General features: G+C 48.0%; 52 protein-coding genes (1 of these 52 running past the window's edge). 39 read left to right on the top strand and 13 right to left on the bottom strand.

The annotated features are described in order from the left end of the window. Together ACIFQN_RS02615 and ACIFQN_RS02610 are read left to right on the top strand one after the other, a co-directional pair. Nucleotides 1–1,058, top strand: partial view of an amidohydrolase gene (locus tag ACIFQN_RS02615; protein WP_429831467.1) — the 3' portion only. 691 nt of this gene lie to the left of the window's left edge; the window shows 1,058 of its 1,749 coding nt (coding positions 692–1,749); its start codon lies beyond the left edge, outside the window; its stop codon occupies nucleotides 1,056–1,058. A gap of 166 nt (nucleotides 1,059–1,224) precedes the next feature. Then, a complete protein-coding gene (locus tag ACIFQN_RS02610) occupies nucleotides 1,225–1,902 on the top strand; it encodes an MBL fold metallo-hydrolase (protein WP_429831466.1) in 678 nt (225 codons plus the stop codon). 99 nt (nucleotides 1,903–2,001) lie between these two features. On the opposite strand, the gene ACIFQN_RS02605 is transcribed toward ACIFQN_RS02610, so the two are convergent. After that, nucleotides 2,002–2,412 (bottom strand): type II toxin-antitoxin system PemK/MazF family toxin, encoded by a 411-nt coding sequence (locus ACIFQN_RS02605; RefSeq protein ID WP_429831465.1) that lies wholly within the window; start codon nucleotides 2,410–2,412, stop codon nucleotides 2,002–2,004. Further along, nucleotides 2,412–2,585 (bottom strand): hypothetical protein, encoded by a 174-nt coding sequence (locus tag ACIFQN_RS02600; protein WP_429831464.1) that lies wholly within the window; start codon nucleotides 2,583–2,585, stop codon nucleotides 2,412–2,414. The genes ACIFQN_RS02605 and ACIFQN_RS02600 overlap by 1 nt, the downstream gene beginning before the upstream one ends. Before the next feature lie 841 nt (nucleotides 2,586–3,426). On the opposite strand from ACIFQN_RS02600, the gene ACIFQN_RS02595 reads away from it, so the two are divergent. The 5 genes from ACIFQN_RS02595 to fhuB all read left to right on the top strand — a co-directional run bounded on the left by ACIFQN_RS02595 (nucleotide 3,427) and on the right by fhuB (nucleotide 10,405). After that, complete coding sequence (locus ACIFQN_RS02595; protein ID WP_429831463.1) at nucleotides 3,427–4,194, top strand: ABC transporter ATP-binding protein; 768 nt, start codon at nucleotides 3,427–3,429, stop codon at nucleotides 4,192–4,194. A gap of 12 nt (nucleotides 4,195–4,206) precedes the next feature. Further along, the gene (locus ACIFQN_RS02590) at nucleotides 4,207–6,087 is read left to right on the top strand and encodes an ABC transporter permease (protein WP_429831462.1); all 1,881 of its coding nucleotides are present in this window, start codon (nucleotides 4,207–4,209) and stop codon (nucleotides 6,085–6,087) included. A gap of 119 nt (nucleotides 6,088–6,206) precedes the next feature. After that, nucleotides 6,207–7,019: an inositol monophosphatase family protein gene (locus ACIFQN_RS02585; protein ID WP_429831461.1), complete on the top strand. Its 813-nt coding sequence runs from the start codon at nucleotides 6,207–6,209 to the stop codon at nucleotides 7,017–7,019. Nucleotides 7,020–7,289: 270 nt separating this feature from the next. After that, on the top strand, nucleotides 7,290–8,321 hold the full coding sequence (locus ACIFQN_RS02580) for an ABC transporter substrate-binding protein (protein WP_429831460.1): 1,032 nt from the start codon (nucleotides 7,290–7,292) through the stop codon (nucleotides 8,319–8,321). Beyond that, nucleotides 8,318–10,405: a Fe(3+)-hydroxamate ABC transporter permease FhuB gene (gene fhuB, locus ACIFQN_RS02575; RefSeq protein WP_429831459.1), complete on the top strand. Its 2,088-nt coding sequence runs from the start codon at nucleotides 8,318–8,320 to the stop codon at nucleotides 10,403–10,405. The genes ACIFQN_RS02580 and fhuB overlap by 4 nt, the downstream gene beginning before the upstream one ends. Before the next feature lie 87 nt (nucleotides 10,406–10,492). On the opposite strand, the gene ACIFQN_RS02570 is transcribed toward fhuB, so the two are convergent. Beyond that, nucleotides 10,493–12,088: a sensor domain-containing diguanylate cyclase gene (locus ACIFQN_RS02570; RefSeq protein WP_429831458.1), complete on the bottom strand. Its 1,596-nt coding sequence runs from the start codon at nucleotides 12,086–12,088 to the stop codon at nucleotides 10,493–10,495. A 281-nt stretch (nucleotides 12,089–12,369) separates the two neighbouring features. On the opposite strand from ACIFQN_RS02570, the gene ACIFQN_RS02565 reads away from it, so the two are divergent. Beyond that, nucleotides 12,370–12,522, top strand: coding sequence for a hypothetical protein (locus tag ACIFQN_RS02565; RefSeq protein WP_429831457.1), 153 nt, complete (start codon nucleotides 12,370–12,372; stop codon nucleotides 12,520–12,522). A 74-nt stretch (nucleotides 12,523–12,596) separates the two neighbouring features. On the opposite strand, the gene ACIFQN_RS02560 is transcribed toward ACIFQN_RS02565, so the two are convergent. Next, entirely contained in the window at nucleotides 12,597–14,030 is a 1,434-nt protein-coding gene (locus tag ACIFQN_RS02560) for an MDR family MFS transporter (RefSeq protein WP_429831456.1), read from the bottom strand. A gap of 467 nt (nucleotides 14,031–14,497) precedes the next feature. On the opposite strand from ACIFQN_RS02560, the gene ACIFQN_RS02555 reads away from it, so the two are divergent. From ACIFQN_RS02555 to speD, 18 genes are all read left to right on the top strand, one after another. Next, nucleotides 14,498–15,052: a GNAT family N-acetyltransferase gene (locus ACIFQN_RS02555; protein ID WP_429831455.1), complete on the top strand. Its 555-nt coding sequence runs from the start codon at nucleotides 14,498–14,500 to the stop codon at nucleotides 15,050–15,052. A gap of 526 nt (nucleotides 15,053–15,578) precedes the next feature. Beyond that, complete coding sequence (locus ACIFQN_RS02550; RefSeq protein ID WP_429831454.1) at nucleotides 15,579–16,634, top strand: fatty acid desaturase; 1,056 nt, start codon at nucleotides 15,579–15,581, stop codon at nucleotides 16,632–16,634. A 66-nt stretch (nucleotides 16,635–16,700) separates the two neighbouring features. Continuing rightward, nucleotides 16,701–17,837 (top strand): sensor histidine kinase, encoded by a 1,137-nt coding sequence (locus ACIFQN_RS02545; protein ID WP_429831452.1) that lies wholly within the window; start codon nucleotides 16,701–16,703, stop codon nucleotides 17,835–17,837. Further along, nucleotides 17,834–18,433: a response regulator transcription factor gene (locus ACIFQN_RS02540; protein WP_049736718.1), complete on the top strand. Its 600-nt coding sequence runs from the start codon at nucleotides 17,834–17,836 to the stop codon at nucleotides 18,431–18,433. Before ACIFQN_RS02545 ends, ACIFQN_RS02540 begins: the two co-directional genes overlap by 4 nt. A 213-nt stretch (nucleotides 18,434–18,646) precedes the next feature. Then, nucleotides 18,647–19,630: an ROK family protein gene (locus ACIFQN_RS02535; protein WP_429831481.1), complete on the top strand. Its 984-nt coding sequence runs from the start codon at nucleotides 18,647–18,649 to the stop codon at nucleotides 19,628–19,630. Between the two features lie 108 nt (nucleotides 19,631–19,738). After that, entirely contained in the window at nucleotides 19,739–20,803 is a 1,065-nt protein-coding gene (locus ACIFQN_RS02530) for a Gfo/Idh/MocA family protein (RefSeq protein ID WP_429831451.1), read from the top strand. 74 nt (nucleotides 20,804–20,877) lie between these two features. After that, nucleotides 20,878–22,479 carry a glutathione ABC transporter substrate-binding protein gene (locus ACIFQN_RS02525; RefSeq protein ID WP_429831450.1) on the top strand — a complete coding sequence of 534 codons (1,602 nt, stop codon included), beginning with the start codon at nucleotides 20,878–20,880 and terminating at the stop codon, nucleotides 22,477–22,479. A gap of 75 nt (nucleotides 22,480–22,554) precedes the next feature. After that, a complete protein-coding gene (locus ACIFQN_RS02520; protein WP_429831449.1) occupies nucleotides 22,555–23,478 on the top strand; it encodes an ABC transporter permease subunit in 924 nt (307 codons plus the stop codon). 15 nt (nucleotides 23,479–23,493) lie between these two features. Continuing rightward, complete coding sequence (locus ACIFQN_RS02515; RefSeq protein ID WP_429831448.1) at nucleotides 23,494–24,387, top strand: ABC transporter permease subunit; 894 nt, start codon at nucleotides 23,494–23,496, stop codon at nucleotides 24,385–24,387. Nucleotides 24,388–24,405: 18 nt separating this feature from the next. Continuing rightward, a complete protein-coding gene (locus ACIFQN_RS02510) occupies nucleotides 24,406–25,398 on the top strand; it encodes an ABC transporter ATP-binding protein (protein ID WP_429831447.1) in 993 nt (330 codons plus the stop codon). After that, entirely contained in the window at nucleotides 25,391–26,353 is a 963-nt protein-coding gene (locus ACIFQN_RS02505) for an ABC transporter ATP-binding protein (protein WP_429831446.1), read from the top strand. The genes ACIFQN_RS02510 and ACIFQN_RS02505 overlap by 8 nt, the downstream gene beginning before the upstream one ends. Before the next feature lie 39 nt (nucleotides 26,354–26,392). Continuing rightward, nucleotides 26,393–27,595 (top strand): ROK family protein, encoded by a 1,203-nt coding sequence (locus ACIFQN_RS02500; RefSeq protein ID WP_429831445.1) that lies wholly within the window; start codon nucleotides 26,393–26,395, stop codon nucleotides 27,593–27,595. 39 nt (nucleotides 27,596–27,634) lie between these two features. Continuing rightward, on the top strand, nucleotides 27,635–28,579 hold the full coding sequence (locus ACIFQN_RS02495) for a Gfo/Idh/MocA family protein (protein WP_429831444.1): 945 nt from the start codon (nucleotides 27,635–27,637) through the stop codon (nucleotides 28,577–28,579). Next, nucleotides 28,576–29,568, top strand: a complete 993-nt coding sequence (locus tag ACIFQN_RS02490) for a Gfo/Idh/MocA family protein (RefSeq protein ID WP_429831443.1) — start codon at nucleotides 28,576–28,578, stop codon at nucleotides 29,566–29,568. Before ACIFQN_RS02495 ends, ACIFQN_RS02490 begins: the two co-directional genes overlap by 4 nt. A gap of 133 nt (nucleotides 29,569–29,701) precedes the next feature. Further along, nucleotides 29,702–30,574 carry a sugar phosphate isomerase/epimerase family protein gene (locus tag ACIFQN_RS02485; RefSeq protein WP_429831480.1) on the top strand — a complete coding sequence of 291 codons (873 nt, stop codon included), beginning with the start codon at nucleotides 29,702–29,704 and terminating at the stop codon, nucleotides 30,572–30,574. 104 nt (nucleotides 30,575–30,678) lie between these two features. Then, nucleotides 30,679–31,884 (top strand): MFS transporter, encoded by a 1,206-nt coding sequence (locus ACIFQN_RS02480; RefSeq protein WP_429831442.1) that lies wholly within the window; start codon nucleotides 30,679–30,681, stop codon nucleotides 31,882–31,884. 112 nt (nucleotides 31,885–31,996) lie between these two features. Continuing rightward, nucleotides 31,997–32,368 (top strand): hypothetical protein, encoded by a 372-nt coding sequence (locus ACIFQN_RS02475; protein ID WP_429831441.1) that lies wholly within the window; start codon nucleotides 31,997–31,999, stop codon nucleotides 32,366–32,368. Between the two features lie 132 nt (nucleotides 32,369–32,500). Further along, the gene (gene speD / locus ACIFQN_RS02470; RefSeq protein ID WP_429831440.1) at nucleotides 32,501–33,313 is read left to right on the top strand and encodes an adenosylmethionine decarboxylase; all 813 of its coding nucleotides are present in this window, start codon (nucleotides 32,501–32,503) and stop codon (nucleotides 33,311–33,313) included. Nucleotides 33,314–33,444: 131 nt separating this feature from the next. On the opposite strand, the gene ACIFQN_RS02465 is transcribed toward speD, so the two are convergent. From ACIFQN_RS02465 to ACIFQN_RS02450, 4 genes are all read right to left on the bottom strand, one after another. Beyond that, entirely contained in the window at nucleotides 33,445–34,110 is a 666-nt protein-coding gene (locus tag ACIFQN_RS02465) for an ankyrin repeat domain-containing protein (protein ID WP_429831479.1), read from the bottom strand. A gap of 101 nt (nucleotides 34,111–34,211) precedes the next feature. Continuing rightward, a complete protein-coding gene (locus tag ACIFQN_RS02460; RefSeq protein WP_429831439.1) occupies nucleotides 34,212–35,693 on the bottom strand; it encodes an S-layer homology domain-containing protein in 1,482 nt (493 codons plus the stop codon). Between the two features lie 147 nt (nucleotides 35,694–35,840). Then, nucleotides 35,841–36,536 (bottom strand): response regulator transcription factor, encoded by a 696-nt coding sequence (locus ACIFQN_RS02455; RefSeq protein WP_429831438.1) that lies wholly within the window; start codon nucleotides 36,534–36,536, stop codon nucleotides 35,841–35,843. After that, nucleotides 36,511–38,013, bottom strand: a complete 1,503-nt coding sequence (locus ACIFQN_RS02450; protein ID WP_429831437.1) for a sensor histidine kinase — start codon at nucleotides 38,011–38,013, stop codon at nucleotides 36,511–36,513. The genes ACIFQN_RS02455 and ACIFQN_RS02450 overlap by 26 nt, the downstream gene beginning before the upstream one ends. 162 nt (nucleotides 38,014–38,175) lie before the next feature. Between ACIFQN_RS02450 and ACIFQN_RS02445 the strand changes: the two genes are divergently transcribed. The 4 genes from ACIFQN_RS02445 to ACIFQN_RS02430 all read left to right on the top strand — a co-directional run bounded on the left by ACIFQN_RS02445 (nucleotide 38,176) and on the right by ACIFQN_RS02430 (nucleotide 42,616). Further along, nucleotides 38,176–38,973: a carbon-nitrogen hydrolase family protein gene (locus tag ACIFQN_RS02445; RefSeq protein WP_429831436.1), complete on the top strand. Its 798-nt coding sequence runs from the start codon at nucleotides 38,176–38,178 to the stop codon at nucleotides 38,971–38,973. Between the two features lie 190 nt (nucleotides 38,974–39,163). Further along, nucleotides 39,164–39,412: a hypothetical protein gene (locus ACIFQN_RS02440; RefSeq protein WP_429831435.1), complete on the top strand. Its 249-nt coding sequence runs from the start codon at nucleotides 39,164–39,166 to the stop codon at nucleotides 39,410–39,412. Nucleotides 39,413–39,675: 263 nt separating this feature from the next. Then, nucleotides 39,676–41,064, top strand: a complete 1,389-nt coding sequence (locus tag ACIFQN_RS02435; protein WP_429831434.1) for an L-cystine transporter — start codon at nucleotides 39,676–39,678, stop codon at nucleotides 41,062–41,064. A 265-nt stretch (nucleotides 41,065–41,329) separates the two neighbouring features. Beyond that, entirely contained in the window at nucleotides 41,330–42,616 is a 1,287-nt protein-coding gene (locus ACIFQN_RS02430; RefSeq protein WP_429831433.1) for an MFS transporter, read from the top strand. Between the two features lie 71 nt (nucleotides 42,617–42,687). Here ACIFQN_RS02430 and ACIFQN_RS02425 read toward each other — a convergent pair whose 3' ends face one another. Then, entirely contained in the window at nucleotides 42,688–44,334 is a 1,647-nt protein-coding gene (locus ACIFQN_RS02425) for a peptide ABC transporter substrate-binding protein (protein WP_429831432.1), read from the bottom strand. Nucleotides 44,335–44,470: 136 nt separating this feature from the next. Here ACIFQN_RS02425 and ACIFQN_RS02420 point away from each other — a divergent pair, with 136 nt between their 5' ends. From ACIFQN_RS02420 to ACIFQN_RS02395, 6 genes are all read left to right on the top strand, one after another. Then, complete coding sequence (locus tag ACIFQN_RS02420; RefSeq protein WP_429831431.1) at nucleotides 44,471–44,656, top strand: hypothetical protein; 186 nt, start codon at nucleotides 44,471–44,473, stop codon at nucleotides 44,654–44,656. After that, nucleotides 44,590–44,898 carry a MarR family winged helix-turn-helix transcriptional regulator gene (locus ACIFQN_RS02415; protein WP_429831478.1) on the top strand — a complete coding sequence of 103 codons (309 nt, stop codon included), beginning with the start codon at nucleotides 44,590–44,592 and terminating at the stop codon, nucleotides 44,896–44,898. The genes ACIFQN_RS02420 and ACIFQN_RS02415 overlap by 67 nt, the downstream gene beginning before the upstream one ends. A gap of 194 nt (nucleotides 44,899–45,092) precedes the next feature. Then, a complete protein-coding gene (locus tag ACIFQN_RS02410; protein ID WP_429831430.1) occupies nucleotides 45,093–46,397 on the top strand; it encodes a hypothetical protein in 1,305 nt (434 codons plus the stop codon). A gap of 589 nt (nucleotides 46,398–46,986) precedes the next feature. After that, the gene (locus ACIFQN_RS02405) at nucleotides 46,987–48,528 is read left to right on the top strand and encodes an AbgT family transporter (RefSeq protein WP_429831429.1); all 1,542 of its coding nucleotides are present in this window, start codon (nucleotides 46,987–46,989) and stop codon (nucleotides 48,526–48,528) included. Between the two features lie 33 nt (nucleotides 48,529–48,561). Then, nucleotides 48,562–49,821, top strand: coding sequence for an amidohydrolase (locus ACIFQN_RS02400; protein ID WP_429831428.1), 1,260 nt, complete (start codon nucleotides 48,562–48,564; stop codon nucleotides 49,819–49,821). A gap of 63 nt (nucleotides 49,822–49,884) precedes the next feature. Beyond that, nucleotides 49,885–51,288, top strand: coding sequence for a M20 family metallopeptidase (locus tag ACIFQN_RS02395; RefSeq protein WP_429831427.1), 1,404 nt, complete (start codon nucleotides 49,885–49,887; stop codon nucleotides 51,286–51,288). A 51-nt stretch (nucleotides 51,289–51,339) separates the two neighbouring features. Here the strand turns inward: ACIFQN_RS02395 and ACIFQN_RS02390 are convergent, their stop codons facing one another. Next, a complete protein-coding gene (locus ACIFQN_RS02390; RefSeq protein WP_429831426.1) occupies nucleotides 51,340–52,077 on the bottom strand; it encodes a hypothetical protein in 738 nt (245 codons plus the stop codon). Nucleotides 52,078–52,194: 117 nt separating this feature from the next. Here ACIFQN_RS02390 and ACIFQN_RS02385 point away from each other — a divergent pair, with 117 nt between their 5' ends. Continuing rightward, complete coding sequence (locus ACIFQN_RS02385; protein WP_429831477.1) at nucleotides 52,195–53,064, top strand: AraC family transcriptional regulator; 870 nt, start codon at nucleotides 52,195–52,197, stop codon at nucleotides 53,062–53,064. Between the two features lie 93 nt (nucleotides 53,065–53,157). Next, on the top strand, nucleotides 53,158–53,661 hold the full coding sequence (locus tag ACIFQN_RS02380; protein WP_429831425.1) for a GNAT family N-acetyltransferase: 504 nt from the start codon (nucleotides 53,158–53,160) through the stop codon (nucleotides 53,659–53,661). Nucleotides 53,662–53,809: 148 nt separating this feature from the next. Here the strand turns inward: ACIFQN_RS02380 and ACIFQN_RS02375 are convergent, their stop codons facing one another. Further along, the gene (locus ACIFQN_RS02375) at nucleotides 53,810–55,168 is read right to left on the bottom strand and encodes a TrkH family potassium uptake protein (RefSeq protein WP_429831424.1); all 1,359 of its coding nucleotides are present in this window, start codon (nucleotides 55,166–55,168) and stop codon (nucleotides 53,810–53,812) included. A 139-nt stretch (nucleotides 55,169–55,307) separates the two neighbouring features. After that, nucleotides 55,308–55,730, bottom strand: a complete 423-nt coding sequence (locus tag ACIFQN_RS02370) for a CHRD domain-containing protein (protein ID WP_429831423.1) — start codon at nucleotides 55,728–55,730, stop codon at nucleotides 55,308–55,310. A 197-nt stretch (nucleotides 55,731–55,927) separates the two neighbouring features. Here ACIFQN_RS02370 and ACIFQN_RS02365 point away from each other — a divergent pair, with 197 nt between their 5' ends. Then, on the top strand, nucleotides 55,928–56,449 hold the full coding sequence (locus ACIFQN_RS02365; protein WP_429831422.1) for a DinB family protein: 522 nt from the start codon (nucleotides 55,928–55,930) through the stop codon (nucleotides 56,447–56,449). Nucleotides 56,450–56,526: 77 nt separating this feature from the next. Here ACIFQN_RS02365 and ACIFQN_RS02360 read toward each other — a convergent pair whose 3' ends face one another. Beyond that, the gene (locus ACIFQN_RS02360) at nucleotides 56,527–57,357 is read right to left on the bottom strand and encodes an undecaprenyl-diphosphate phosphatase (protein WP_429831421.1); all 831 of its coding nucleotides are present in this window, start codon (nucleotides 57,355–57,357) and stop codon (nucleotides 56,527–56,529) included. Nucleotides 57,358–57,671: the final 314 nt, after the last annotated feature.

Below are 57,671 nucleotides of genomic sequence, written 5' to 3'. Positions count from 1 at the left end.
AAAAAATCGGCGGTTATACGATGCAGCAATATAAATCCGGGATTGAAGAGTATCAGCACAAAGCGGCAGAGCGTGGGGTAACAACCGTGCGTGACCCGGATATGATGCGCTATCCGAATGTACTCGAGGCGTATGAAGAGCTGGCAAAAGAAAACAAACTGACCATTCGTTTCCGCAATGCGATTACGGCTAATCCGGACAACGGACCTGAGCAAATAGCAGAATTCGTGAAAATCAGAGAGCGCAATCATAACCCGTTATTCCAAGTGAACGCTGTCAAAATCTTTATGGATGGTGTCATTGAGGGAGCAACTGCGTATTTGGAGAAACCGTATGAGCATAAACACACCAATGGAGAATTGATTTGGAAACCAGACGTATACAAAAAGACGGCAGCCGCGGCGGATAAAGCAGGCTTCCAGCTGCATGTTCATTCGATCGGAGATGCCTCCACTCGTATTGCTTTGGACGGAATGGAGTATGCAGAAGAGCAAAATGGCAAGCACGATGCCCGCCACTCGCTCGTTCACCTGCAGTTGGTAAATAAAGAAGATATCACGCGCTTCAAGAAGCTTGGTGCTGTCGGAATCGTTCAGCCATTCTGGTTTATGCAGGAAGAAGGTTACTATGATGAGATCGAAGTGCCTTACCTCGGAAAAGAACGCGCCGAAACCGAGTACCCGATGAAAAGCTTTTTGAATCAAGGCGTACATGTAGCCTCTTCTTCTGATTATATCGTGACACCGGAATTCAATCCGTTGCACGGTATTCAACAAGGGATTACACGGATCGAGGAAGGTGAGACCGATCCTGCCAAAATTGCCAATCCAGAAGAGCGGGCCACACTGGCAGACATGATTGCGAGCTTTACCATTGACGGCGCTTACGCCAATCATGTGGATGAGATTACAGGATCAATTGAGGTAGGCAAGAAGGCAGACATCGTTGTATTGGACAAAAACTTGTTTACCATCCCGGCTACCCAAATCAAGGATGCTCAAGTAGTCCTTACCATGGTGGAGGGTAAGGAAGTGTATCTGCAGAAAGAAGCAAAGTAATTACCGAAAAATGGTCGTCGGTTGATTCGATGGCCATTTTTTTATTCAGGCGACTTCTGCTGAAAATAGGGCACCTTACGCTTGAAGAGTTTGGTAAAAGGAATTTTGCCTGTTTTTGAGGAAATAGGTGACGGTATCGATACGTTAGATGCTGGAGGTGTCCGATGTGACTTCATGGGAAGGAATCAAAGCGATCAAGCTAGAGATGGATGCAGGAGGAAATCCGTTTGTCGTTCATGCTGCAGTGCTGTGGGATGAAAGTGAGGCCATCCTAGTAGATACGGGTATCCCCGGGCAGTTGGAATTGATTCAAAAAGTGCTCGCCGAGGAAGGCATCCCTTTTGAAAAACTGAACAAAATCATCATTACCCATCAAGACCGGGATCACATCGGCAGTCTGCCTGAACTGGTCGCTGCTTCCGACGGGAACATAGAGGTCCTCGCACATGAGGCAGCCATACCGTATCTTGCCGGACAAACCCCATTGATCAAAAGCGGTACGCTCGCTCCCCCTGTGAAAGTGGATCGGGCTTTACAGGACGGGGACATTCTCCCATATTGCGGCGGAATCCAGGTCATTTTTACACCGGGCCATTCTCCGGATCATATTTCCTTGTACCATATCCCGAGCAAGACGCTGATTGCGGGTGATGCTCTCACGGCTCAAGACGGAGTGGTCATGCCGTTTAATCCAGAATTTACTCCAGAAAAAAAGGCAGCTCTGCAATCGGTAGCCAAACTGCTGGATGTAGATATTGAGATTGTGATTGCTTATCATGGTGGCGTCTGTACAGGCGGCATCAAAGAACGCTTACAAGAAATCGTAGAACATACCTCGGTATAACAAACCCAACCAGTCAAACACCTTCTCAACTGTTTGTCCTTCCTGATGTTGAAAACCGTCATGGGTTTGTCCCTTGACGGTTTTCGTCTAATCTTCGGTTCACTCATCATCTTCAGGGTATGCAATGAGTCCCATTACATTATCGACGATTTCTTCGAAAAATTCAGATTCCGGATTAACCTTGCCAATTACGGTCGCATCTCTCCTGTCCAGATCGATCGAGCTCACATTATTGATCAAGACTACGCCCTTCAGTTCCGCAAATTGGAGGTGTGAAGGTAGTAAATTTGAATGCGGAGTTTTGATTCCAGGGGGAACCGGGATTTCAAAGCTATGGCCCATCCTTTGTGTCGTTACCGGAACGGTCAGCGCCATTTTGTTCAGAGACGGATCAATGAATCCATCTGATATTACGATTGAGGCGCGATAGCCGTTTTGCTCGTGGCCTTCTGTGGGATGAAGATTGCACCACACAATGCTGCCTCGTTCGACGCTTCCTGTAATCGCCATTATTTAATCTCATCCCCCACAGAATCATCGATCAGTTCGCCTTGCGACATTTCCGGCGTGTTTTTGCCGCGCTTGGACAGATACAGCATGCGCAGCTCCCGATTGGACTTGCGCTTATGTTTGGCGGCCGGCTTCAACAAAATACCTTGTTCGGGGATCAGCTGCACTTCCACTTTCGAGCCGTCCCTAAATGGTGCGGCGCTGTTCGGACTGCGGTTCGGGAACGGAATCAGTCGCTATTCTATTTGTGGTCTCACTTTGTTTAACAGCATGCGGTGGAACGAACAGCTCACATGCAAAGCCAGCCGACAAGGGGGAGGAAGTATCTACTGAGAAAAAAATGCGCGCTTTCGAGACTTCAAAGGGAACCGTTCCAATTCCTGAAAAGCTGTTATTTGATATGCTGATCAATAGACACGAAGAAAACAAGGCGAATAAATAAGTATTATGTAAAAAACAAATAGCCCCCCTTTTGAGCAGATCGTGTGAAACCCGTGTTAATGACGGGCCCGACTCTGCTTGGAGGGGGTTTTTCAGGTTTCAATCCCCCATGTTCAACTTACTATTTTCCCACAGTCATGCTCCCAACTTGATACCTTACTCTTTCGTAATGAACGAGAAACCGAGCAGCTAGTGAGAGGAAAACGGAGAAACAAGCGAAGGTCTTAGGGACACCACCCAGGCGGAGTGGAAAAAAGTGAAACACGCCTTTAAGCGTCCACCTCTGAGAAGCCTCATGAAACGGCTACTTTGGACGCGGTTTCGCTTTTTTCACGCAGACGTCCAGGAATGACCCCCAAGCGAGTGGCCCTACGAACCTGGAGCGTTTTCTCCGTTTTCCTCTTCTCCCCTACAGCCCCTCATACGCGTTCTCTACTCCCTCCAATCTTACAAAACCTTAAGCAAACTGTAAGGTAGATCAATAGCTCCAACTTTGGAAACTCGTTACAGTTAGAAGCGACGAGAAACAACGAATGACAGCAGAATGCAAGGAAATGAAATGGAGGACTGAATATGAGCACAGCTGTACTGGAAGTAAAAGACGTACAGAAAATATACGGGAAAAAGGGAGAAAACCAATCCCATGCACTAAAAGGCGTTTCGTTGACCATTGATAAAGGGGAGTTCGTCGGAATCATGGGTCCGTCCGGCTCTGGAAAAACAACCTTGCTCAACGTTATTTCAACACTGGATCGTCCCACGAACGGCTTCATCCAAATCGCCGGCACGAACATTACCCAAATGAAACAAAACCAGCTGGCAGACTTCCGATCGCAAAAGCTGGGATTCATTTTTCAAGATTTCAACCTGCTAGAGAACTTGTCGATCTATGAGAATATTGCATTGCCACTATCCCTTCAAGGGGTTCCCTCCAAAGAGATTGCAGCCAAGGTAAAAAAGGTCGCCCAAACATTGGGGATCGAAGAGATTTTGCCAAAATATCCGGTTCAAGTCTCCGGCGGGCAAAAGCAACGGGCTGCAGCCGCACGTGCGCTGGTACACGAGCCGGCCATTCTTTTGGCGGATGAGCCGACAGGTGCGCTCGATTCCAAGAATGCGAAAAGCTTGCTCGAAACGATGACAGATTTGAACGAAAATCATCAAGTCTCGATCATGATGGTTACCCATGACGCATTCAGTGCGAGCTATTGCAAACGAATTCTCTTCATTCAGGATGGCAATCTGTACACGGAAATTCATCGGAAGCAGGATCGTCAGCAATTTTTCAAACAAATTCTGGATGTACTTGCCGAGCTTGGTGCATCTCATGATGTGCACTAGGAGGAACTACAAATGCTTGTAAAGCTATCCCTATCCAGTATGCGCAAGATGATGAAAGACTACCTGGTGCTATTGGTGGGTCTGGTCATCTCGATTTCGATCTTTTACATGTTTCAAACATTGGCGCTCAATGGAGACTTCACCAAAGATAACTCTGTCATCAGTTCAATACAGGTCGTTTTTAACGTTGGAGCGTTTCTGCTTGCGTTTATCACGATTTTCTATATTTTTTACGCCAACTCCTTCTTGCTCTCGCTGCGGCGCAAAGAGCTTGGCATGTACATGGTGTTAGGAGCAAAAAAGGGCAAGATCAGCCAGATTCTCTTTTTCGAGACCTTGATGATGGGAATCGTCTCCTTGATTGTCGGAACGATTGTCGGGATTGGCTTGTCGAGTGGTATCGGGAAGATTTTGATGAATTTGCTGGAGATCTCGGCAGACGGATACTCTCCGTTTTATCTGCCATCTGTATGGATGACGTGGGGCTTCTTTCTGGTGTTATTTCTATTGACGTCCACGATCAATGCGATCCGTTTGTCCCGTGCAACAGAATTGGATCTCATCCGCGCGGAACAACAAAATGACACGATCAAAGCAAAAGGATTCGGGACGGTTCTGGTAGCACTTTTGGGCGCGGCTCTCGTCGCAGTCGGTTACTTCGCGCTGATTGAGATTAAAGTGCTGCAGGTGCTTGGTCTGATCGTAGGGGCAGGCGCTACAACGATCGGAACATATCTTTTGTTTATCTCGCTGCTGCCTGTGTTCGTCCAGGCGTTGAAACGAAATCAGAAGCTGAACGATCGCAATTTAAATGCATTTACGTTTGCGCAGCTGCGTTTTCGTGTGAACAATCTGACCAAAGTACTCGGAACGGTCGCGATGCTGATTGCTCTCGGTGTGGGAGCGATGGCAGGCGGCTTAGCTTTCCAAAAAAATGTGGATTTGATTGCGGACGTAGGGCATGTGTATGATGTTACCCTCCACGATCCAGGCGATGAAGATCATCAAGCTCTGAAAAAAATGACGGTCACCGAACAAAATACGTATCGTTACAAGGTAGATGAGGAAGCCATCACTTTCGCAAAGGATGATTTGCTGGCGCATCCACCGTTGATTTCAACCAATAGCATGGAGGCGTATACGCCGAATAAAGAGCCAAAGCGTATTACACAACCACTCCCTGGTAGTGTGTACAGCATGCGCGAAGGACGAGATGCAAAGAACGAGCAAAAGCTGGAGCAGCTTCCTGATGAATGGGATCAAGTGATCTCGCACGAGTTTATCACGAGCTACGATATGTTCAGCGGCAAGTCGATTCGCGTCGTAGATCAGGCATCATACGAGAAGCTGACGGGTACAGAACACCAGGTTGTAATCGCTAAAGTCGATGACTTTTTGAAATACAAGCAAGACCTCAAAGCAATGGATCAGCGTCAAAAGCAGCTAATCAAGCCAACCCGAGAGAAGGAAGAAGTGTATTTATCCACTAAGTACAGCACGTACGAGGCTGTTTATGCCTTTACGAGCGGTACGATGTTCATGGGCTTTTTCTTAGGAATTGCCTTTCTCGCGATGATGGCAAGCTGCCTGATGTTCAAAATTTTGTCTGGCGCCACACGTGACCGTGACCGCTACAGCATGCTGAGAAAGATTGGCGTGCGCAAGCAATTGCTGGTTAGCTCTATCTACAAAGAGCTGTTCGTCGTGTTCATCTTCCCAGCATTGATGGGACTTATGCACGTACTCGTCGGGATGCAAATGTTTTCGTTCATCCTGCTTGATCCTTACGTCAATATCTGGGTTCCGACAGTCATTTTCCTGGTGATCTATGCGCTCTACTATGTCATCACGGTCAGACTGTACCGCGGAATTGTATTGCCAAAAGAAGCGTAAATGCTGAAATCCCCCTTAAATTGGGGGATTTTTCATTTCGTCTAGGTAAAATATGCCATTTCATCTAAACGTGATAGGATGGAGACAGATATGGAAAATAAGGGAGGGGAATATATCCAATGCACGATGAGGCTCTTGATTGGGGATATTTTGCGGACAAGATCGTTCGTTTAGCTGGGCAAAAAATCATCGGGTTACGAAAAGAGAATCACATAGAGGTAACGCATAAAAACGCTGGAGAACTTGTAACTTCAGCCGATCTCGCCTCCGATCAAATAATCCGTGAAGCGATTACCAGTGTCTACCCTAACCATCGGATTCTCTCGGAAGAAGAATGCACCGATCATGTTTGGGGAAAAGGTTTCTTCGAAGGCCCTCTTTGGATTATTGATCCCTTGGACGGTACCGTTAACTTTGCACGGTATCTTCCGTATTTTGCTATTTCCGTTGCTCTTGCAGTAGATGGCGAAGTTTGGGCAGGAGCCGTGCATGCTCCAGATTTAGGTGTTACTTACATAGGTATTCGAGGAAAAGGGGCATATTGCAATGGGAAACAAATTCATGTTCATCGTTTTGAAGATTTATCTGAAGCGATAATTGGTACTGGATTCCCTCATGATAAAGAAAAAGTACCACGTGCACTTGAAAGAGTGAATCTCTTACGTACGCATTGTAGAGATATCCGTCGCTTGGCGGCCCCAACAATGGATATCTGTTATGTAGCATCTAGCTGTCTAGACGCCCATACGGAGAGCTTAGCTCCTTGGGATGTGGCAGCAGCGGGACTCATCGCACGTGAGGCCGGTGCAATTACTGGACACATTGGAGTAGTCCCTGCAGATTTTCCACAAGAATTATATGGAGAAGAAGTCATTTATGCAAATCCAGGTATATTTGAAGAATTGCTCTCTTTATTACGTTCCAAAGAATAATTGTGGATGATTTGGCAAGTGGTCATGGCTCTTGCTTGCTATTTTCCAGAATAATTCAATTGTTTAAGTAACGGTAGGGATCAGCTCAGGACAGTTCTTGTTCTGAGTTGTGGCTGCCGTTCGTTTTTTATAGTCGTGTACATCGAGCAATCTTTTCGTTGACAAAGATAATGATAATCATTATCATAAACTCTTGAAAGACATGCACAATTTGCCATATAAGGGGTTCACATCGTCGTATCTTTGACAATAGTAAGGGGGAATCATTGCATGCGTTTTGTTAAGCTACCCATTTTGCTCGTATTCTTGTCGGCAATGCTGCTGCTTGCGGCGTGCGGCAATACGAGCACGAGTCCACAGAACGGATCTGCTCAGCCTGCTGCTGCCACCAACCAGCCAGAGGCAGACAAGGCGGGAGAACAGCAGGAGCGGACGATGACGATCAAGCATATGAAGGGAGAAACCACGATCAAAGGTGTTCCGGGGCGCGTCGTTGCATTGGAATGGAGCAGTGCCGAGCATGTATTGGCCCTGGGTATGCAGCCAGTCGGGATTGCCGATATACCCAACATGAAAAAATGGGTCAAGCTACCTGTAGAAATCGCACCAGAAGTAGTCGATGTGGGAAGCCGTCTATCGCCGAACCTGGAGTCCATCATGCTCTTGAAGCCAGATTTGATCATCGGCTTGAAACGAAACGTAGAGGCCAACTACGACGAATTGAGCAAAATCGCCCCAACCATCGCGTACGATTCCAATCCACTCGAGGGCCAAGGCGACCAATATTCCCGAATGATCGATATATTTAAAGAAATTGCGGAGATTTTGGATAAAAAAGCAGAAGCGGAAAAAGTGTTGCAAAACCTCGACAAGACATATGCGGAAGCAAAGGAAAGAATCACGAATGACGGCAAGGACAAAATTCCATTCGTCTTGGCGATGGGCTATAGCAATCAAAATGCAGTAGAATTACGCTTGTCGACTGACAACTCCACAGCGGTAAAAATCTTGGAGCATATTGGCTTGAAAAATGCTTACAAACCAAAAAAATTCGAACTGAATGGAATGACGACAACGGATGTGGAGGCATTGCCACCTCTGCAGGATGCCAACTTCCTGCATATCATCCAGGACGACGATAACGTCATTGAAAATCAGTTGAAAAACAATCCGGTTTGGAACGGTCTTACCTTTGTAAAAGAAAATCGCATCTATGCCTTGGGCGGAGACATGTGGCCTTACGGCGGGCCATTATCTGCAGAAATTATGGCGAAAAAAGCAGCTGATCTGCTGGCGAAATGAGCCTCGCCAAGCGTGCAACGTATGCCCGATCCGACATTCATCCAGCCGCTTCTGTTCAAAGAGGAGGCTGGAGGCCGTTTTGGATGTTAGTGGGCGGGCTTGCCGTCCTGTTGACGCTGACATTTGTGAGTCTGACACAGGGCTTGGCTGATATTTCGCTTCGCTCCGTTGTACAGGCGATTACCTCTCCGCAGGACATTGCCGATCATCAGTTGATTCGCGGTGTCAGACTGCCCAGAACCGTGATGGGACTGTTGGCAGGTGCGGCCCTTGCTGTATCGGGTGCCTTGATGCAAACGGTGACACGTAATCCACTCGCATCGGAGACGACACTCGGGGTAAATGCGGGCGCCTATCTTTTCGTAGTGTTTGGAATGGTCTTTTGGCCAGCTATTTTGCATCAGTATCCGCTTCCTTTTGCCATGGCGGGAGGGATCCTCGCTGCTGTCGCGGTCTACTTTATGGCAGGTGGACGGAGGGGAACCCCTGTAAGGGTTGCCTTGTCCGGGATGATTGTCACATTGGTCTTTTCCTCACTTACCAGTGCGATCATCTTGTTTAACGAAGAGACGACCCAAGGTATTTTTCTGTGGGGTTCTGGTTCGTTGAAACAAAATGACTGGACCGGGGTGCAATTTAGCTGGCCGTTGATTATCGGGGGAATTGTTGTGGGCATCCTGATGGCACGGCAACTGGATGTGCTCTCGTTTAACGAGGAAACAGCACGTTCGCTCGGACAAAAGGTAGGCATGACGCGACTCTTTGCCATGCTTATCGCGATCCTGGTGACATGTGTCAGCGTCAGTGTGGTAGGTCCGATTGGCTTTATTGGCCTTGTCGCACCTCATCTGGTTCGCTTGTCAAAAATGACAAAGCATAGCTGGCTGCTCCCGGTCAGCGCGATTTGGGGCGCAGCGCTGCTCGTTGCTTCCGACACGATCGCACGGACCTTTGTCAATGCGTACGGAGAGCTTCCGGCAGGCGCCATCACCGCAGCTATCGGCGGTCCTTGGCTGATCTGGCTTGCCATGCGGGTCTCTCGCAAAGGCAGCGCAGGCCCTGCCTCGGGCACATCCATGAGTGTCGGCGGTTGGCGCTCGCGTGTTCCTTATCCGGTCTGGATCGTACTCTTTAGCGGGCTGCTCTTAGCCGTCTGGATGGTCAGCCTGTCGAGTGGAAACATGTACATTCCATGGTCTGAGATTTGGGCCATTTTCATAGGTCAAGGCAACGATCTGTACAAACAACTATTATTTGAGCTGCGCATGCCACGGCTGTTGACTGCCGGATTGGCGGGAATTGCGCTCGCGGTGAGTGGTAGCATGATGCAAAGTGCCGTTCGCAATCCGCTGGCCGACCCGCAAATTGTCGGCGTCACGAGCGGTGCTGGCGTTGGGGCGATTTTGCTGCTCCTCGTCTTTCCACACTTGTCAGACTGGATGCCTCTCGGTGCTCTGATCGGGGGCATAGCATCTGCGGCGATTGTGTACGCGGTATCCTGGAGACGAGGACTGAATCCGCTTATTTTGACGCTCGTAGGGATCGCGGTAGCGGCGGCAGGTGCGGCCTTTATCAATATTTTGATCGTACAGGCGCAGCTTGCGGCAGCCCCTGCTTTGGCCTGGATGGCGGGCAGCACATATGGCCGTGGCTATGTAGAAGTAAGTCGGCTGCTGCCAGCGCTCCTTGTCCTGTTGCCATTGGCATGGTGGATGGGCCGAGAAGTGGATTTATTGTCTTTTAACGACGAAAGCTCGATGGGTCTGGGGCTGAAGGTGCGTAATACGCGGCTGAGAGTGGCTGCCATAGCCGTTCTGCTTGCTTCTTTGGCGGTGGCGAGTGTGGGAGCAGTTGGATTTATCGGCTTGCTCGCCCCCCATGCGGCGCGAATGCTGGTAGGATCTCATCATCGCAAGGCAGTGGTCATCTCAGCTTTACTCGGAGCACTGTTGCTTGCGGCAGCTGATTTAATCGGCAGAACCATCCTGATCCCGAAAGATATTCCTTCGGGGATTGTCGTGGCTCTCTTGGGCGCGCCGTATTTGTTCCTGTTGATGTTTGGCTCGGTGCGTTCGTACAAGTAAATAGGCTTCGTAAGTAACCAACAAGAAAAGTAGGCAAGGCAGAAATCTTTTATCCGCTTGTCTACTTTTTTCATTTGGTTGGTCTTTTTAACACTTATTTGCTATCACCGTCCTATTTCTTCCCGATTCCTTAGCCAGATACAAGGCTTGGTCAGCTAGATGTATCAGCTCTTCAGCCGAATCGGAGTGTGAATCATAGTTTGCGATTCCCAGTGAGACGGTAATAGGCTGCCCAATAGGATTTGGACTTTTTTCAAACATCGTGCGAATTCGTTCTGCTATAAGAAAAGCTTCATCAGCAGTTGCATGCGCAACAAGAGCAATGAATTCTTCTCCACCGAAACGACAACATATATCACCTGGTCGGACAGAAGAAGTAATGATATGCGCGAAATGCTTCAAAACATCGTCCCCGACAGGATGACCATAAGTGTCATTGATCGTTTTAAATCTATCAATGTCCATCATTATGAGAGAAAAAGGAGTTTGCCCCACTATCCATTTATGCATGATCGCCTCTAGTGTTCTGCGATTTGTTAATCCGGTTAACGGGTCCGTCATTGCCTCATGTGTCAGTTGATCAGTCTGTTTTTTAATATCCATGAGTGCATATCTGATTGCTTCTGTTAATAAATCGGCCTCTCTATTCCAATGGTGCCCTTCCGTAGGAAGCTGGACGTTTTCTGTACCGATTTTACTCACAAGATTGGCTAGGTCTACAAAAGGTCTTGCCAGTTTCCGTGCAAGCCATATGACTGTCAGCATTACTAACACGAATGGAGGTAGCATATATAGTAGAATGGTTTTGATATGATGACATAATTGTTCGTTCACGACGCTGATAGGCGAAACAACCACTACCCCCCAGCCATTTTCCGGGACCTTTACGTATCCCGCGAGTAAAGTCTCTCCCCTCAAGTTGACCATTTGCTCAAACCCGCTATACCCTTGATTCAGCTTTCGGACGACTTGATTGGCGCTGAGATCTTTGCCTAATTGACTTTTATCGCGATTGAACAGCAAATGACCATTGGATGCTACTACGTAAAAAGACGAACCTAATTCATTGGTCGGGTTATTTCCGAAGATCATGTTTAAAATGTTTTTTTCCTGAAGGTAAATAGAGCCTCCGATAAAGCCTCGGTACTTACCATTCGTATCGTAGATGGGCTCACTCATAAATACGATCAATCGTTTAGAATTTGAGGTAAAGTATGGTTTAGAGATGTAGGGTTTTTGTAATGCTAATGCAGTCTTAGCTTCTTGCGTTGTAATATTTTTACCAACGGTACCGATTGAATCTGGTGAAACATTTCTCACAACTCCGGTTTCATCTACAATCACAATAGAATGAAAGTAGTTACTGCTATTACGCAGTAATTCTAAATTAGGGTATGCTTTATTTGCATGAGGAGCGGGCATTTTTGACAAGATGCTGGCAGAATAGTGCAAGCTGCTCCGCATAGATTTAAACAAAGAGTCAATAGTTTGACTCATCTGGACTGCGCTTGAATAATTTAAAGTCAGCACCGTGTCGACTAGTGACTTTTTCTTAGATTGATAGGAAGCAATGAGAAGAATGGTAAAAGTCAGGGCAACTGATAAGGAAACTAACCCGGTTAGAAGTGTAGCCAGACTTATTTTTTTTCGTTTATTTTGCATTATTTTGAGTAATACAGGCATTGGATGCCGCCCCTTTGTGCGTTAGATACACAAATATGGAACAATAAAAATGTTGGAAAAATTTACACGGGTGAAATGGTAAACTGTATTATAAGCCAAAAAACCCCTGTATGCCATACGGAAATATTTTTATCGTTCATATAAAATTAGCCGTTGAGAGAAGCCCAACGCCTAAGTCCGTATATCCGGTTGTGATCCGACATCCGACAGATGCTGCTCGCCAGCTGGAGAAACGACTAAAGGGAGTTTTTCCTTCGAGCAAACAGGAGCGGGATGCCTTCATGGAAATTCTCGCTACAGCAGGCATTCTGGTTCCAAGTAAGGTCAGACCAGGTCGTGGCGGAAAAAACGACTTTTTTGCCATTGCAGAATGGCGTGGTGAGGATGGCTATTCTGAGCAAGCTGTACACGAATACTTTGGTCCGTGGCTGTAGAGAGAGGGAGGGAGGATGAGAAATTTCTATCCCCCTCACCGTTCATAAGCAGCCGCCGGGGCTTTTTGTGCACGCTACTCCTGCGGGGCCTGCGTACGTTTCGTGAATAGTGCCAGAATGAAGGCGAGAATAGCAAAGCCAAAGCCAATCATAAAGGCATTGTGAACGCCAACCACCATAGCCTCAGTCATTTGGGCAGGGGAAGACGGGTCGGGCGAGTGCTGGAGAAATTTGCGTTGTCCCGAAGCCATGACGCTAATGAAGAAGGCCACGCCAATTGCGCCTGCGACTTGCTGTAATGTATTCAAGATGGCTGTACCATGCGGGTAATACCGAGGAGGAAGCTGGTTTAATCCATTTGTCTGCGCAGGCATCATGATCATCGAGATCGATACCATCAGGCAAATGTGCAAAGCGAGAATGGCCATGGTTGATGTCGTGACAGATACCCGAGTAAAGAACCACATGATGACGACCAAGAACGCCGTCCCTGGAATAACGAGTGTTCTCGGACCGAACTTGTCGAACAGCTTGCCTGTCAGCGGAGAGATGAGTCCGTTTAAAAGGCTTCCCGGTAGCATCAAGAGGCCCGAAGCGAAGACGGTAAGGCCGAGAGCGCCCTGCAACAGAAACGGAAGCAAGGACATGGTCGAGAACAGTGTCATCATCATGATGATCAAAAGGATCGCAGTCTGCGTGAACATCGAAAACTTGAATGCTCGCAGGTCCATGAGCGGCTCCGTTAATCGCAATTGCCGGATGACGAAAAGCAGCAGCGAGACGGCACCGACGATAACCGTTCCGTATACTTGAGGGTTAGACCAGCCGCCATGCCCTTCGCCCGAGCTGCTAAAGCCATACACGATACCGCCAAATCCGATGGTAGACAGGATGATGGACAGCCAGTCGACCTTTGGCTTCGTCGGCTGCGAGACGTTTTTCAAGTAAATGAACGCGAACACGAGAGCAAAAACAGCGAATGGAAGGACGAGAAAAAACAGCCAGCGCCAGCTCAAGGACTCGAGAATCAGTCCGGATAAGGTCGGGCCAATAGCCGGTGCGAACATGATCACAAGCCCGATACTCCCCATAGCAGATCCGCGCTGCTCGGGCGAGTACAGTACGAGAATCGTATTCATCAGAATCGGCAGCATCAGACCCGTTCCGGCCGCTTGCAGCAATCGCCCGATCAGCAGGAAGGCGAATTGGGGAGCGGCTCCGCATACAAGCGTCCCGATTGTAAACAAAAGCAGGGCACCCAAAAACATTTGCCGGGTCGTAAACCATTGCACCAGCAGCGCGGAAGCCGGCACGAGCACGCCGACTACGAGCATATAGCCGGTTGCCAGCCACTGAAGCGTCGATGCCGATACGTTCAATTCGATGACCAATTGCGGAAAAGCGATATTCAGCAGTGTTTCGTTCAGAATTGAGAAAAACGCCCCGATCATAAGCGAGATCATAATCGGAAGCCTTTTTACACCCTCAAGGCCCTGGGAAGTCCCCATATGTACGCTTCGCCTCCTCAAAGATAACTCATTTTTTATTTGCAATCCTCGGGACAATTTATCCTACAGTTCCCTTTATATAACCCTAGTATTTATCGGAGTATCATCGCCATCCGGAAAGTTTGCCTTCGACGTGAACGATTCTCCTGTAAAGCGGTTGGGATTTCCCTTGAACACAATCATCCAAATCAACAAGGTATGCGAAATGACGACTGCTTCTATCACTCCCTTTCCAAAACACCCAAACAAGAACGTACGTTCCTTTCCTGAGTTTTTATTCTAATCTAAAACGGGTAAAAAGTACAGCGATTCATCCTGCCGCTAGTAGAAATGTTTCTCGCCTATTTTAGACAGCTGACGTACAATAAAAGTGATTTTCTACCAAAGGGGAATGTCCAATGAGCCGTGCGAATCTGATTGTTTCAAAGGTGATAGAGGTGAGTAGCGACTAACAAAGGAGCGTTTTCATGACAGTGAAAAACCAAAGCTTGTTTCACGGCGAATTCCTTCGCTTTACAGCGGCTTATCCAGGTGATACCGAGCATATGGCGAGGTTTACCGAGGACTTCGACTATTTGAGGAGGCTGGACACAGATTTTGCTGTCCCCAGTCAGCCCTCTGCCTTTGCGAAGTCCAGCACGCGAAGCGGAAACAGCGTCGAGTTCATGCTTCGCCCATTAGAGAATGATCGGCTGATTGGTTTTGTCGCTTTATTCAAAATCGAGTGGAACAACCGCGCCGCTCATATGGCAATCGGCATCGGTGACCCGAAGGACCGGGGACAAGGCTACGGAGCCGATGCACTGAAAATGATCCTCCGCTACGCCTTCCATGAGTTGAATCTGAACCGTGTCGGATTGGATGTCATCTCCTACAACGAATCTGCCATTCGTGCCTACACCAAAGCAGGCTTCACCGAAGAAGGCAGAATGCGCTCCTCCGTCCTGCGCCAAGGCAAAACCTATGATCGGATCATGATGAGCATCCTGGCAGCGGAGTGGGAAGCACTGCAGAATGGCTGAATAGCAACTACTATGAATACGCATCCCTGACCTAACTGGTCGGGGATTTTTTTGCCTTTTTATTTTTATGCTCCCTGTGAACCCCACATCGAAAACCTCGTTCAACTGTAAAAGCTGGCCGAGGAAAATGGAGAAAAAAGCGAAGATCTTTGGGGAACCAGCCGAGGCGGAATGAAAAAAGAGAAACACGCCCTTAAGCGTCCACCTCTGATTAGCGTCATGAATCGGCTACTTTGGACGCGGTTTCACTTTTTTCATGTAGACGTGCAGGGATGATCCCTCAGCAGGGGCCCCAAGAATCTGGAGCGTTTTCTCCATTTTCCTCCCCACCCCTATAGCCCGACAACCGACCTTTTCAACCCTCCTAAAATTTCCATATAGATGTTCAACCATGACATTTGTCATACCCTCGACTTGACGTTTATGACTACAGCAGGCAAGCTGCATTTTCTACAATAAAGATAGAAAATTGCGTCCGGCAACTCATTCGCCACCCGCGCGCTTCATATCGAGGAGGAAACATGCAATGCACCAAACCAACATCGCTCACTTAAAGAAAGATGTCGCCCCCTTTGAAAAAACAGATACCAAATCGAGCATCAGACAGCTTATCAACACAGTAGGTCCGCTCTTAATATTTTGGTATGGTGCGTACCTGAGCTTGTCTGTCTCGTATTGGCTGACACTCCCTTTGACGATCATCGCAGCCGGATTTATGATTCGTACATTTATTATTTTTCATGATTGCTGCCACCAGTCGTTTTTCAACAACCGTCTGGCAAACGACATACTTGGCACCATTACAGGTGTCATGACTCTGTGTCCTTATGAGCAATGGAAAAATGCACACGCGATTCATCATGCGACGAGCAGCAACCTCGATAAGCGCGGTGTAGGCGATATCTGGATTATGACCGTAGATGAATACTTGGCAGCAACGTGGTGGCAACAGATTGCTTATCGGATTTACCGCAATCCATTTATTATGTTTGGTATTGGCCCAATTTTTGTTTTTGTGTTTCAATATCGCTTTAATCGCAAAGGTGCCCGACGTCGCGAACGGATGAACAATTACCTAACCAATATACTTTTGGTTGGTCTTTACGCGCTCTTGATCTGGGCGATTGGCTGGAAGGCGGTTCTTTTGATTCAAGGTACGATCTTTTACGTCTCTGGCGTAACGGGCATCTGGTTGTTTTATGTCCAGCATCAGTTTGAGGATTCCTATTTTGAAAATGAGGATCAGTGGAACTACGTGAAGGCAGCCGTAGAAGGCAGCTCCTATTACAAGCTGCCGAAAGTACTTCAGTGGATTACTGGAAATATCGGGTTTCACCATGTCCATCATTTGAGTCCAAAAGTTCCAAACTACAATTTGGAAAAGGCGCACAACGAAACTGCTCCTTTGCAGATGGCAACAACGATTACGTTTGCTTCCAGCTTGACGGCACTGCGCTTCCGCCTGTGGGATGAGCGCAATAAACGCTTTATCAGCTTCAAGGAGCTGAAGCAGATGCCGATCGGGAATGAGTCGATCATGGATGCACTCCATCGTCCCAAACCGAGCTTGGAAGGAAAATAACTCTGCCATAAACCTTTCGATTCCTATACACTTAGCGTAAGGGCCGAAAAAAAAAGGTGGGCAGCCATGCAAAAGTGGTATCACATTCTCCATAAAAATACGGGCCTCAGCCCTTACGTGTGGGTAGTCTTTTACATACTACCCTTCTATTTTATTTTTCGATCGTCCTCCACGTACGAGGTCGTGATCGGAATTGTCATGATCATTGTGTTTTTTATTTGCTATGTGCTCTCCTTTCTTTCCAAAGGATGGCTGATCTACTTTTGGACGAGCTTGCAAATTATCATATCTATTGCCATGACGGTGCTGTTCGGATATGTATATTTCTCGCTCTTCCTAGCGTTTTTCATCGGCAACATCCAAAACAAGATTGGGTTCTTTACGTTGTACACGATTCACCTGATCAGCACCGTCGTTACGATCAATATGGGATTCGTCTCGAAAAACACAGAGCTCTTCAACCAACTGCCGTTTGTACTTGTCAGCCTGATTGCCGTTATTTTGCTGCCTGTTACCACGTACAACTGGAACAAGCGGGAGAAATTACAGGGCGAGCTCGAGCACGCGAACAAGCGGATTTCTGAGCTGGTCAAGCTGGAGGAACGTCAGCGGATTGCTCGTGATTTGCACGATACGCTCGGACAGAAGCTCTCCTTGATTGGTCTAAAGACTGATCTGGCCAGCAAATTGATCAGCAAAAATCCGAGTCTGGCCCAAACAGAGCTGCAAGAGATCAGGCAGACAGCGCGGATTGCATTAAAAGAAGTGAGAGAAATGGTCACCCAGATGCGCGGTACGCGTCTGGAGGACGAGATGTTTCGGATCACGCAGATCTTCAAGGCGGCTGAAATTGATTTTGTGCTGGAAGGCAATCCGAATCTGACGAATACGTCGCTCATGACAGAGAACGTGCTTAGTATGTGTCTAAAGGAAGCCGTCACCAACGTCGTCAAGCACAGCAGTGCCACTCGCTGTTCGATCGTGATCGAGCCATCACGGACAGGTCTGGTCGTACAGGTAAAAGACAACGGTATCGGCATGATCGAGGACACGCTCTGCCTGAAAGGCAACGGTCTGCGTGGTATGAAGGAGCGCCTGGAATTCGTCAATGGGAGCATGGAAATCTGCTCTTCGGAGGGATCAACGATTGTCATTCGCGTACCGAATGTCTTCAAACAACCGGAAAAGGAGGCTGGAGCATGATTCGCATAGTGATTGCAGAGGATCAGAGGATGCTGCTCGGTGCTCTTGCTTCCCTGCTCGATCTGGAAGAGGATATGAAGGTTGTCGGCAAGGCCAGCAATGGTGAGGATGCGGTGAAGCTAGTGCATCTGCATAAGCCGGACATTTGCATTATGGATATCGAAATGCCGGTAAAGAGCGGGCTCGATGCTGCTGAGGAGCTAAAGGGCTGTGGCTGCAAGGTCATGATTTTGACAACCTTTGCCCGACCTGGATATTTTGAGCGTGCACTAAAAGCGGGTGCCAACGGATACTTGCTCAAGGACAGTCCGAGTGAGGAGCTGGCGAGCTCGATCCGCAGCATTATGGCGGGGCGGCGAATCTATGCCCCCGAGCTGGTCGATGAGGCATATGGACAGGAAAATCCATTGACCGAGCGGGAAAAGGAAGTGCTCTTGTTGATCGCGGACGGCAAGAATACAAAAGAAATCGCCAGTCAGCTATACATTACCACAGGAACGGTCCGCAACTATATTTCCGTCATTCTCGACAAGCTGGGTGTTAGCAATCGCATTGAGGCGATCATGCATTTCAAGGAAAAAGGCTGGTTCAAGTAACGAGCGATAGAGTAGCGGACAGATCCCTTTCTGGATGACAGGAGGGGGTTTTTCGTATGGAATAGCAGAAAATATCTTTTCAGAATAATCTGGACTAAAACGGAACACTATGCTAAAAATAAATCTAAGTGACTTTATAAAACCATTGGAGAAAGTAATTCAATTCATCTAGAAACGTCAAGTATAGAGTGGGGGGAGTGGTCGGCAGTGGAAATGGACGAGTATGCAATTGGGCTGGACTTGGGTGGGACCAAAATTCTTGCCGGATTGGTAAATGGCGAAGGACAGATTATTAGTCAAAAGCAGCTGCCAACTTCTTCGGATGATGGTGAAAAGGCGGTGATCGGGCGGGTTATGGCAGCGATTGAGTCTGTCATGTCGGGCAAAAACATCAATCACAGGCGAGTGCGTGGTGTGGGAATCGCTTCGGCTGGAGTTATTGATAGCACAAAGAACGAAGTGGTGTTTGCGAGTAATCTGGGGTGGCGCAATGTTCCGATCGGCAAGCTGATTCAGGAGAAGTTCAACTTTCCGGCCCGACTGATGAATGACGCGAATGCCTCGGCGGTAGCGGAATGGATGTGGGGAGCAGGCAAAGGAACGCAAAACATGATTTACGTCACGGTCAGTACAGGGGTAGGTGCAGGTATCATCTGTGACGGTCGCTTGCTTTCGGGAAATGATGGCAGTGCGGGGGAATTCGGGCACATTTCGATTGATTGGAATGGACCGATCTGCCGCTGCGGGAACCGGGGATGTCTGGAGAATTATACGTCTGGTATCGCTATTGAAAATGTGGCGCGGACTAGGCTGGCAAGCGCGGATTCTTCTTTTTCCGGCAGCCTTTTGGAAGGATGTGCGGATCTGACAGCAAAGCAAATTGGGGTAGCGGCCATGCAGGGAGACCAGTTTTCGATTGATATTTTAAAGCAGGCTGGCTTTTATCTAGGGATAGGGGCGACAAGCCTGATCCATTTGTTCAATCCAGAAGTGATCGTCTTCGGTGGAGGTGTGATGAGTACCGCTCCGCTCATTTTGCAGGAGGTTGAAAAGAGTGTAAGGGAGCGTTGTATACCCGGTTTGGCGAGTCAGGTGCGCATTGAGCTAAATCAATTGGGCACAGAATCGGGTGTGATGGGAGCGGCAGGTCTGCTTTTTTCCGAATGGGAGCACGAGAGAAAACTTCAAATTTTATAGCTCACCCCATATTGCAAAGATTAAGATAATTTTGTATCATCTAGTTAATAACTCCAGTGAAAAAACTAACTAACCAAAAAGCCATGCGAAGCGAATAGGGGGCAAATCATGAGCAAAGTAAAGGTCGCGGTCATCGGTGCGGGTTCCATTTCTGACATGCACATGCAATCGTACCAGCACAATGAACGGGCAGAGCTTTATGCCGTAGTTGATTTCAACGAAGAACGAGCAAAGGAAAAGGCTGAAAAATTCAACGCCAAAACGTATTACAGCAATTTGGAAGATGTGTTTGCAAACAAAGAAATAGAGGCAGTGAGCATATGCACATGGAACAATACGCACGCAGAAATCTCCATCGCTGCTTTGAAAGCAGGCAAGCACGTTCTGGTCGAAAAGCCTTTGTGCACATCCGTTGAAAGCGCTCTCCAGATTGAGGAGGCAGTAAAGCAAAGCGGAAAGGTACTGCAAGTCGGATTTGTCCGCAGATATGACACCAATGCCCAGCTCTTGAAGCAATTCATTGATGCCGGTGAACTCGGGGAAATCTATTACGCCAAAGCATCTTGCCTGCGTCGGTTAGGGAATCCAGGCGGTTGGTTTGCTGATAAGGAGAGATCCGGCGGAGGACCGTTGATCGACCTGGGTGTGCACGTGATTGATCTTTGCTGGTACTTGATGGGCTGTCCAAAGGTAAAGACGGTCAGCGGCAATACATACAACAAGCTGGGCAATCGCGCCAACGTCAAGAATCTTTCCTTTTACAAAGCGGCAGATTACGACCCTACCAAAAACACGGTAGAGGACATGGCCAACGCGCTCATACGTTTTGAGAACGGGGCTTCGCTCATGGTAGACGTCAGCTTTACGCTCCATGCCAAAAAAGATGAGCTGTCGGTCAAGCTCTACGGTGACAAGGGCGGTGCCGAGGTTGAGCCGGAGCTTTCCATTGTTACGGAAAAGCACGATACGATTCTGAATGTCAGCCCGCAGCTCGATAAATTATCGTTCGATTTTAAACAAGGCTTTCAGAACGAGATCGATCATTTCATCTCCAGCGTTCTAGGCGAAAAGCAGACACTGAGCCCTGTGCAAGACGGTGTGGAGATGATGAAAATTCTTTGCGGAATCTACGAATCAGCGCAATCCGGACGGGAAATCGAATATTCGGTCTAGGCGGCTGGCAGTGTACCCGAGGGACATCCAGAATTCATCTTTCAGATAAAAAATTGTAAGGGGGAAAAAGAATCATGAAAAAAGTGTCATATTTACGAGCAGCATCAGTCTTGCTTTTTTCAGCAGCTTTACTATTTGGGTGTTCCAGCGGCAACAACAGTACTGGAAGTAATACAGGCGGCAGCTCTACTCCGCCGGCTTCCACTGCGAAAGAAACGCCGGCGACACAAAAAGAGCAGCTGGTGGTGGCGGTCAACGAGAACTTCATCACGATGGACCCGCAAAATACAGGTGACGCTTTGTCATCAGGGGTACAGACCGCGATGTTCGAAGGGCTTTTGATCTATGACAAAGATTTGAAATTGATGCCTGGACTTGCAACGGAATACTCTGCGAATACAGATGCGACCGAATACACATTTAAACTGCGCCAAAACGTAAAGTTCCATGATGGTACGCCTTTCAATGCCGAGGCCGTCAAAATCAACTTTGACCGCATGAGCAATAAAGAAAACAATCTGCGTGCCTACCGAAATTATAAATATATCAAGAGCACCCAGGTCGTGGACGAGTACACGGTAAAAGTGACACTGAACCAACCGTTTAGTGCCATGATCAACAAATTCACAACCGGAATCATCAGCCCGCAGGCCTTGGAGAAATACGGAAAAGACATTGCGAAAAACCCGGTAGGAACTGGACCGTACAAATTTGTGGAGTGGGTCCAAGGCGATCATCTGACTGTGGAGCTGAACCCGGATCACTGGAATAAGGGAGCTGCCAAGGTTGCCAAAATTACCTACAAGCCAGTCCCTGAAAACGGCTCCCGCGTAGCGATGCTTAAAACGGGAGAGGCTGACGTGATCTACCCGTTGCCTGAGCAGCAAGTAGAGACACTGAGTGGAGCAGAGGGAGTCAAGGTAGAGAAAACTCCATCGACGATTACCCGTTATGTTTCGATCAATATGCTGAAAAAACCGTATGATGACCCGCGCGTGAGACAAGCGATTAACTATGCGGTAGACAAAGATGCGTTCATCAAAGTCGTAAAGGCAGGATATGGAACGAAGCTGGAGTCGGTCATGTCGCCTACGATTGCTCATTACGCCAAGCAAGGTGTGTATGAATACAACGTGGAAAAAGCAAAGCAATTGCTCAAGGAAGCTGGCTATGAGAACGGCTTTACCACTGAAATCTGGGGTAATACCAACTCAGATACGATGAAGGGGATGCAATTCATCCAGCAGCAATTGCAAAAAGTCGGCATCACTGTCGAAGTGAAATCAATGGAAGAAGCAACGTTGTCTGACGAAATTTATAACATCAAATCGCCAGAAGAAGCAAAAATGCACATGTGGTATGTGAGCTGGTCCTCTGCCGACCCGGATAACGCAATGCGCTCCCTGTTTAGCAGCGAGAACTTCCCGCCGGCAGGAGCAAACACCGCTTTCTACAAAAACGATTTGGTAGATAAGAGCATCAAGGAAGCTACCCAGTCTTCTGACCAAGCGAAGCAAAAAGAGCTGTATGGAATCGTACAAGAAAATGTATTTAAAGAAGCGCCATGGATTTTCCTCGCTGTCGATGAAATTTTGTATGGAAAACGCAGCAACGTAGAGGGTGTTTACATCACGCCAAGCGGCGGCATCTACGTCAGAGAAGCGGAATTTAAATAAACCAAAGAGCAGCGTTGGGGCGTTGCCTGCTGCCCAACGCTGCTTTACTTTTCCATATTTAGGAGGAACCGAAATATGTTCCGTTATATCGTGAAGAGGCTTATCGGGATTATTCCGATCATTTTCATCGTGTCGTTGCTCATTTTCTTTTTTATTCACTTGGTTCCAGGTGATCCTGTTCGTTTAGCGGCAGGAAAGGACGCTACGCTGGAAGAAATCACGCGTGTTCGTCAGGAATTGGGATTAGATAAACCGTTGTTGGTTCAATACGCTACCTATATGAAAAACTTGTTCACAGGAAATTTGGGTCACTCTTTAAAGACGGGGCTTCCTATTAGCGATATGTTCGAGAATCGGTACATGATTACGATGAATTTGACATTTATGAGTTTAGGCTGGGCACTTGTTCTGGGTTTATTGATCGGTACCATCTCTGCTGTATTTCGCAATAAATGGCCCGATTTTTTAGGAATGCTGACGGCGATTTCAGGCATTTCCTTACCTGGATTTTGGCTGGGACTCATTCTCATACAAATTTTTTCCGTTCAGCTCGGGTGGTTCCCAACTGGAGGAGCCGAAAGCTGGAAAAGCTACATTCTCCCTTCGATTACACTCGGCGCAGGAATCATGTCGATGCTTGCCCGTTTCACGAGATCCTCGCTGCTCGAAACATTGAAGGAAGACTTCATACGAACAGGGCGGGCAAAAGGCTTGAAGGAATCAGTGGTTGTACGCAAGCACGCGCTGAAAAACTCGATGATTCCCGTAGTTACCATTGCAGGCTTGCAATTCGGATTTTTGCTTGGCGGGTCGGTTGTAGTGGAGACTGTCTTCAGTATTCCGGGGATGGGCCGTCTCTTGATTGACTCGATTGCCTTCCGTGACTATCCGGTTGTGCAAGCGGTGATTCTGTTGTTCTCGCTGGAATTCATTTTGGTGAATCTCCTGGTTGATATTTTGTACAAAGCTCTAAATCCTAAGATTCGCTATGAAAGCTAAAGGAGGAGACTTTTTATGGAAGCAGTAAAAGAAGTGAGCCATAGCGCTCAGGTCTCCGTGGAAAAGCGGAGCTCTAGGATTGCTGAGTTTTGGACAAAGTGGAAGAAGCAAAAAACAGCGTTTTGGGCTGGTTTTTTTATCCTCTTTTTACTCTTCATCGCAATATTTGGTCCGCTCATTGCTCCGTATGACCCATATGAGCCTGACTATGATGCTACCCTGCAAACACCTTCCAAGGAGCATTGGGCGGGTACGGACGAATACGGCAGAGACATCTTGAGCCGGATCATCGTGGGGGCAGGAATATCTCTTAGTGTCAGCTTTACCTCGGTTTTGGTCGGTGCCGTAATCGGGACGATCCTGGGCTTGTGCAGCGGCTATTACGGCGGCTGGATCGATCGTCTCATCATGAGATCCAGCGACGTGATGTTTGCCTTTCCAGACCTGCTCTTGGCAATTGCGATTGTCGCGATTTTGGGGCCGGGCTTAACGAATGTGGTGGTTGCGGTAGCGGTCTTCAGTATTCCGTCATTCGCTCGGCTCATCCGCGGGAATACGCTGGCTGCGAAGGAAGCTGTCTTTGTGGAGGCAGCGAGATCCATGGGAGCGAAAAGCAGCCGGATTATTTTTCGCCACATTTTTCCGGAAACGGTCTCCAGCATGATTGTCTTCTTTTCCTTGCGTATCGGAACGTCCATTTTGGCAGCGTCCAGCTTGAGCTTTCTCGGACTGGGAGCAAAGCCTGAGAGTCCCGACTGGGGAGCAATGCTGAGCATGGGGCGTGATTATTTAGCCACCTCGCCTCACGTAGTGATGATCCCCGGGTTGGCTATCTTCCTGTCCGTACTGGCATTCAATCTGGTCGGCGATGGCCTCAGAGATATCCTGGACCCGAAAACGAAGAACTAATTGAGGGAGTTGGGGCAGATGAGTGAAAACATCATCGAGGTAAAGCATCTGCAAACGCAATTTACGAGAGACAACAAAAAGACAGTCGTCTTGGACAATGTCAGCTTTCATATAAAAAAGGGAGAAGTGCTCGGCCTTGTCGGAGAATCGGGCTGCGGAAAGAGTGTGACGTCCCTTTCAATCATGCGCCTGTTCAAGGATACGACAGGGGAAATCACGAACGGTGAAATTACTTACAACGGAACGAATATCTTGTCTATTTCAGAAAGTGACATGCGCGGCATTCGCGGCAAAGAAATCGCCATGATTTTTCAGGAGCCGATGACGTCGCTCAATCCGGTCATGAAGATCGGCGAGCAGCTCATGGAATCCATCCGTCTGCATCTGGGCTATTCCGATAAGCAGGCGAGAGATCATGCGGTAAGTATGCTGACCAAGGTAGGAATTCCGAGGCCGCAAGAGATTATGAGTGAATATCCGCACCAGCTGTCGGGCGGGATGAGGCAGCGCATTATGATCGCGATGGCCATGTCGTGTCGGCCTAATTTGCTGATTGCCGATGAGCCTACTACCGCACTGGATGTTACGATCCAAGCGCAAATCCTCGATGTAATGAAGCAGCTCCAGGCCGACGAGCATATGTCGATGCTGTTAATTACGCACGATCTGGGTGTTGTCGCCGAAATGTGCAATCGCGTGGTCGTCATGTACGCAGGGAGAGTGGTGGAAGAAGCATCCGTCTATGATTTGTTCGACGACCCTAAACATCCGTACACCAAGGGCTTGATCGGTTCTGTTCCCAAGCTGGGTCAAAAGCGCTCACGACTCGATTCGGTCCCAGGCAATGTACCCAATCCAAACCAGATGCCGAAAGGGTGCAAATTTGCCCCGCGCTGCAAGGATGTCATGTCTGTCTGCTGGGAGGAAGAACCCGCCATTACGACCACAGGACCAGAACGTTTTTGTCGCTGCTGGCTCTATAGCGAAGAAAGTAGGGATGCGCATGTCTAAGTCACTGGTGGTAGTGAATGGGATCAAAAAGACGTTTCCGATAGATAGTGGAATATTGGGCAGCAAAAAAAGTGTAAAGGCAGTCAATCACGTCTCCTTTGAAATCAAGGAAGGAGAGACATTCAGCCTGGTAGGCGAGAGCGGCTGCGGCAAGTCAACCACTGGCCGATTGGTGACAAGGCTGTTGACCCCCGATGAGGGGAAAATCTGGATCAATAATGAAGAGATCTCGAAAATGAATGAAAATCGGCTGCGCGAGGTGCGAAAGCAAGTGCAGATGGTTTTCCAGGACCCGTATGCCTCACTCAACCCGAGAATGAAAATTCGCGATGTGGTGGGTGAGCCACTGGTCATCCATACAAAGCTGTCCACGGCGGAAAGAGAAAAGATCATCGCTGAAATGCTGGAAGTCGTCGGATTAAATAGCTACCATGCCGACAAATTCGCTCATGAGTTCAGCGGCGGTCAACGGCAGCGGATTGGAATCGCGCGTGCGCTGATCTTGAAGCCGAAATTGATCGTGGCGGATGAACCCGTGTCTGCTTTGGACGTTTCCATTCAGTCGCAAATTTTGAATTTGCTGAAGGACTTGCAGGAAGAGTTTCACCTGACGTACTTGTTTATCTCCCATGACCTCAGTGTGGTGGAGCACATCAGCGATAAAATCGGCGTGATGTATTTAGGCTCTCTGGTGGAATCGGGGCCGAAGGAATCTATTTTTGCGAATCCGCAGCACCCGTACACCAAGGCGCTGCTTTCCTCTGTCCCGATTCCCGACCCGCGTGCAAAAAGGGAGCGGATTATTTTACAAGGAGATGTGCCAAGCCCGGTCAATCCGCCATCGGGATGCCTCTTCCATACTCGCTGTCCGTACAGTATGGAAGTGTGCAAGACCACGGTTCCGCTCCTCCGGGAAACCGCGGAACGCGATCATTTCGTCGCTTGTCACTTGTAAACTATTTTTTGAATCTATGTAAGCAAAAGGAAGGGTTCCATGCGTAGGACGGGTGATTTAAAGCTAATTCAAGAGTTGAATCGATCCATCATACTAGACACGATCCGTCATTACGGCCCCATTTCCCGAAGCGAAATAGCGAAACGGCACAAACTGAGTCCTACTACCGTTACGTCGGCTGTCAGTGAACTGATTCGCGACTCGCTTGTCAGTGAAGTGGGAACAGGAACATCAAATGGCGGACGAAAACCGATCCTCTTGCAGTTCTCGCCCGACAGCCATTTTTTGATCGGGATTTCGATTAGTGGGTCTAAAATTACGATCGCGGAAATGAACTTAGAAGCGAAGGTTAGCAAAAAAGAAGTTTATCCGATCAAGTCGTATCAAGGCGACAGTGTCATCACCTATTTGCTGCAAATGATTGAGCAATTCTTTTTGCCCTATGAGAGTCTGGAAAATTGCATCGGAATATCGATCGTCACGCAAGGAATCGTGGACTCGGACAATGGGGTCATTCGCTATAATCCAAAGCTGAAATTAAAGGATACACCGGTCAAAGAGATTGTCGAGAGCCGTTTTCAGATCAAAACATGGGTCGATAACGACACCAATGCCTACCTGCTCGCGGAAAAAAGTATCGGTGATTTCAGCCACTATCAAAACATGCTCTATGTGACGATCGGGGATGGATTGGGGTCCAGTATCTTGGTAAACGGCTCCATCTACCGGGGATATGCCGGAGGCGCCGGTGAATTCGGTCATACCACGATTGATCGCGCTGGTATTCGCTGTGATTGCGGAAATATTGGTTGTCTTGAAAATTATGTGAGTTGGCCGGCGATTTACTCAAAGCTCTTGTCGGCGCTCGCGAAAGGAAAGCCAAGCTGCATTTTTGAGCTGGCCGCCCGTGACATCAATCGCATATCCTCGGCCATTTTTCGGCAGGCGTTGGCGCAAAAAGATCCGCTGGCTGTAAGCATTTTAGAAGAAACCGCTTCTTATTTGGCATCAGGACTGGTCAATCTCGTGCACCTCTTTAATCCGGAGGTCATTATTCTCGGCGGTGAAATCGCGTTCGAAAATGAGCTGCTCGTCTCCAAAGTGACGGAGTATGTAACCGAGTATGCACATGGCATTTTAACAGAGGGACTCGCGATCCGCCCCAATTCGCTTGGAGAAGATGTGGAAGTAGTGGGAGCGGCAGCGGTGCTGTTGCAGGACAAATTTCAATTTTCGCTCTAACGCAAGAGCGGGCATGGTCAGTGGAGATGGGAGGGGCACATGGTGAAAGTAGTTGTAGCGGGTGGGCAGTATGTAGGGAGCAGAAACCAAGCGGCCTGGTCTCAGCAAAAAGAAGCAGAGGTAGTCGGTATGGCAGACAGTGTAGCTGCATTACGTGAACTGCTGAAAGAAAAGGAAGTCGATGTTGTAGACATTGGACCCACCCTGGAGTCACCTGAGGAGTGGATCGTGCCTGCTGCCGAGGCCAAAAAGCATGTGATCTGTGATTTTGGCGGGCAGATTGGAGTAGAGGCAATCCGCGAAGTGGCAACGTTATGTGAAAACCAAGGTGTCCAGCTATTGTTAGCAAACGCGTTACGCTTTTCGCCAGAGTATGAGCAGGCTCGCGAGCATGTCCAGCAGGGCGCGATTGGCAAGCCGGGTGTCATCCGGATGAGGAGAAGTGGCCCCGCACCCGCGCTGGGAGCAGGTAAACCATGTATTTTTAACGATTTGGGCGCAGAGGAATTTGATTGGCTGCACTGGACTTTTGGCAATGTCGTGCGAGTCATGGCTAGACGAGTCACGCATACGGACGAATTCGGTCAACAAATGGAATATGCGCTGGTCATATTGAGACACGAAGATGGAACGATTGCTCATGTCGAGCTTTCCTGGGCCGAGGAGGATGAGCGAGCAGCCTTTGAATTGACAGGTGATCTGGGCATGATTTGGCACGACAGCTCTGAAAGCCAGCCGATCGTATTGCAGATGAGCAAACAGCAGGAACAAGCGGATTCGGGCGCCGAGCGATTCACTGATGTAGCTGACGCTGATCGTTGGCGACGCAGCCGTGAGCACTTTCTTCGCTCCCTGTCCGGACAAGAGCCGCTCAGACTCTCTTTGGAAGATGTGATTTATGCGCGGGAAATCGTGCAAGCCGCACGCCAATCGGCTGAGACGGGGCAACCGGTCCAGCTCGTAGACGGAGGTAACTCCCGATGAAAATAGGAATCATCAGCTTTGCTCATATGCATGCACATAGTTACGCCACTTATTTGCAAAAGCATCCGGACGTCCAATTCACCGCCATTTGGGATGCCGACGAGAAGCGGGGAAGAGAGATGGCGGCAACTTATCAGGTCGATTACTACCCGGACCTGCAAGACTTTTTGCAGACGGATATCGAAGCTGTCATTGTCTGCTCGGAAAATGCGAAGCACAAGGAGCATGTGATCGCCGCCGCCAAAGCGGGGAAGCAGATTTTATGCGAAAAGCCGATTGCGACAGAAGTGAAGGATGCTGAAGAAATGATTCGCACCTGCAAGGAAGAAGGGGTCATTTTGCAAATTGCCTACCCCGTCCGCTTTGCGCCAGTAATGGAACAAGTGAAGAAAATGATCGAGTCCAAAGCAATCGGGGAAGTATTGGCTATCAACGGTACCAATCACGGGCAAATGCCTGGCGGATGGTTTATTGACAAAGAACTTTCCGGGGGCGGGGCAGCCACCGACCACATCGTTCATCTGATGGATCTCGTTCGCTGGATGCTAAAAGATGAAGTGAAGAGTGTTTACGCTGAACTGGATACCCGCTTTTACGAGATTGATGTGGAAGATTGCGGAATGGTTTCACTGGAATTGGAGTCGGGCGTCATCGTGACCATCGACCCGAGCTGGTCTAGGCCCAAGACATTCCCGACGTGGGGCGACGTGACCATGCATATCGTCGGAACCAAAGGTACGCTATGGGTCGATGTATTTAAACAGCATGCCCTCTACTACAATGACCGAGGCAATAAACTGCAGCAGCTGCCATGGGCAGTGGATATGGATGAAGGGCTTATCGCGGATTTCGTTCAGTGCGTCAAGGAAAAAAGATCCCCTTCTATTACGGGGGAGGATGGGCTGCGCACGCTCGAGGTCGTCAAAGCCACCTATGAATCCAACCGCTGCAAGCAGGCCGTAATGATTACCAGGGTGCCTCTCTCCTAACACTTCCGGGCCTAGGAAGGGAGGGATGGAGTCGAACAAAGATGACGACCAGACCGGGCTGCATGACGCAGAAAAAGATAGAAGCAGTGGATGTAGGGCCAATGACAATGACACTACTAATGAGGTGGATGAGATGAAAATCGGATTGAGCACATATAGTTTGCTGACTGCAATCAGAGCAGGCGAGATGGATGTACTGGATGTCGTGCAATGGATTGCCGACAATGGTGGCGAGCATATGGAAATCGTGCCCTACGGCTTTACATTGGTCGACAACTACGAGCTGGCTGATGCCGTTCGGGACAAAGCCAAAGCGGTAGGGATTGAGCTGTCCAACTATTCGATGCCGACGAACTTCATTCAGGAAACAGAAGAAGCCTTCGAGGCAGAAGTAGCACGGGTGAAAACGCATGTGGATTTATTAGTTCGGATGGGCATCAAGCATATGCGTCACGATGTATCGGCTTTTACCGTTCCAGTAGAGCAAACAACGATCGAGTACTTCGAGAACAACCTGGATGTCATGGTAGAGGGCAGCCGCCAAATTGCCGACTACGCCGCGCAATTCGGAATTACGACGACCATTGAAAATCACGGCTGGCTCGTCCAAGCGAGCGACCGCGTACAGCGTGTATTGCAAGCGGTCAACCGCCCGAATTTCAAAACAACTGTAGATATTGGCAACTTTATGTGCGTCGATGAAGATTCGCTGGTTGGTGTGAAGAAAAATTTGCCGTACGCCTCTCTTGTTCACTTCAAGGATTTTTATTTCCGTCCGTATTACAATGAGCCAGGTGGCGGAAAATGGTTCAAGACTGTCAACGGCAATTACTTGCGTGGAGCTATCGTCGGCCAAGGAGACATCCCTATTCGTGAAGTCGTCAAGCTGGTGAAACAGTCCGGCTACGACGGCTATATCACGGTTGAATTCGAAGGAATGGAAGACTGCCGAGAAGGGTCCAAAATCGGCATGGACAACTTGCGACGTTTCTGGACTGAAGTGTAGCGGATGATAGGGGAGGAGCATTGCGATCTGTATCGTGATGCTTCCTTTTCTATTTGGATGGAAAAAAATGCTTCTAACTGCAGGAAAGAAGGTTTGTCACTGCCATGTCGTTCTCCTGGAAAAGAAATCTCGTCGTGCTGTGGATCGGTGTCTTTTTCTGTAGCACAGCTTACTCCCTTTCGATCCCTTTTTTGCCGCTGTTTTTGTATAACACGCTCGGGGTTCACGAGCATCTGGAAGCGTGGTCGGGAATCTCCTTTGGGATTACCTTTTTAACGGGGGCATTCATCGCACCTTTTTGGGGTTCGCTCGCGGATCGGTACGGGCGCAAGCTGATGATGATTCGGGCAGGGTTTTGTCTCGTGCTGATTTATTTCTTGTACTACCTCGTTACAGATCCGTACGTGTTTTTAGGTGTCCGCATGTTGGAAGGTCTCTTGGCTGGCTTTGTTCCCTCTGCCATTGCGCTGGTCGCGACCAACACGCCCGAAGAGCACGCAGGCTATGCCTTGGGAATCATGGCCACGAGTGGCGCGACAGGAGGAATTGTCGGGCCGTTGATTGGGGGAGTTGTCAGTCATTTGTGGGGCAATCGCGAAGCCTTTCTTTTTTCCTCGTTGCTCGTTCTAGTGGCAGCCCTGATTGCTACCTTCCTCGTGCGTGAGGTCCGTGTCACTTTGAAACAGCGCTCCTCGGTCCGGGACGACTTGCGATTGGCGATGTTGAACCGTCCTTTTATGATTGTGCTTGGACTCAGTATGATGGTGACGGTGTCCGTCATGCTGCTGGAACCGCTGTTGACTGTGTACGTTCTGCAGCTAGGAGCTTCAGAGCAGGATGCATCGCTTAGCTCGGGCATCATTTTTTCTGCGATGGGGATAGCTACGGTCCTGGCAGCACCGCGGTGGGGGAGAGTAGGGGGGAAAATCGGCTACACCAAGATTTTGTTTTTCGGGCTGTTAGGCGGAGGGATTGGGAGTGTGCTGCAATTCTTTTTTACCAACCTTTACGGGTTTGGCATTCTGCGCTTTCTGTACGGCTTGTTTTTCGCAGCCGTTTATCCGGCGATCAATGCGCTGATAGTCAAAGTGATCGAGCCCGATTTTCGCGGGAGAGCGTTTGGGTTAAATCAATCCGCCATGCAGTTTGCCAATATGATCGGACCGTTACTGGGTGGCTTTCTTGGAGGAGTGATCCCGATTCGGGTGATTTTTATCATAAATGGGGCGGCGCTTTTGCTGACGGCTTTGTTTATCAAATACAAAAGGCTCGATGAGACTGTCTTTCGCAAAGAAAGGATGGAGGGGTAGCCGGAAAAATCCAAATTTGTACTTTTGCCTACGGGACGCATAACTATGGGTACATATACTGTAGGGTACCTTCAGGAGAATACCTCATATCAATAGGAAGGAGAGGTCAACCGTGGCAATCGGACAGGTAACAAGAGTGAGCTTGCCGTATCCCTCGACGTGGGAAGTACAAGCAAGTTTTGGTGGTAGACCTTCGTCACTCGGAACACTTGTCATTAACAATGTTAGTGGCAACAGGGTCAGTGGTGCTATCAGCTTTCGCAGAGCGTTTATCCCTATCCAAGGCTTTTGGAATGAAAACACGAGACAATTCTGGTTTGAATCCCCGTACGCATCCTTTGCTGGTACTTTAGCTTTTCGGGATGATCCGCAAATTAACCTCAGACATTACGTACTGAGGGGGAATGTGACAATGAAGACGCCCTCGATACGGGCAGGCGAAACGGGGACGTGGACGGCTACAACCAATATGCGTATGCGTTAACGCAATAGGTCTCATCCTAGAGTGGATGGGGCCTTTTTGCTGTCAGATGATGAAGAGAGGGAGTGTAGGTTTTGAGAAAGATGATTTGGGAAATCATTGCTACTATTGCCATCATAACAGGGGGAAAAACGTTTGGAATGGACGCCTGATCAACACATAACGCTGCACGGCTTTAATAACCTAACCAAATCTCTCAGCTTCAACATGTACGATATTTGTTATACGAAAACAAAAAAAGAACGGGAAGCATATTTGGAATACATAGATGAACAGTACAATGCGGAGCGCTTGACACACATTTTGAAAAATGTGTCGGATATTATCGGCGCGCACGTCCTCAACGTCGCTCAGCAGGATTATGTGCCGCAGGGGGCGAGTGTGACTTTTCTCGTCTCCGAGGGACCTGTGGTGGAAGTCCCGACGGAGTCGTACGAGGAATCGCCAGGACCCTTGCCAGATAGTGTTGTGATGCAATTGGACAAGAGCCATATTACCGTGCACACTTACCCTGAGTACCATCCTGACGAGGAGATCAGCACATTCCGAGCGGATATTGATGTTTCGACCTGTGGGGAGATTTCACCACTCAAAGCACTCAATTATTTGATTCGCTCATTTGATACGGACATGATGACGATTGATTATCGCGTGCGGGGCTTTACCCGAGATATTAATGGCCACAAGCTGTTTATTGACCACGATATCAGCTCGATCCAAAATTACATTCCAGATGAAGTGATAGACTTGTTCCACATGATTGATGTGAACGTCTATCAAGAAAACATCTTTCATACCAAATGTAAGCTGAGACAGTTTGATTTGAACAACTATCTGTTTGGGTATACGAAAGATAGACTCACACCAGAAGAGCAAAAAGAAATAACAGAACGCTTGCAACTAGAGATGGACGAGATTTACTACGGTAAAAATATAGATCGGAATTAAAAGGCTTCTCCTTTTTGACGTGTATCAGGAAGAGTCAACCGGAAGTGGAGCAGTGGCGTGATCATCTGGTGACAAAAAAGGATAGAGAGTCAGAGATAATCTGACGACTCTATCCTTTTTCATTAGGTCTATTATTTCCCGCCAGCGCTCGTCAAGGCGTCAATCATTTCACGATAGCCGCGTTTTTTTGCGTGCTGCAAAGGTGTGACTCCGTCGTTATCTGCCAGATTCACATCGGCACCATGCTCGATTAACAATTTCACGATCGCCTGATGATTTTTGCCGCCGTCTCCGAGAATGACTGCTTCGAGCAGCGCGGTCCAGCCCAGGTTGTTGACGTGATTTACATTTACATCAGAGGTTGTGAGCAGCTCTCGAACGACTTCTACGTGTCCACGATCTGCCGCCGGGATGAGGGCGGTACCCCCAAACCTGTTGGTTATGGTGGTATCGGCGCCTGCTGCAATGGCTGCTTTGACAAAATCCAGCTTGCCTTCTGCTCCGGAATAGAGCAGAGGATTGTCCAGACGATTATCTCTGATGTTAATATTGGCACCGTGCTCAGCTAGGAGCGTAAACAGCTCCAATTGATTGGTGTGTACAGCGATCAAGGCAGAGGTTCGGCCTCTTTCATCCGTAGCATCAATATCCGCGCCATCCGTGAGAAGTTTCTTGACCGCTTCTTTGTCTCCTTGATTCACTGCCGTTAACAGAGAGTCATTCAACTTGTCCATTTCCATCTTCACCGCTTGGGTTGCCTGCTGCTCTCCGTTTGAAAGCAAGGTGTCTACATTGATCTCGCACCCCGCCAGAGCGATAGCAAAAGTCAAAAGGCTAACGTGCAGCACAGCGAACCAACACCTTTCTCTTGATTTCAAATGCTTCATCTACCGCTATGTTATTCCACTGTCAGTTCGGCCTGGGATTTGCCAGCCCAATCGCCAACTGGTGAAACGGTATAAGTAGTGCCTTCTTCCAGTTTACCATCTTGTGTCAGATCAAACACGCCTACTGCACCTTTGCGGCTGGAGTATTTGTACGTAGCGATCAGTTTCTTCCCATCTGCGCTAGTCAATGCTACACTGCGGCCAGAGAACAGCTCATCTCCTGGATCCTCTGACAAGGTAACGGTGATGGAAGTGTCACTGATTGCATCGGCTTCGGTCATTTCCAGTGGAGCGATTTCCTTTGCGACGAATGTCGGGTTTGCAATTTGTGCCCAATCGGAGGTCACGGTGTACGTAACGCCCGGAGTCAGCACTTGACCTTCTGGCAGGCGGAATTTAGGTTCTTGCTTGCCATCAGTAGATTGTGTGAATGGCACGTACTTGGCCACGATCGGCTGTCCGCCTGCTGGTGTGATCGTTACTTGTCTTGCTTGCCCGGAAGAGATGATTTGATACGTTTTGCCATCTGCGCTGTTGTTTTCGTCCAGTACGAATGCATTGGCACCGCGGCCGGCACTGTATGCGGAGATGATGTATCCGTAATCGACGACGCCATTTTCTTTTAATGCCTCAATCTCAAATGTATCGTTTGCAACCTGTCTAGCCTCTGTCATATCCAGCTTCGTTGCATTGCCGACAAATGTGCCTGCCCTTTGTCCTTTATAGTTCAGCGTGTAGGTGGTACCTGGTTGCTGTACGGTTGTAGGTACGATATAAGTGGAGATTGAGCCAGTTTTCAGGCGTGGCATGTTGGACAGGGTAAGTCCGTCGTTAAATACGAAGTCTTCCTTCGCTTTGGCAAACACTTCATTTTCTGCTGTCAGAGGAGCGTCAAAGGTTACGATCAGGGTAATGGCATTCAAGGCGCGAACGCTTGTCATTTTTGCGTTTGCAGAAGGAATCGCTTTGTGTGCTGTTTTCAACAAGTAGGCAGCTTCACCACGAGTGGCATTACTGTTTGCAGAATAAAAGCGCTCCATCCAGTAATTCACGGATTTCCCATCACGCTTCAAAGCTTTGGAGACGATCTGAACCAGCTCAGCGTCAGTCACAGTTCCGCGTGGATCAAAGCGCCCGTCTTCTGCCTGCATAATTTCTTGTCCTACGAGCTCGGCTGCGTACTTGTAATACCATGTATTTGGGTTTACATCCGTAAAGGTTGGGAGTTTATCTGCTTTGCCTTGGAGGCCGAAAGTAAGGACAACCATTTTCGCCAATTCTGCACGAGTAACCTGGTTGTGAATGCCCATGGAGTGGTCTTGGTAGCCTTGCATGACGCGAAGCTGGGAGAGCTGATCCACTGCCTGTTGAATTTCTTGTGCAGTGAGCGGTGCGGTAGCAGCTTGCGCGTTGTTCACAGCGAAAGGAAGGGATGTTGCGCCTAATACCGTTGCAAGCATCAGGGTAGCTAGTTTATTGGAATACTTATTCATCAATTGGCCTCCTTAAGATCAATAGGTAGGGTAGTTGTTCGCCTTACCTGTATGATAAACAAGAGACCTAAACTCCCAAGAAACCTGGGATTAAAAGATTCTAAAATGATTCTTAACAAATTCTAAAATGACCTGCGAAACTTCCTCCTAGACGGTAAAACGGTACCCCGCGCCCCAAACGGTTTCAATATACTGAGGATTGGAAGGATCGACCTCAATCTTTTCCCGCAGCTTGCGTACGTGCACGGTTACGGTTGCGATATCTCCGCTCGAATCCATGCCCCATATTCGTTCAAACAGCTCGTTTTTACTAAAGACGCGATTCGGATGGCATGCCAAAAATTCTAATAGATTAAATTCACGAGTCGTGAAAATCACTTCTTGATTGCGTACATAAACTCTGCGGGACGCTTTATCAATGACGAGCCCGCGAATGTGAATCTCAGACTTTTGAACAGGCTCCTGTTTGCCCAAAAGTCGTTCGTATCGCGTCAGGTGTGCCTTTGCTCTCGCGACTAATTCGCTCGGGCTGAATGGCTTGGTAATATAGTCGTCGGCCCCTAGATTAAAGGCGCGGATTTTATCAATCTCTTCCTTTTTGGCAGAGACGATCAGGATCGGAAATTCCTTGGTTTGTCTGATCTGACTGCATAATTCAAAGCCATCCATCCCGGGAAGCTGCAAATCGACAATAATCAGACTGTAATCCCCATGCAGAGCGAGCTGCAGACCCTCATTGCCTGTGTGACATAAATCAACAAGAAAGCCATTTAGCTCAAAATAATCCCGCTCAAGCTGAGCGATGGTAGTCTCGTCCTCAATGATGAGGATGCGTGTCGTCATGGGTATCTGTGCCTCCTTGGTCTGTTGTCCGCTTTAAGGTAAAGAACAGGCTTGTGCCAATTCCGAGCTCGCTTTTCACCCAGATGGAGCCGCCGTGCCCTTCAATGATCTGACTTGCGATAGCAAGCCCCAGCCCACTCCCGCCTGTCGAAGAATTGCGGGACTGTTCCGCCCGATAAAACCGCTCGAAAATATGCGGAATGGCCTCCGGGGAGATGCCCATCCCATTATCCCGGATTTCGACGGTTACCCACTCGGGCGATGTTTGCAGGGAAACGCTAATGATCTTCTGCTCTTTATCCATAAAATTCTGGGCATTTCCAATGATATTAAGTACAGTCCGCTTTAATTTTTCTAAATCGGCGATGACCTCGATGCTTCTAGCTGCACGCTCATCCCATTCTAACGTTATTCCTTTTTCCTCCAACGCATAATGCAGCTCATCTATACAGTCGTCCAAAAAGCCGACGATATCTACATGCTCAAACAGGAACGGCACTTGCTTTAAATCGAGCTTGGAGTAGAGGAACAGCTCATCTACCAGCTTGTCCAGATCGACAGCTTTGGAATAAATGATGTTCACGTACTTGTCCATTTTCTCTGGCGTATCCGCAACCCCGTCCCGAATCCCTTCGATGTAGCCTTTAATGTTCGTGATCGGTGTGCGTAAATCATGGGAGATGTTGGAAATCAATTCTTTCCGATTTTCCTCGTCCTGCAAACGAAGCTGAACAGACTCCTGCAATCTCCTTCTCATGTTCTCGAACGCTTCGTTTAATTGGCCGATTTCGTCCTTAGAATGCAGATCGAGGGAGAACTGGAGATTACCCTCCTTGATGTGCTCAGCCGAATTGCGCAGTAAATCAAGCGGTTTGACGACACTTCGGGTAATCCAGCGATATAACAGCACGTTCGCAATCACGATGACGCCAAGAAGAATGAAAATGAGGATGGGCAGCAATCTGCGTGTTACTTCGCCAAAAGGACTGCGCTCGCGAATGACGAAGACGCTGCCTTTCGCTCCATCTGAAAAGCGGAAGTCGAATTTGGCGTATGCATAAAATCGTTCGCCAATGTTAAAGGTATTGCGAATCTGATTGTTGTTTAGGTCATAGGGGGGCAAATTCTTTTCCAATTCGGGTTGGTTGAAAGTATGGGATTCAAATACTTGATTGCTTTCCCGGCGGACGTAGAGACCGGCTCGCTCTGTTTTTAGCTTGAAATCATAGTCGAGCAAAAGCTCTTGGTTTTGCAATTCGTCCGGTTCGTTTTTAGCGAGATATTTTAATTCAAGAAAGATCGATTCCTCTTGTTCGGTCAATGGGTTGAGCTGATAGTGGACTTTATAGAAATCTCGAAAGCTGTGTATGTCACCTGTGGCGGCGATGGTGAACAGACTGGCAGTCAAGACGAATACGAGCAGACTTACGACAAGCATGCCTGTGTAGGAGAGGAGTAGTTTAATTCGGATCGACACTAGGATCACCTCGTTTCGCATGGGGTGGGTTTGAAGATATTCAATACCATAGTATGACATGTCCATTATATACAAGCAAAATCCTCATCGACAAAGAAAATCAGTTATAATGTTTGCTAAGGAAACGAGAAGAATGATGGTCAACGGGAAGGTGGAGAACAAATGAGAGTAGCAATCGCACAGCTTACAGCTACTATGGATAAAGCACAAAACCTGCAAAAAGCATCTGCCTACATCGCAAAGGCAAAAGCAGCGGGGGCCGACTTTGTCATTTTGCCAGAGATGTACAGTGCGCCAGCCACACCCAAATCAGGGGTCACTCCTGCTGAGGTGGCGAAAAGCCTGGACGGTCCATTCGTCCTTGGCTTGGCACAAGCGGCAAAGGAACACGGAGTCTATGTCGTGTGCGGCGTCTTTGAAACCATTGAGGGCGACCCTAACCGCGCTTACAATACGACGGTTTTTCTAGATCGCTCAGGCACTTTGATCCACGCCTATCACAAGACACATCTGTATGATGCTTTTTCCTACAAAGAATCAGATTATATCGCACCTGGAGACAATGCGTATCAGGTAGTGGATACGGAATTTGGGAAGATCGGGCTGATGGTCTGCTACGAAGTCAGATTCCCTGAAATTGCGAGACAGTTTGCCCTGCAAGGTGCAGACATTTTGTTCATGCCAGCGGGATGGGTAGCAGGCGCGATGAAAGAGGATCATTGGGAGACATTGGTTCGGGCACGGGCGATCGAGAACACGATGTTTGTTTGTGCGGCAGATCAGGTTGGCAATATTTTTGCTGGACGCAGCATGATCGTCGATCCAATGGGTGTGGTGATTGCCAGCGCTGGAGAGGAAGAGGCTCTAGTGGTAGCGGAGCTGGATCCAGAACGCATCCGGCGTGTGCGCGGCAAGCTGCCAAGCGTAGCCAATCGCAGACCGGAAATGTATACCAATTAAGCAAACCAGCCAATACAATGACAGCGTCTGCCCTGCGCGATGATAGCGGGATGCAGGCGTTTTTTTTATGTCGAAACAGGCATGTACCCAGGCACAAAATCACCCGGTTTCAATATGATAATAGTAGATAAATGTATTCATTAAGGTCCTCATGGAAGCGTTATTATCATGCGAAAGGAAGTGTATCTTCATGTTCTGGGTTGTATGGGCAATCGTTGGTGTTGTCGTGTGGTGGGCCATGAATATGTTGATGACAGGAAAAGCAGGTGGAACAGGCTGGTGGGCTTCGCTCATCGTTGCACTGTTGGGTAGCTGGCTTGGTGACCTTCTGTTAGGCAATTGGCTCTGGATGTGGGCTGGATTCAACGTGATTGCAGGGGCGATTGGTGCCATTGTACTCACCTGGCTGTGGAATTTGATGAGTAAGCAATTGAAGTAGGTAAACACGAATAATCGAGTGGGACACCAGGGAGCGTCATGATGACGTGCCCTGGTTTTTTTTTATACTGGATAGGAGTTTATAAAATTCCTATCCAGTATAAGTGCAACCGCGGCTCCGCCAAAAGGCATGGCGTAGCCAGGTTTTCTAATCCAAAAGCAGTTTGGAATAATTCGTACTTGACCAGTAGGGATTGTTGGTAATATAGTATGCTTATTCTTATTTTATAAAGGTCATTTCCAAGCGGAACGGAGGGAAATAAAGTGTCTACTTTATTGACAGTTGTTAACATTGCTATTATGCTCGCGATCATTCTCGGATTGTACGCCATGCAGAAGAAACATGTTTCGTTTTCCAAGCGGGTGTTTGTCGGTTTAGGTGTAGGGATTTTGTTTGGACTTATCCTGCAATTTATTTTTGGAACAAAGTCAGACGTTCTGAAAACGACCATGGATTGGTACAACATTGTAGGAAAAGGCTATGTGAAGCTGCTGCAAATGATTGTCATGCCGCTCGTGTTCATCTCGATTGTCTCAGCGTTTACCAAAATGAAATTATCTAATAACATCGGAAAAATCAGTTCGCTTATTATCGGTTTGCTGGTTGGGACGACTGCCGTGGCCGCAGCGATCGGAATTGCCTCCACGCTGGCGTTTAATCTGGATGGGTCCCAGTTCCAGCAAGGGGATGCAGAAACAGCACGGATCGGTCAGGTAGAGCAGCGACTGGGTGAAATCCAGAACATGACTTTGCCGCAAAAAGTACTGGAGCTATTGCCAGTCAATCCATTCCTGGATTTAACAGGTGATCGCCCGACCTCAACGATTGCTGTCGTCATCTTTGCCGCTTTTATCGGGATTGCTTACCTCGGAATCAAAAAGAAAAATCCGGAGCAAGCCGACCTGTTTGCTAAAATCGTGGATACGTTCCATACGGTTATCATGCGTGTTGTTACCCTGATTTTGCGTCTGACTCCATACGGTGTGCTCGCGATCATGACGAGAGTAGCAGCCACCAGTGATTACAATGCGATTTGGCAGCTTGGGAAGTTCGTCGTTGCTTCGTATGTGGCCCTTGCCATCATGTTCATCGTGCATTTGCTGTTGCTCGCTTTCGCTGGACTAAATCCGATCACGTATGTGAAAAAGGCTTTCCCGGTTCTAACCTTCGCCTTTACCTCGCGTACGAGCGCGGGAGCTTTGCCGCTGAACGTGAAAACACAAACACAAGATTTAGGAGTTCCTGAGGGAATTGCCAATTTTGCAGGCTCATTCGGACTTTCCATCGGTCAAAATGGTTGCGCGGGAACGTACCCTGCTATGCTGGCTGTGATGGTTGCACCACTGGCAGGAATTGACCCGCTGACACCTTCCTTTATCCTTACGCTGATCGCTGTCGTTGCTCTCAGTTCGTTTGGGGTAGCAGGTGTGGGCGGAGGGGCGACATTCGCTGCTCTGTTGGTACTGTCTACGATGAATTTGCCGATTGCGATCGTCGGACTGTTAATCTCCGTAGAACCACTGATTGATATGGGACGCACGGCGCTTAATGTGAGCGGAAGCATGACTGCTGGTGTGCTGACGAGCAAGGCGACGAAAGAACTCGATACAAGCGTCTTCAATGAGACGAAGCCACAATCTGTAACGGTATAAAGATAAAAAGCTGCACCGCCCTTTTCAGGCTGGTGCAGCTTTTTTTTGCAAAGGAATGACCCATTAAGCTGTTCGCTAAAATCCGATCGCTCAGCCCTGAATCTACCTTGATTCGGGTTTTTGTATGTTCAGCAGTTGTGGAAATGGTCTGTAAATTTGAAATTTCTATATTTACAGTTACTTAGATAAAAGGTATCATTTTATATATGCAAAACATAGTTTTGTATATAAAACGTAAATGAACGTCATCTAGGGGGTGTCATCCATGTCTACAGTGAAAACAAGCAAGCTGCGTTGGTGGGGTGTATTTACACTTTTGCTGATCGTTATCATCTCGTATGTAGACCGCATGAACGTATCTGTATTGATCACGAACGACGAATTTCTCGAGCATTTTGGAATCAAAGGAGACCGGATTGCCCAAGGCGAGCTCATGTCCTTGTTCCTGATTGGTTATGGGGTGGCCGCGTTTTTCCTCAGTCCATTGTACGAAACGTTTTTGGGCGTGCGAAAAGGACTGTTGTTCAGCATTCTTTTATGGGCGATCATGACGATCATCTCACCATTTGCGGGCTCTTTTTTTCTGCTATTAATTCTACGCCTGATACTGGGAGCCAGTGAAGGACCATTATTTTCACTAAAAACGATGTACATCAAAGACATGTTTGACAAGCATGAACGCGGAAAGCCAAACGCTGTCAGTTCCATGGGAGTTTCAATCGGGTTGGCCGTAGGTTTTCCGATTGTTACGTACATTATTATGCACTCTCACTGGCAAGCCTCTTATTATATTCTTGGACTCTTAAATTTGGTTATTGGGTTGCCCTTTATCCTTTTGTTTATTCGCGATAAAGCCAAATCTCCTAACCAACGTGAGAGCAAGCAGGTTACCATGCAGCAGATGAAACGTTTGGCCACCACCTTTCGAGCGGCTTGGAAGACGCCAGGATTAATCTGGATTTTGCTGATTGAGATCGCGACCTTGAGCTACCTCTGGGGAAGCAGTGCCTGGCTGCCGTCTTATTTGCTTCATGAGCGCCATTTTTCGCTGGCACAAATGGGGATCTTGTCTTCTCTACCGTTTTTGTTCAGCATTGGTTCAGGGTTTTTAGGCGGTTACATCATCGACCGAATTCCTCCAAAGCGAGTTTCCATTTTGTTTGTCATTGGCGGTATCGGTACAGCGCTCAGTGTTTCTATCGCGATCTTCGCCGGCAGCCCCGTCGTCTCTGCCATTGGATTGATTGTGGCGAACCTGTTTTGGGGAATACAGGGTCCAGCTATTCCTAGCATTGTACAGTTGGCAGCACCAGAAGAGAGTGTAGGCAGTACGTATGGAATCGTAAACGGGGTTGGGAACATGGTATCGGCGTTGATGCCGACAATCATGGGGGCGATGATTGCAGGGAAGGGTACAGAAAGCTTTTCTGCAGGGTTTACTCTGTTGATCGGCACACAATTGCTGACGGTGATCTGCGCCATCATTGCGTTGAAGGGAAATGTATTTACGCCCAAAGAAAAAACGGCAGGCAAACATCCTTCCTGTACGTAAAAGAACAAATAGAAACAGGCTGCATCGCCCTTGTACTTGCAAGACGGATGCAGCCTTTCGGTTGTTGACACCTATTTCGTGACAGAAGTGAATTTGAAGTAGGCCCCGCCAAGTGGGAAGATGACGAAGTCTTTGACTTTGTCATTTTTCACATAAGGGCTTCCACGGAAGTTGATCGGTGCGAGTGGCATTTCATCCATCAGGATCGTTTCTGCTTCTTGCAAGATCTGTTTACGCTTATCCAAGTCGGGCTCGTTATAGCTCTTGTCGATTAACTCTTTAAACTTGGCGTTCTCCCAGTCTGGGTGGTTGTTTCCACCTGTTTTGTCGCGGAACATCTCCAAGAAGTTGATCGGATCATTGAAGTCAGCCCCCCATTGGAAGCGGATCATGTCAAAGTTGGCTTGCGATCTCATATCGCGGTATACTTTCAGCTCGGCAGTGTAGAGCTTCACGTCGACACCGAGCGTTTTCTTCCATTGGTCTTGCAGTGCTTCAGCCAGCTTTTTATTGGTATCGGTTGTGTCAAATGTGTACGTAACACTTGGGAAGGTAGTCAGTCCCAGTTCTTTCATGCCTTCTGTCAGTAATTGCTTCGCTTTTTCCTTGTCCTCTTTGAAATAGCCGTCTTTATTCAGTCCCATCGAGGTGGGAACCCAGCCATAAGCAGCAGGAACACCGGTCTGCAAAATATTATCGATGATCTCTTGACGATTAATGGAGTAAGCAAAGGCCTGTCTAATCTTTTTGTTGTTAAACGGAGGCTTGTTTGTATTAAATACAACCGATTGCGTGCCAGGATTGTCCGCTACCATCAGCTTGCCAGCGTCCTTGAGAGTAGGAATCGCATCGGTCGGCAAGGTGGAGGCTGGATATCCGCCCCAGTCGATATCGCCGTTTTCAAACATGGAGAACGCTGTGTTGTTGTCTTCGATCATTACGATTTCCAGACGGTCCAGCTTGACGTTATCCTTATCCCAGTAGTTTGGGTTTTTGGTGAAGACGATCTTGCTTTTGTGCTCCCACGTATCCATGATGAATGGACCGTTTCCAACGATCGTTTTCGCTTCATTTGCCCATTGTGGATTGCCTTCCACTGTTTTTTGGTGCAGGGGGAAGAGCGTCGGGAAGAAGGTCAGCTCACGGAAAAATGGAGTAGGAGATTTCAGGGAGAACTCCACGGTATAGTCGTCGAGCGCTTTTACGCCCACGTCTTCGGGCTTGCCTTTACCAGTGTTGTACTCCTCCCCTCCTTTAATGTAGTAGAGCTGATAGGCGTACTCGGACGCTGTTTTCGGATCGAGGTTGCGTTTGATCGCATAGACGAAATCATGTGCAGTAACGGGATCTCCATTGCTCCACTTTGCGTCTTTGCGGATTTTGAACGTATACGTGGTATAGTCTGGAGAGTTGGTAAAACTCTCTGCCGTCGCATTGGTCAGTTGTCCGTTCAGGTCGTAGTTGGTCAGACCTTCAAAAGCGGCATAAATCATGTCGAATGAGTCAGCGTCGACAGCAATGCCCGGATCCATGGAGGGCGGTTCGCTGTTAATGCTCCAATGCAACACCATTGGTTCTGTCTTTGTGCCATCTGCTGGTGTTGAGGAAGGTTGGGATGTTTGTCCCGCCGGCTGGGATGTTGGTTGAGAGTTGGAACAGCCTGTGATTACCCCAAACAGCAAGGTAAGACAGGTTGCCAGTGCTAGGCCCTTTTTCATGTGAATCCCCCTTGAAAATGATAGACAACGTATATTCAGAATATTTGTTTATGTTTTTTTTGGCAAAGGAATTTTTTTCTTTTCCGACAAAAAGTTTCTTTACAAGCCAGCTTTCGTTGTTTTTCATGAGGGGAAGTTGACAAAGACTGTGCCAACTCTCGCGTTTTTCACACTCGCGGATGCGACGGCAGAATTAGTAAGTGAATCGGAAAAATACTGGCAGTCAAAAGGCATCAATGGTGCGCGCATTCGGATATTGGTGGAGATTGCAAAGGTAGGCGGGCAAATACTCCCTTCCCTGTTAGTCAGAACATTGGGGTAACGAAGGCAAATATTAGCATTCTGCTGGCTCCTTTAGAGCAGGATGGCTTCATTAGCCGCACCGGTCATCCAGAAGACGGCAGAAAGACTCTCATTTCGCTCACTACAAAGGGACAAAAGCTTTTATTTCGGCACCTTCCCGATAACCGTCATGTCATTGCCGAAGCGATGAAAGGACTCAGTGAGACGGAGCTGCATCAGTTAATTTTTTTGCTAGAGAAAATAAAAGGAAGAGAAGGATAACTCTTTTTTTGTGCATATAGTTAAGTGTTTAACTAAAATTGATTCATTGAAGAAAGAGTGCCGCACCATGTCTATCACGATTACGGGGGCTACGAATAGCAGGGAGCAGCAAATGATATGGATTGGGTAAGCGATTCCATATAAAATGAATGTAGCACGTGCGTCTATCAAACTAGGTAGGAGTTAACATACCCATGTATAGAATCGGTGTTGTGGGACCGCCCCCTTCTGTTGAGCGGATACTGGCTATTGCCAATGAGTTTGAGCATGAAATCGAATTTGTCCCATTCACTTATGAGGATGCAAAAGAAGTGAGTCAGATTGTTCGAGAGCATAATCCGGAATGCAATGGCTGGTTTTGTTCTGGGCCCATCCCTTATAAAATCGCCATGAATGCACTTGGCCCGGATGCCAATCTTGTTTATTGTCCACCGACTGGCTCCAATCTGTACCGTTGTTTTATCCAAATGTCGATTGATCATAATGAAGTGGTGAAGAGTGTCTCCGTTGATATGATTGATACCGAGGGACCCAATTTGCGTGAAGCCATGTCTGAGCTGAGTCTTGCCGATGAAAGCATGTATTTGTATACGTACGACGAGAATTACGATCCCGAGGCAATCATCCAGTTTCATCTGTCGCTTTGGCAGGAAGGGAAGACCCAGGGGGCATTTACCACGCTGTCTTCCGTTGAGCGCGAGCTGAGAAAGCAAGGAATCCCGGTTTACCGCGTCTTGATTACCAAAATGGAAATCCGCCAAGCGATGAAAATTGTCATTGAACGAGCGAAGAGCACGTACTTCAAGGACACCCAAATCGGCGTTGAATTTATCGAGCTGGAGCAGTTTGACAAAATTCCAGAGCGATCCAAAACCCGCTTTCACTTGCAGCAGCTAGAGCTGAAAATCAGGCAGATTCTGCTGCTCCTCTGTGAACGGCTGGATGGCTCGCTCATGGCGAACGGCAATGGGCGCTACCAGATTTTCAGCTCACGGGGAGCGATTCAACGAGAGATTGATATGCTGCGGCATACGGTCACCCAATTGTCATTGGAAGCAGACGTGCCAGTTGCGGTCGGGGTTGGATTTGGCGATACGGCTTTCTCGGCTGAAAACAACGCGAGAAAAGCGATTCAACATGCGAAGGAACGACCGGAGTTTGGGATTGTCATCGTTCAGGACGATGGCGTCATGATCGAATCGGTGGGAGAGTCAGAACAACTGACATACTCTTATCGCTCCAGTGATCGCGAACTGCTGGAGCTTCTAAACAAGGCCAATATTAGCGTCAAAACGTACCATAAGATCAAGGCGTTGGTTCAACGCATGGGCTGGAGTACCTTCACGACCACCGATATTGCGTCCTATTTGTCCATGACCGTGCGAAATGCGCAGCGAATCTTGGGGAGCTTGTGCGAGTACGGTTTGGCTGAGCAAAAAGGCGAGGAACAGCAGGCGCTAAGAGGCAGACCGAAGAAAATGTACGCGTTGAAAAAGTGAAAACGAATAAGAGAAACCAAACACCCGATGATGTCGGGTGTTTTTTATGGGGGAAACGAAAAGCTAGTGAGAGGAAACCAGTGAAATAAGCGAAGGTCTTTGGATCACCCACCGAGGCGCAGTGGAAAAAGGGAAACTGGTTTTAGTGTCTACCTTTGAGAAACTTCTTGGATCGGCTGCTTTGGACGCGGTTTCGCTTTTTCCATGGAGACGTGCAGGTATGTCCCTACAGCCCCTTACCCCTTTTTTCAGCCTGAATTAAATATGGAAGCTTTTCTATTTTGCAAGAAGTCAAACAACTGTATTGAAAAAAAGTTAATCTGGTTATATAATTTATTTAAACGAAATTGTCTTTTTGTATTCGCTTAATTGAGAGCAAGACCGATAAAAACGAAAGGAGTTATTCATTTCACCAGGAAGCACATCTTAAGTTTTGAATGATTGGATTACGTTGAAGTTAAAATGAAAGGGCTTTCACTTTAATGCCAACATCCAGACTGATCACTCATTCAGAACGGTATTGTTTCGATCCTGAAACAAACGAGAATGATGGTTACACAGATAAGTTACGGCCAAAGGGGGATGCTCAATGAGTGCACGTCCAGTAAAAACAGACCAATATGAGCAAGTGTCACAAGGAATGGGCTTGGTAAAATGGATCGAGCGGGTAGGGAACAAGCTGCCGAATCCATTCATGCTGTTCCTGTATCTGATTGCTGCTCTGATGATCATCACGGCGATCCTGTCGATTTTCCACGTGACTGCGATTGATCCGATTAAAAATGAGCAGATCCAAGTGAAAAATCTGCTCAGCCAAGAAGGACTTCAATGGCTACTGCCCAATATCATCAAGAACTTTTCAGGCTTCCTGCCACTCGGTTCCATTTTGACTCTGATGCTTGGGGTTGGGCTCGCAGAGAAGGTTGGACTTTTGGAAGCGGTTATTCGCAAAATGTCTCTTCGGGTAAGCGCGCGTTATGCGAGCTACATCGTTGCGTTTATTGCTTTTTTTAGCCACGTATCCTCAGATGCGGCTTTCGTTATCATGCCGCCACTTGGAGCGTTGATCTTTTTGGCGGTTGGACGTCATCCAGTCGCGGGTTTGCTGGCAGCTATCGCTGGTGTCGGATCAGGGTTTTCCGCCAACATTTTGATTGTAACCACTGATGTATTGCTCTCTGGTATCAGCTCCGAGATTTCCAAATCAGTTGATCCCAATGTTACGGTGAGCGTGCTCGACAACTGGTTCTTTATGTCGGTCTCAGTTTTGCTGCTCTCTGCGGTTATCGGTTTTATCACAGACAAGTTTGTGGAGCCAAAGCTTGGTGTCTACAAAGGTGAAAACAACAAGAAGCTGGAAGACTTAAGCGATCTGCAAAAGAGTGGCCTTCGCGCAGCAGGTATTGCCGCTCTTGTTTTCATCGCGATTGCCGCTGTACTGGTTGTTCCGGCGAACGGTATCCTGCGTGATCCAAAACTGGGGACTATCGTACCTTCTCCATTTATTTCGGGTATCGTCCCGATTATTCTGATTTTCTTCTTCACGGTTGCGATCACTTATGGCATCAAGGTAGGGGTCATTAAGAAACAAAATGATATTCCCGCATTGCTGACAGATCCAATCAAAGGCATGGCTGGCTTTATCGTGATGATCTTCCCGCTTTCTCAATTTGTGGCGATGTTTAACTGGAGCAACATGGGAAGCTTCCTCGCGTTGTCCATTACGGATGTGCTGGAACATTTGAACATGACAGGCGCACCTGTCTTTATCGGCTTGATGTTCTTGTCGGCGTTTCTTTGTATGTTCATTGCCAGCGGTTCCGCCATCTGGTCTCTCTTGGCACCGGTATTTGTTCCGATGTTCATGGCACTGGGGTTTCATCCGGCTTTCGCACAAATCGCATTCCGGGTCGCTGACTCGTCCGTTATTCCATTTGCGATTGTCTCGCCATTCATCCCACTGTTCCTGAACTTCTTGCAGGAATACAAAAAGGATGCCAAGCTGGGAACTTACTATTCCTTGATTTTGCCTTATCCAATCGCGATTTTCATTATTTGGACATTATTGCTTGTGGTATGGTATTTCTTGGGCTTACCAATTGGTCCTGGGGTATATCCAGTTATGAAATAGAGATTGCTCCAGATATAACAGGAGGAAAAGATTATGTTGGATATGGTTTCGCTGCGTAGAGATTTTCATATGCACCCTGAAGTTGGTTTTACGGAGTTCCGTACGGCTGCCAAGGTAGTAGAAATCCTGACTTCTCTTGGATTTGACGTGATATATGGACAAGATGCTTTGGATGGCGACTCCCGTCGGGGGTTGCCTTCCGAGGCAGTACTGGAAGCTGCTTATGAACGGGCGCTGCGCGATGGCGCAAACCCGGCCATTGCAGAAAAAATGCGCGGTGGATACACAGCCGTCATCGGGGTAAAAAAGGGGAAGGCACCTGGTCCCACAGTCGCTTTCCGGTTTGACATGGATGCCCTGCCAGTTCCAGAAAGCAAGGATGCAGACCATTTTCCACAGGCGAATGGCTTTTGTTCTCGCTATGAGGGAAACATGCACGCCTGTGCGCATGACGGTCATACCACCATTGGTTTGGGATTGGCAGAAAAACTGGCAGATGGAGATTTTTCCGGCACAGCAAAGCTGATTTTTCAGCCGGCTGAAGAAGGAGTGCGCGGGGCGTATGCGATCGTGCAAAAAGGACTCCTTGATGACGTGGACTACATCTTCTGCCATCATCTCGGCGTCAATGTCCCGCTTGGCGAGATCCATGGCGGCTCTTACGGCTTCCTGGCAACGACCAAAATGGTGGCGCATTTCCATGGTGTCTCATCTCATGCGGGTGCTTCGCCTGAACAAGGCAAGAACGCCTTACTCGGAGCAGCAACTGCTTTATTAAACATTCATGCGATTCCGCGTTTCAGCACAGGCTCGACCCGTGTCAATGTGGGGGTACTGGAAGGCGGCACGGCAGCCAACATCATTGCCGCATACGCCAAAATGGTTGTCGAAACTCGTTCCGTTACAGAGGAAGTCAATGCAGAGCTGGAGCAGCGCGTACGCACGATCATCGCGCACAGTGCAGCCATGCATGAGCTGGAGCATGAAATCGAAGTGGTAGGGGGAGCGATCCCGATCAACTACGACGTCGATATGGCTGAGCTGGCTCTCGAAGAAGCAAGACACGTAGAAGGCTTCACGTCCTTTGTGAACGGTGAATACAACTCGATGGGCAGCGAAGACGCGAGCTTCCTGATCAAGCGCGTACAGGAGCGTGGCGGCAAGGGAACCTACATGGCGATTGGTACCGATATCCCCGCGCCTCACCATCACCCTAAATTCGATATCCAAGAGGAAATTCTTCCTCGCAGCGTAGAACTCTTAAATCGCATTGCAAGACGGCTTCTTAAATAGGGAAACCCTTCTATTGGTCACACTCCATTTTTGCCAGCAACGACATAGAGAGGATGTTTCTTCATGCATACCAAACGAATAGCAGAAATGATTGAGCAAAAAAGAGATTCTTTTATTAAAGTGAGTGACCGCATTTGGGAATTCGCCGAGACTCGTTTCGAAGAGTACCAATCGGCTGAATTGCTCGCCCAAACCCTTGAGAGCGAAGGCTTCAAAGTTGAGAGAGGTGTAGGCAGCATTCAGACAGCCTTTATCGGCAGCTTCGGCAGCGGAAGTCCTGTAGTCGCGATTTTGGGTGAGTTTGACGCCCTTTCCGGCATGAGCCAGAAAAAAGGGCAAGCAAAAGAAGAGCCGTTGGTTCCGGGAGCCAATGGACATGGATGCGGACACAATCTGCTCGGTACCGCTTCTTTGGCGGCAGCCGTCGCTGTGAAGCAGTATATGGAAGAAAACAACATGTCCGGGACAGTACGTTACTACGGATGTCCGGGAGAAGAGGGCGGCTCAGGGAAGACATTTATGGCGAGAGCAGGTCTTTTTGACGACGTAGATTTCGCCCTCTGCTGGCATCCAATGGGCTACAACAGCATCATGGCTGTTGAATCGCTTGCCAACTATCAAGTGTACTTCAAGTTCAAAGGCAAAAGCGCCCACGCAGCAGCAAGCCCTCACCTGGGCCGGAGTGCACTGGATGCTGTCGAGCTGATGAATGTCGGGGTCAACTACCTGCGTGAGCACATCATTACCGATGCACGCGTGCACTATGCCATTACGAATTCCGGCGGCCTGTCTCCGAACGTCGTGCAGCCGTATGCGGAAGTACTTTATCTGGTGCGTGCGCCCAAGGTCGATCAAGTGCAAGAAATCTATGAGCGTGTATGCAAAATTGCCAAGGGTGCAGCGCTCATGACCGAAACAGAAGTAGAGATCGTATTCGACAAAGCATGCTCGAACCTGGTACAAAATGAGACGCTGGAACAAGTGATGTATAAAAACTACCAAGAGCTTGGTGTGCCGGTCCATGACGAGGAAGAGCTGAAGCTTGCCAAAGCGGTACGCGCGACATTGAGCGAGCAAGAGAGAAATACAGCGGAAAGACTGTCTGCGGATACACCTGATCCAGATATGGTATCGTGGCTTAACTCCTATACAGGTGCACCGATCCCACTCAATGGCTCTACGGACGTGGGAGATGTGAGCTGGATCACACCGACAGCACAATGTACAACTGCTTGCTTTATCAACGGATCTACTTTGCACTCTTGGCAATGGGTAACGCTTGGTGCGACTTCCATGGCGCACAAAGGCATGCTGCATGCCGGTAAGGTCATGGCTTCCACAGCGGTAGACATGCTGAAAAACCCAGAGCTGATCGAAAAAGCGAAAGCCGAACTGAAACTGCGTCTGGGCAACACCCCCTATGTAAACCCAATTCCTGAAGGCGTTATGCCATCTGTGAAAAAGTAAATAAGAGAAAGCCGACAGTCCCGATTCGTGGAATTGTCGGCTTTTTTGGTTTCACGTAGCGGAATGCTCTGCCAGCTCTTTTGCCAGCGCGACCATTTGAGTTTGAACAGCCTCATTGGGCTCATTTCCTTTGACGTGGTAGGCGATTTGGTAAAAGATGCCGCGATCATAAAAATTGATTTCGTTCGCGTTTGTTGTCACCAGATGAACAGCGCGATCTTTTTCGTTGTAATCGTAATAGCTGTACACGTAAGCGCTGTTTGTCTGAATGATATGATGAATCAGGGAGACATCGTCTCGCAGCGGCTGCATTCTAGCGATATTGCCGAAGGTATCTAGTCCATTAGCGGAATCGGGAAGCTGGGATAGCGGATTCTCGTCAGTCTCTGTCATGCGGATGACAAAAAAGTTCTCGTCACCGTTATTATCTCTATCCTGCTTGTACGTCAATTGCAGCTGGTGGCGAACTGTCTTGTCATCAGCATACGAAAAGGCGATCAAATGCGCGGCTTCTTTGTCTACGGGAAAAGGAAGCTTGTTTTTGCCGATAACGTAGAACCGCTGCTGAATCGGCGAAGGAAGAAGCGACTCGATCTCGCTTACGCTCATTGGCTTGTAATACGTGATCTTTTTCGTGTCATCCGAAAACGGGTGATGCTCGCTTCGGGCAAAGCCTGCTCCACTTGTTTTTTCGAGTGATGGCGTTTGGGAGCTTGAGGAGCAGCCCAGCAGCGAAAAGACAAGGCTGGTGACAAGCAAACATGCAAATGCTTTTTTAAACAATCTCACTTTTTTGATCCTCCATCATCTGGTCATTTTTCCATTGTATAGCACAAAAGATCAAAAAAACAGGCTCAATCTCATGCATAATAAAAGAGAAAAAATAAACAAGAAAAGGAAATGATGATGGACCATTACGTGCGCATCCAGCAAGCTATTGATTTTGTGGACGAACATCTTACAGAAGAATTGCACATCACAGATATTGCTGCACAAGCCCATTTCTCTGCCTTCCACTTTCAGCGTTTGTTTCAAGCGATATCCGGGTTTGGCGTTCAGGAGTACGTCCGCAAAAGAAGATTGTCAGAAGCGGCAGTATTGCTGAAGGAAACGAGCAGAAACGTGCTCGACATCGCGATTACGTATCAGTATCAATCCCAGGAGGCTTTTACACGCGCATTCGAAAAGCATTTTGGAATGACACCGGGGAAATTTCGTAAATCGGACATCCAGTCAGTTTTACAGCCGAAAATGGATTTTTTGACGATTCGCCAAACGATCAAAGGAGAGATGCATGTGAATAAACCGAGTATCATTATGCTGGACGAAATTCTGATCGTTGGGCGTTCGCACAGGACGAGTCTGCATGACGAAAAACACTATGCGGAAATACCAGGCTTTTATCAGGCATTTGGCAGCAATCAGGATTATTTGCGGATTACGGATAAAGCAGCACCGGACATGTCGTACGGGATCTCCTGCGATTTTGGAGACGACGGGAGTTTTTCCTTTGTCGTCGGGGAAGCCGTGCATCATTTCCCCGAGGTCGTCCCGGAGGGCTTTGTGACCATGGTGCTTCCGTCCGGCAAATACGCGGAATTCAAATTAAGCAGCTTTGCCGATCAGGTTCAGAACATACGCAGATATATTTACGGCACATGGCTGCCCAGCTCCAATTACGAACGGAGAGAGGGACCGGATTTTGAGGTGACCGATGTAGTGAACTCCAGATTTCCTGATCAGATGAAGATGAGCATTTATATTCCGTTGAAATAATAATTTTACAATCCTTTCATACGTTGTCCACGTTCGCTTCATACCCCTCTGTTACAGTAAAAAGGCAAGGCGACTCTACAGGAGGCGGGAGAAATGGATGTTTATATTGAACGTGTCAAACGGGACGATTTTGCCGAGATGATCACTCTTGCTGATCTGACGCTGCCGGATCGCATGAACCTCCACGAGCTGAAGAAGTATATGGAGCTGTTTCCCGATTTAATTTTCAAGGCGACCTGCGATCATCAGCTGATCGGCTTCGGCTGCGCAGGGATTGATATGTACCAAACAACAGGCTGGCTGTTGTTCAGCAATGTTCGCAAGGAATTCCAGGGGAAAGGGATCGGCAAGAGACTGATTGAGGCCAGACTGCAGGCTCTGCGCCAGTTTCCGACACTCCGTACTGTTCGTGTGACCGTGAGCGAAACGAACACCCCGTCCATTCGCGCACTGGAGGCTTTTGGGTTTCGCCTTGCCCGGGCAGAGCACGATTATTACGGACCAAGAAAGCACCGTAATGTGATGGAGCTGCCCATTCTCACTGTGGCGACAACGGCTGCCCCTGAGCTGGCTATTTCCGTCGATCCTGTTTTGTAGCGGAAGTGGAAAAGAAAAAAGAGAACGATTAAACAAGCTGTTGGCTCTTTACACAAGGGAGTTGATGGCTTTTTTTGTGTCTCAAGCTGGCGGAGCTGCGAATGACAAAAAGCCTGGGCGATCAGAGACCGCGCCAGGCTTCTTTCTATTACTGTCCTATAATGACCCTCTCTTTCGGATGACGGTACCGCATCATCCGGTCTTTGCGCTTCAAGAAAAGCAGCAGATTAATAATCCCAATCCGCCCGATTACCATGGTAATGATCAAAATAAGCTTGCCTGCTGTACTCATATTCGCGGTAATTCCTGTCGATAGACCGGTCGTACCGAAGGCAGAGCAAACCTCGAACAAGATGTGCTGGAAGGGGAGATCCTCCAGCCAAACGAGCAGAATGCAAGCAGTGAAGACCATGAAAATTGCGATAAAAAAGACAACAAACGACCGCATAATGTCGTCCTCTACCAATTCACGACCGAATACTTTTACATCCTTGAAGCCGCGCATGTTGGCAAAAACGGTGGCAACGAGGACGAAGAATGTAGTCGTCCGAATACCACCCCCAACACTGCTGGGGGATGCTCCGATGAACATCATCCCTGAGAGCATGATAAGGGAAGGGGTGGAGAGTAGGCTGATATCCATCGTAGCCAAACCGCCGCTTCGCGAAGAAACAGAATGAAACAAGGAGTAGAACAATGTCTCATCCCAGCTTTTCCCAACAAAAAACTTGTTTTGTTCGAACAGAAAGAGGAGCAGTGCCCCTGCCACAATCAACGAAAAGAAGGTCAGCGTAGTAATTTTGGTAAACAGAGAAAAAGTAAAACGCATTCTGGCCCGTTTATACGAAAAATACGTTCGTAGCTCCACGAGCACAGGAAACCCAATTGCCCCGCAAATAATCAAGAGCATGACGATGGCTTGAAACACGTAATCGTGGGTATAGTCGACCATGGAATTTCCGTAGAGATCGAATCCGGCATTGGTAAAGGCGCTGACCGAAGCAAAATAGCCGTGATAGAAGGCTGTGTACCAATCAGCATAATAACCTGCGAATATGAAGTGGCTGCCCAAAAGAATGGTTCCCACCAGCTCGATCATGATCGCAATCACGAGAATATTCCGCATCAGGTCGACCAAGCCTGAGAGTGTAGGGCGGTTGTGGTCTGTAGCAATCCACATGCGGTGTTCCAGCCCGATTTTTTGCCCCATCAAGAGCCAAAAAAATGTTCCCAGCGTCATGATCCCGATTCCGCCAACCTGAAAGAGCAAGGTTAAAAAGAGAATGCCCCATTGATTGAATACTTCGTGGATCGTGATGACGGTAAGCCCTGTGACGCTGATGGCGCTCGCTGCGGTGAACAATGAGTCGATGAAAGAAAGCTGTGCACCCGGATTATGAAAAAGGGGCAAACACAATAGAAACGATGAGACAAGAATAAGTCCCACATAAAAAAATACAATGATTTGGACGGAAGTCAAACGACGTTTCTGGTTAGACGTGAGCAAAATAAATGGCCTCCTGAATAAACTTCATACGGGTAATCATACCAAAAAAAGTTAGCAAGCAAAATGCGGAGTCGAAGACCAAAAAAATAACCCAGGACAGTGGGTTTACCATTGTCCTGAGTTATCTGATAGTAGTATATTATCGTCTGCGAGAAATGGTGCGCCTGATTTGACCACGTATTTCTCCATCGGGATTTTGCGTCGAATGGGCATTTACATAAGTCAGCCCGTTATTCATAAGCCGTATTAATTCTGCCAGCGATCTGCCCTCGAGTGGACCGACCAATTCACTTCGTGTGATGGATCCAATAACCTCCCCCCGGTTTACACTGATTCCGCGAGTGACAGGTCCAAATAAGAAAACAACTACAGGACCATTGACTCCTCTTGCTCCGATATGAATATGGGCTTGGGTAAAATGACGCAATTGATTAGTGACTAAACGAAAATCAAGTTTTTGCCCATCAGCACTTAATCGAAACATGATGTTGCCAGTTGCATTTGTACTAACTGAAGGTACCTCTTCAGAACCTCGTACTAAAGCCTGAAATCTCCTTGCCATCGTAACACCTCCCCCTCGATTCTTACTATTTACAATATTTACGAGAGTTATCGATGGCTTGTATGTTTGTCTGCAAGTGAGATCCAAGCCGAGGAGAAAAGGGCAATCACTACTGACATGATGGTGTCAGTAGCGATACGTTACGATAGCTCCATGAATGAACAAAAACAAAAAAAAGAAAGAAAGGGTGTTCCCGTGTGAGAACAAATGAAGTCCTGAAAAATTTTGAAGAGGTTACAGGCATTTATGTAAAAGCTTTGGATGGCTATTCCGACCAACAGTTCACTAGGCAGCCAGCAGCGGATGAATGGTCGCTGGGACAAATGTACAATCACCTCATAGATTCAGCTTTTTTTATGCAAATCAAATCGATTGAGCAGTGTGCTTCTGGTCAGGCGGTCGTTGGTGAGAGCAAAAATGAAAATGGCGAGAAGATTCTAGGGGCAGGCAAGTTTCCGCCTATTGCCATCAAAGTTCCAGATTCACCCGAGTACACACCTGCGAACCCCGAATCAGTGGAAGAAGTAAAACCTCGACTGCTCCAGCTCATCAATCAGGTGCGCCAGCTCGAACCTACTCTGGCAGCGATCTCGCCGGATCAAAAAATGCCGCATCCCGCTCTCGGGTACTTGAATGCAACGGAATGGTACCAGCTGATTTACATGCATTTTGTCCATCATTTGCGTCAAAAGCAAAAGCTGGATGCACTCCTTTCCTAAAAATAGACCCCACCCTTTGTTTTTAGCAAAGAGTGGGGTCCGCTCATCGTCCATGGAGTACCTTTTGCGTGAGATTGTTACATGATAAAGAAGTAAATGATTGCAGCCAGTACGATCCGATACAAGGCGAAGGGAACGAGTTTAATCTTGTTGATCAGCTTCAAGAAGAAGCGGATGGCCAGCAGGGCAAAGATGAAGGCACTGATAAACCCGACAATAAAAAACGGCAAGGCATCTGCGGTGATGTAATGCCAATTTTTAAGGAGCGACAGGAAGCTGGCTCCCGCCATGACAGGAACCGCCATAATAAACGTAAAATCAGAAGCAGCCCGGTGACTGAGGCCAAGCAAAACCCCACCAGAGATGGTAGATCCTGAGCGGGAAAAGCCCGGCCATAGTGCGATACATTGAAACAGACCAATAATGAGTGCCTGCTTGTAGCTAATCTGATCGACTGTTGCAGCCTTGGGGCGTCCTGGCCGGAACCAGTCAGCTGCGATCATCAGCAAGGCGCCTGCAACCAGACCGATCAGTACTGTATTGATAGAAAACAGGTATTCATCAATGTAATCATTAAATAAAAGTCCCAATACTGCAGCCGGTAAAAGTCCTACGATTACCTGGGTCAATCGCAGCTTATGTCCGGGGCCGTTGCCGTCTGGAGAAAGCTTTTTGAGTCCCAAAAGGCTTAAAAAGCGGTCTCTGAAAACGATGACCGCTGCCAAAATCGAACCGAGCTGAATGACTACTTTGAATGTGTTTGCGACTTCCGGAGAAAACATTTCTTTTGAATGCAACCATGTATCATCGACGATAATCATGTGCCCGGTAGAAGACACGGGAGCGAATTCCGTAAGTCCTTCAACTAATCCGAGCACGAATCCAACGAAAATTTCCCAAAGGTCCATGCGAACTCACCTTTCCAAATAACATCCGATGTAGGCCGTTTAGTAGAGTTGTCCCTCATACACTTTAATATAAAAAGCGGGAAATAGTAAGCATTTCCTTGCAGATTTACATCTTTCCCAAACGGGAAAGCCCAATTCTTTAGATGTGGGATGAAAGGGAGATCGGATACGGAGTGCCACTAAAAACGGAGGTTTGTGGTGCTTCGAGTATTCCAAAGGTCTATATCCTCTATTTTTCGCTTTTTGTCGCAGTTTATTATCCAAATTGATACAATGTAGTCATGAACGAATATAGAAGAACAAGCACAACTGTA

The organism is Brevibacillus sp. NRS-1366 (genome assembly GCF_050467985.1).
Note: the sequence above shows the minus strand (reverse complement) of the source record. Positions and strands in the feature narration are given on the sequence as shown.

What these genes read in the sequence shown, in the direction of transcription:
- ACIFQN_RS02605 (WP_429831465.1), bottom strand. Translation starts at nt 2,412, where the DNA reads ATGGCGATTACAGGAAGCGTCGAACGAGGCAGCATTGTGTGGTGCAAT.
- ACIFQN_RS02595 (WP_429831463.1), top strand. Translation starts at nt 3,427, where the DNA reads ATGAGCACAGCTGTACTGGAAGTAAAAGACGTACAGAAAATATACGGG.
- ACIFQN_RS02590 (WP_429831462.1), top strand. Translation starts at nt 4,207, where the DNA reads ATGCTTGTAAAGCTATCCCTATCCAGTATGCGCAAGATGATGAAAGAC.
- ACIFQN_RS02585 (WP_429831461.1), top strand. Translation starts at nt 6,207, where the DNA reads ATGCACGATGAGGCTCTTGATTGGGGATATTTTGCGGACAAGATCGTT.
- ACIFQN_RS02580 (WP_429831460.1), top strand. Translation starts at nt 7,290, where the DNA reads ATGCGTTTTGTTAAGCTACCCATTTTGCTCGTATTCTTGTCGGCAATG.
- fhuB (WP_429831459.1), top strand. Translation starts at nt 8,318, where the DNA reads ATGAGCCTCGCCAAGCGTGCAACGTATGCCCGATCCGACATTCATCCA.
- ACIFQN_RS02570 (WP_429831458.1), bottom strand. Translation starts at nt 12,088, where the DNA reads ATGCCTGTATTACTCAAAATAATGCAAAATAAACGAAAAAAAATAAGT.
- ACIFQN_RS02565 (WP_429831457.1), top strand. Translation starts at nt 12,370, where the DNA reads ATGGAAATTCTCGCTACAGCAGGCATTCTGGTTCCAAGTAAGGTCAGA.
- ACIFQN_RS02560 (WP_429831456.1), bottom strand. Translation starts at nt 14,030, where the DNA reads ATGGGGACTTCCCAGGGCCTTGAGGGTGTAAAAAGGCTTCCGATTATG.
- ACIFQN_RS02555 (WP_429831455.1), top strand. Translation starts at nt 14,498, where the DNA reads ATGACAGTGAAAAACCAAAGCTTGTTTCACGGCGAATTCCTTCGCTTT.
- ACIFQN_RS02550 (WP_429831454.1), top strand. Translation starts at nt 15,579, where the DNA reads ATGCACCAAACCAACATCGCTCACTTAAAGAAAGATGTCGCCCCCTTT.
- ACIFQN_RS02545 (WP_429831452.1), top strand. Translation starts at nt 16,701, where the DNA reads ATGCAAAAGTGGTATCACATTCTCCATAAAAATACGGGCCTCAGCCCT.
- ACIFQN_RS02540 (WP_049736718.1), top strand. Translation starts at nt 17,834, where the DNA reads ATGATTCGCATAGTGATTGCAGAGGATCAGAGGATGCTGCTCGGTGCT.
- ACIFQN_RS02535 (WP_429831481.1), top strand. Translation starts at nt 18,647, where the DNA reads ATGGACGAGTATGCAATTGGGCTGGACTTGGGTGGGACCAAAATTCTT.
- ACIFQN_RS02530 (WP_429831451.1), top strand. Translation starts at nt 19,739, where the DNA reads ATGAGCAAAGTAAAGGTCGCGGTCATCGGTGCGGGTTCCATTTCTGAC.
- ACIFQN_RS02525 (WP_429831450.1), top strand. Translation starts at nt 20,878, where the DNA reads ATGAAAAAAGTGTCATATTTACGAGCAGCATCAGTCTTGCTTTTTTCA.
- ACIFQN_RS02520 (WP_429831449.1), top strand. Translation starts at nt 22,555, where the DNA reads ATGTTCCGTTATATCGTGAAGAGGCTTATCGGGATTATTCCGATCATT.
- ACIFQN_RS02515 (WP_429831448.1), top strand. Translation starts at nt 23,494, where the DNA reads ATGGAAGCAGTAAAAGAAGTGAGCCATAGCGCTCAGGTCTCCGTGGAA.
- ACIFQN_RS02510 (WP_429831447.1), top strand. Translation starts at nt 24,406, where the DNA reads ATGAGTGAAAACATCATCGAGGTAAAGCATCTGCAAACGCAATTTACG.
- ACIFQN_RS02505 (WP_429831446.1), top strand. Translation starts at nt 25,391, where the DNA reads ATGTCTAAGTCACTGGTGGTAGTGAATGGGATCAAAAAGACGTTTCCG.
- ACIFQN_RS02500 (WP_429831445.1), top strand. Translation starts at nt 26,393, where the DNA reads ATGCGTAGGACGGGTGATTTAAAGCTAATTCAAGAGTTGAATCGATCC.
- ACIFQN_RS02495 (WP_429831444.1), top strand. Translation starts at nt 27,635, where the DNA reads ATGGTGAAAGTAGTTGTAGCGGGTGGGCAGTATGTAGGGAGCAGAAAC.
- ACIFQN_RS02490 (WP_429831443.1), top strand. Translation starts at nt 28,576, where the DNA reads ATGAAAATAGGAATCATCAGCTTTGCTCATATGCATGCACATAGTTAC.
- ACIFQN_RS02485 (WP_429831480.1), top strand. Translation starts at nt 29,702, where the DNA reads ATGAAAATCGGATTGAGCACATATAGTTTGCTGACTGCAATCAGAGCA.
- ACIFQN_RS02480 (WP_429831442.1), top strand. Translation starts at nt 30,679, where the DNA reads ATGTCGTTCTCCTGGAAAAGAAATCTCGTCGTGCTGTGGATCGGTGTC.
- ACIFQN_RS02460 (WP_429831439.1), bottom strand. Translation starts at nt 35,693, where the DNA reads ATGAATAAGTATTCCAATAAACTAGCTACCCTGATGCTTGCAACGGTA.
- ACIFQN_RS02455 (WP_429831438.1), bottom strand. Translation starts at nt 36,536, where the DNA reads ATGACGACACGCATCCTCATCATTGAGGACGAGACTACCATCGCTCAG.
- ACIFQN_RS02445 (WP_429831436.1), top strand. Translation starts at nt 38,176, where the DNA reads ATGAGAGTAGCAATCGCACAGCTTACAGCTACTATGGATAAAGCACAA.
- ACIFQN_RS02440 (WP_429831435.1), top strand. Translation starts at nt 39,164, where the DNA reads ATGTTCTGGGTTGTATGGGCAATCGTTGGTGTTGTCGTGTGGTGGGCC.
- ACIFQN_RS02430 (WP_429831433.1), top strand. Translation starts at nt 41,330, where the DNA reads ATGTCTACAGTGAAAACAAGCAAGCTGCGTTGGTGGGGTGTATTTACA.
- ACIFQN_RS02425 (WP_429831432.1), bottom strand. Translation starts at nt 44,334, where the DNA reads ATGAAAAAGGGCCTAGCACTGGCAACCTGTCTTACCTTGCTGTTTGGG.
- ACIFQN_RS02410 (WP_429831430.1), top strand. Translation starts at nt 45,093, where the DNA reads ATGTATAGAATCGGTGTTGTGGGACCGCCCCCTTCTGTTGAGCGGATA.
- ACIFQN_RS02405 (WP_429831429.1), top strand. Translation starts at nt 46,987, where the DNA reads ATGAGTGCACGTCCAGTAAAAACAGACCAATATGAGCAAGTGTCACAA.
- ACIFQN_RS02400 (WP_429831428.1), top strand. Translation starts at nt 48,562, where the DNA reads ATGTTGGATATGGTTTCGCTGCGTAGAGATTTTCATATGCACCCTGAA.
- ACIFQN_RS02395 (WP_429831427.1), top strand. Translation starts at nt 49,885, where the DNA reads ATGCATACCAAACGAATAGCAGAAATGATTGAGCAAAAAAGAGATTCT.
- ACIFQN_RS02385 (WP_429831477.1), top strand. Translation starts at nt 52,195, where the DNA reads ATGGACCATTACGTGCGCATCCAGCAAGCTATTGATTTTGTGGACGAA.
- ACIFQN_RS02380 (WP_429831425.1), top strand. Translation starts at nt 53,158, where the DNA reads ATGGATGTTTATATTGAACGTGTCAAACGGGACGATTTTGCCGAGATG.
- ACIFQN_RS02370 (WP_429831423.1), bottom strand. Translation starts at nt 55,730, where the DNA reads ATGGCAAGGAGATTTCAGGCTTTAGTACGAGGTTCTGAAGAGGTACCT.
- ACIFQN_RS02360 (WP_429831421.1), bottom strand. Translation starts at nt 57,357, where the DNA reads ATGGACCTTTGGGAAATTTTCGTTGGATTCGTGCTCGGATTAGTTGAA.